Here is a 55,353-nt window from a genome sequence, read left to right on the forward strand (position 1 = left end):
TATGTCTCCGGTCTAAACAACATCTTCAAGCTGCCAGGCAAGACCTGACCCTGGGAATCCAGCAGCAAGATGTCGCCGTAGCAGGCATCCGAGCGACTGCGTGTGTTGTCGCCGTCCGTCATCAAAGCCATGCTGATCAAGGGGCCCGGCGCCTCGCCAAAAGCACGCGTGAAGTCCGCGACCAGATCGCGCTTGAAACTGGCCCAACCCTGATGCGCCGGATTGCGAGGCCCAGAGCCGACCACGATCTTACGAATGCGATCGCTGCGTGTGCTGGTTACCAGAGTATCGACGGGCGCGTTGGCATCCCAGACGTACATCAACAAGGCATAGGGCGGCGACTCACCGGTCAGCGTGCGCACCAGATCGAACTGCAGGCGATTGCGCAGGGACAGCTTGCTCGCGTCACCATCGAAGCCGATCAAGAGCCGCGCCGGCGCATCGTCCGAATCGGCATCGGCCACGGTGGCGGCATTCGAGAACGCGCCAATCCACCAATCGAATTGCAGGCTGGCGACCTGTTGTGCAGGCAGACTCATGCCACGCCGCCACAGACTTGCCGACTCGTTGGCCTGAGCCCGAACGCAAGACCGGCCTGCAAGCTGCACGATGTCGTACTGCGTTGACTTCTTGCCTGGCAAGTCCCGCAATGACCAATCGGCGAGCATAGACGAAGGTGCTGTGGGTCGAGTGCTTGCACCATCCTTGTGAGCGCAGCCTGCCAAGAGCAGCAAGGCCGAAACCAGAACCAGGGTCAGGTGGCCCATGGGGGCAATCGATTGACGCTGCAAAACTCCACCTCACCCATTCACAGATCTGTACATGCCAAAGAAAAAAGGGCCGACAGGCGGCCCTTTCCAGACTTTAGCAAACTCAAACCCCACCGATTAAACGGCGGGGCGAGTGGCATCAGAAACGATGACGAATGCCGACGGTGGCGCCGTAGCGATGAGTCGCACCGTTGGAGAACTTGACGTAGCCGTCAGAGAACTTGGTGTAGTCCAATTCAGCGTAAGCATCGGTGCGCTTGGAAAACGCGTAATCAGCGACGAAAGCCATGTAGTCGGCATTGCTCTTAGCGGGACCAGACAGATAGTGAGTCTGGCTGGAGTGCCAGTAATGTCCGCCCAAATTGATCTGAGGCGTGAGCTGGTAGGTCACACCGCCAGCAAACATATCGCGGTCCTGCACATCATTGGCAGCCGTATTCAAGACGGTGCCAATCAGGCCAGAGGTATAGGCCGCGCCCAGGAGGCTGCCCTTGTCGAACTTATTCTGCGCCCAAGAGGCGTTGACATACCAAGGACCACTGGTCCAGGCTGCGCCCACGGTCGCGCCCTTGACCTTCATGCCGCTAGTGTCGGTAACCTCCAGATAGCCGCCACCCAGGGCAAACTCACCGAACGCATAGCGCAGCATGCCACCCATGGACTTGTTCTGCGAATTGCCTTCGCCCGCGCTCACCTGCACCTCACCACGAAGACCACCGGCCTCGATCAGATACTTGACCATATTGTCCTGGCGCGCACCCATGGACAGGCCGATTTCAGGCTTGTATGCCTCGATATAAGGCGAGTACTTGAAGGAAGCGTAGGTCGAGGTGTAGATGTCGAACAGCACGTTGTACTGGCGACCGATGGTGATGCGACCAAAGTCGTTGGACTGCAGACCCACCCAGGACTGGCGCCAGAAATCGGCGGCAGCGGAGGTGCCGGTATCGGAATTCAGACGGTGTTCCAGATTGGCGATGGCCTTCAGACCACCACCCATATCTTCAGTGATGTTGAAACCCAGACGGCTTTGCGACATGCCGCCAGGAACGACCTGCCACAGCGCACCGGTTCCAGGCGCGGTGCCCGAGTTGCTGATGTAACGCACACCGGCATCAACAATGCCGTACATCGTCACGCTGGACTGAGCCCAAGCACCCGAGGTGCTGGCGGCCAAAAGGCTCAAGATCAGGGCGGTCTTCTTCATATCGATGTCTCCTGTTTGAAATAGGTGCAGCTGAGCCATTCTGTAGGAAGTGCGCGAATAGCGGGGCAAGCCGTTGCGCTGACCCAACAAGAGCTAACCCTGTCTCCCAGGGGACTCGATGCAGCCAGAAACAAAAAAGCCGCCCGAAGGCGGCTTTTGGAGACATCAAGCGAAAGCTTGAAGGCTCGATCAGAAGCTGTGACGCACGCCCAGATCGAAACCGCCGGAACGGCCGTCGGCGACCACTGCAGGCGAATTAGCCAAAGAGAACTTGGCTTGCTCGCCGTTGTCGATCAGGGACACGGTGGTGTACAGAGCGGTACGCTTGGACAGGTTGTAGATGTAACCTGCGGCGAATTGGTTAGCCTTGTACTTGCTCGAACCTGCACCGCTCTTGTCAGCAGCGTCGCTGTACGAAGCCCACACCGAACCAGCGCCCAGAGGAGCGGTCACGGCTGCGGTCCAAACTTCTTGCTTTGCAGCGCCGAATTCGGTCGTCGTATAGATCAGCGAAGGCTTGGCGATGCCGAAGTCATACGAAGCGCCCAGGGTCAACAGCTTGAACTTGGTGTCCACGCCGGATTCCATGTAAGCAGCGCTGACGTTGATGGCGTCGGCCTTGTAGCCAACACGGCCGCTGTACGACTTGCCGAAGGTCGAGCCTTCGCCAGCAGCAACGTCAACCGAACCGTAGAAGCCACCCAGATTGGCGGGCAGCACATAAGTCACTTGGTTGTCGTAACGACCCAGGCCAGCGCCCGAACCCAGATTGCTGTACAGGTTTTCAACGCTGCCCAGGCCGGTAGCCGAGACGGGGTCGAAGTCTTCGTAAGCCAGCTTGGTCGAGTTCTTGTTGCGACCCAGGTTCACGGTACCGAAGTCACCCCACAGGCTGACGGTAGCGCGACGGCCCCAGAACTTGCCATCCGAACCAGCAGCGGTGCCGGAGTCGACATTGACTTGGCTTTCCAACCAGAAGCCAGCCTTCAGGCCGCCGCCCAGGTCTTCAACACCGCGGACGCCCAGACGGCTGGTGGTGTTGCCACCGGAAGCCAGGCTGTAGAGGTCTTGGCCATTGGCCTTGGTGTAGCGAGCTGCAGCGTCAACCACGCCGAACAGAGTCACCGACGATTGAGCGGCTGCGACGCCAGCGAACGAGCCGAGAACGGCCAATGCAACGATAGATTTCTTCATTAGAAACTCCTAAGTATTCAACGAGGTCCCGATCTGCAAGGCTCTGCGAAAGCCCACCGGACCAACCCCCTCAGTGGAAGTTGCCGTATTTCACCAGACGAATGCATCGATTCCGCGGCTTGACAGTGTAAATATAGGGTTTACGTTGTGATGGCACAACGAACACGCTTTATCACAAATGCGTCATATTGCTAATAGGACTTTCCATTTCCATCCCGGTGAACTAGCGCTCCCCGTAAACTTCTACTCAATCTCGCATCTAGCCTCAGCCCATGCCCACTCACCATGCCTTGAGCGGCCTCGACCGTGTTCTTTCCAGCGTTGATCATGGCTTGCGGACTCTTTTCGGGCGCCCCAGCGCGGGCCGCCCTTCCCCTGCCAATCGGGTGCCCCAATCCGATTCGCGGCCTCTGAGCCCTCAAGAAGCTCAACTTTCTGCGGCCTTGATGCGCGTCAATCACGTTGGCGAGATCTGCGCGCAAGCGCTTTACCAATCACAAAGTCTGGTATGCCGCGACCCCAAGCTGCGTCGACACTTTGAACAAGCGGCCAAGGACGAGTTGGACCATCTGGCCTGGACCCAGCAGCGTTTGGACGATCTGGGCGGCCGCAGCAGCTATCTCAGCCCCTTGTGGTACGGCGGCGCCTTTGGCATCGGATGCCTGGCAGGCTTGGGCGGCGACCGCATCAGCCTCGGCTTTGTGGTGGAAACCGAGAGGCAGGTGGAGCAACACCTGGCCGGCCATATGGAGCGGCTACCAGCCGAAGACCAGGCTTCCCGCGCCGTGGTGGCGCAGATGAAGGAGGAAGAAGCCCGCCACGCCGATGAGGCCCTGGCCGCAGGGGCGCAACTTCTACCTGGCCCGGTGAAGGCGGCCATGCGCCTGAGCGCCAAGATCATGACACGTACAGCGCACCACATCTAATAATGAGTTAGCCCCGGGGAGCCTTCAAACCTCCACCAACTCCACCGAGGTGCTGATCGCCGCCGTCTTGCCCAGCATGATGCTGGCCGAGCAGTACTTTTCATGGGACAGAGCGACCGCGCGCTCGACCACATCTTGCTTAAGTCCGCGCCCGGTCACCACAAAGTGCATATGGATGGCGGTGAAGACCTTGGGCTCGGTTTCGGCCCGTTCGGCGCGCAGCTTTACTTGGCAGCCGCGCACATCGTGGCGACCACGCTTCAGAATCAGCACCACGTCATAAGCGGTGCAGCCACCGGTGCCGGCCAAGACGGTTTCCATGGGCCGCGGCGCCAAATTATGGCCACCGCCTTCGGGCGCACCGTCCATGGTGAGCAGATGGCCGCTGCCGGTCTGGGCCGAAAAAGCCATGCCGTCCGCGCCCATCCAGTTGATTGTGCATTCCATAAAAGTCTCCGTTTGAGATTGAAGCGCGCCGAGTCAAGCGCAGATCTAGACTGAAGACCCGACAAATTCCACGAGAAAATATTGCAGCGCAGCATAGCTTGCAGCTAAAATTCTATCCAAGCGATCGAACTCGCCGTCCTTCTCCAAGATCAAAGCCCTGACTTTGAAACTTCGAAAGGTACTCGGCTTTCGTTTTGCACCGTTTGTCTCCTCCACCGCCTCCATGGTGGATTCAGCCCGGACTTGCAAAAGTTCGGGCTTTTTTTCGTCTCAAGACCAGCGCATGCCCGGCCCAGCCGCCTGTAAGCAGGGCCTGCGACGCCCTGACTTATCATGCTGCACTGCAATAGATTGCAATGGAGACTTCATGGCAGCCCCGGCCCGCGCGCGCAAGACGACGACGAACAAATCCACGGACTCAGCCAAGCCTGCCTCCGGCAGCCAGCCCAGCTTGATCCCCAAGGGTGACAGCTATCTGCAGCGAATTCTGAACGCCCGCGTCTACGAAATCGCCCGCGAGACCTCCTTGACACCGGCCAAAAACCTGGCCAAGCGCCTGGGCAACAAGGTCTTGCTCAAGCGTGAGGACGAGCAAGCCGTGTTCAGCTTCAAGCTGCGCGGCGCCTACAACAAGATGGCCAACCTCAGCGCCGAGCAGTTGGGCAAGGGCGTCATCTGCGCCTCGGCCGGCAACCATGCGCAAGGTGTGGCCCTGTCGGCCAAGAAGCTGTCTTGCCGCGCCGTGATCGTGATGCCGGTCACCACGCCCAAGGTCAAGATCGACGCCGTCCAAGCCCTGGGCGGCGAGGTCGTCTTGTTTGGCGACAGCTATACCGATGCCTACGGCCACGCCCTGGAATTGGAAAAAGCCCAGGGCCTGAGCTTTGTTCACCCCTTTGATGACCCCGACGTCATCGCCGGCCAAGGCACCATCGCCATGGAGTTGCTGCGCCAGCACCCCGGCCCCATCGACGCCATCTTTGTGGCCATAGGCGGCGGCGGCTTGATCTCCGGCATTGCCGCCTACATCAAGGCCGTGCGGCCCGAGATCAAGATCATCGGCGTGCAAACCAAGGATTCGGACGCCATGGTGCGCTCGGTGCGCGCGGGCAAGCGGGTACAACTGGCCGATGTGGGCCTGTTTTCCGACGGCACCGCCGTCAAGCTGGTGGGCGAAGAAACCTTCCGCGTCACCCGCGCCCTGGTGGATGACTTCGTGCTGGTGGACACCGACGCAGTCTGCGCCGCCATCAAGGACGTGTTTGAGGACACCCGCAGCATTCTGGAGCCGGCCGGCGCCTTGGGCGTGGCGGCCGTCAAGCAGTACGTGGCCGAGCAAGGTTGCAAGGGCAAGACTTTTGTCGCCATCACCTGCGGCGCCAACATGAACTTCGACCGCCTGCGCTTTGTGGCCGAGCGAGCCGAGGTGGGCGAACACCGCGAAGCTTTATTCGCCGTCACCATCCCCGAGCAGCAAGGCAGCTTCAAACGCCTGTGTGAGTTGCTAGGCCCGCGCAGCGTGACCGAGTTCAACTACCGCATCTCGGACGCCGCCCAAGCCCATGTCTTCGTCGGCATCGCCACGCAAAAGCGCGAAGAATCGCAGAAGCTGCTCAAGACCTTCAGCAAGGCCGGCTTCGCCACCACCGACCTCACCGACAACGAGCTGGCCAAGCAGCATGTCCGCCATATGGTGGGCGGCCGCAGCGAGCTGGCGCAGAACGAGCGCCTCTACCGCTTCATCTTCCCCGAGCGGCCCGGCGCCCTGATGCGCTTTCTCTCCAGCATGCGGCCGGAATGGAATATCAGCCTCTTCCACTACCGCAATCAAGGGGCAGACTACGGTCGAATCCTGGTAGGCCTGCAAGTACCCAAGAGCGACAATGCGGCGCTGAAGAGCTTTCTGGCCACACTCAACTATCCTTACGAGGACGAGACGGACAACCCGGTCTACCAGTTCTTCTTGCGCTGACAGGACTTACGCAGAACCGCTCCCAAGCCCCCGCAAGCCATGCCCATCCAACAGTCACTGATTTCGCCCACCGCCAATCCGGAGTTGGAGAAATCGCTGCGCGAACGGGTGGAGCGGCATGCCGCCATTGCCGGTGGTTTGGGTGAGCTGGAGCCCCTGGCCGTGCGCTTGGGCCTGGTGCAGAACAGCTTGACGCCCCGTTTCCGCGACCCGGTGCTGGCTGTTTTTGCCGCCGACCACGGCCTGGCTGTGGACGGCATCGCCAATCTCTGGGGCCGCAGCACCCGCGAGCAGGCCTTGATGGCGCTGCAAAACCGCCTGCCTCTGTCCGTCTTCGCCCGCCTGCAAGGCCTGCAGCTGAGCCTGGTGGATTGCGGCATTGCCGAGCCCCTGCAACCGCATGCCAAGCTGCTGTCCCGCAAGATTGCCCACGGCACCCGCAACACCCGTCTCGGCGCGGCCATGAGCTTGGAGCAGGCCCATGCCGGTGTGCGCGTGGGCATGGAGATCGCCGACAAGCTGCAAGGCAATGTGCTGGCCTGCGCTGGCATGGGCCAGGGTTCGGCCGAGAGTGCCGCCCTGGTGCTGGCCCGGTTGATGGATTGCCCGGTGCAGGACTTCATCGTCTCCGGCCCCGATATGCGTCAGGACGATCTGGCCCGCCTGCTCGGCCTGCTGCACGGCGCACAAGCCCGGCATCGCGAGGTGGTCGAGCCGATGGAAGTGCTGGCCGCTTTTGGTGGCTTCGAGATCGCGGTGATGGTGGGCGCCATGCTGGTGGCCGCCTCCAAGCGCAGCCTCATCATCATCGACGGCATGACCGCCTGCGCCGCCCTCAAACTGGCCTCACGCATTGCCGCCCCAGTGACCGACTACGCCGTGTTCTGCCGCAGCCATGTGCATCGCGGCCTGGACGAAGCCCTGGCCTTGTTCCACGCCTCGGCCTTGCTGGAACTGGGCATGGACAGCGCCGATGGAACCGGCGCCGCCCTGGCCTGGCCCATGATTCGCAGTGCTGCGGCCCTGCTGACCGATTTGCATGAAGCGACCGACCCACGCACCGTGGGCCTGAACGCTGCCAACAGCGGCAACACCGCGCCGCACTCCCAGCCGCAGGACGCGGGCCGGGCACTGAACTCCTGAGACCGCTTACAAGCTTTAGCGCATCGGCAGATTGCCGTTTTGCTCCGCTTGCAGGGGCTGGGGCTGCGACATCTGGCCCGGCTGAGGCTGGCCATTGGGATTGCCGCCCAGCACCGTGGCCGAGGGTTGAGCCGGAGACAGGGCCCCGGTTGCCGCCGGCGCGGGGGGCGCGATCTGCAAATTCATGCTGACCACACCGCCCGAGCCCAGGCTGGCCGTTTGCTTGTCCACCGCGATCAGGCGCAACTCGCCTTCCAACACGGCGCCGATGCGCACCGTGCGCGGCACACCGTCCACCGAGATCAGGGCCAGGCCCTCACCGGCGTGCGCACCGGACTGCGCATTCTTTGGTGCCACCACGCCCAGCAGCTTGAAGCGGCTCTCAGCCACCGGCGCGGCCTCCGCCTGCTGGGGCGCGGGCACGCCGAAGAGGCGGGTCAGGTCCGCACCCGCGGCGCCACGCTCGCTCGCGGCCGAGGCCTGAGCGGGGGTCAACAAGGGTTTGGCCAGCAACTGGATGGCCCAGAAACCGCCACTGCAGGCCAGGGCGCCCCAGACCAGAAAAGCCGTCATTCGTGCAAGCATGGGCGGATTATGATTCAAGCGCTTGCGGCCCCGGGCAATTGCTTTCCCGGGTCCGCCAACATCAGCCAAGACCAAGCCACAACAAAACCCAGCATCCGCTCGCCACTATGCAAACTCAAGTCTTCACTGCCGCGCCCGCCCGGCCCCGCCGCAAGCAGTCGCGGGGCTTCACCCTGATCGAACTGCTGGTGGTGCTGGTCATCATCGGCGTGCTGGCCGCCCTGGTCGTGCCCAATGTCTTGAACCGCGCCGACGACGCCCGCGTCACCGCCGCCCGCACCGATGTCAACAATCTGATGCAGGCCCTCAAGCTCTACAAGCTGGACAACCAACGCTTCCCCAGCGCCGAGCAAGGCCTGGACGCCCTGGTGCGCAAGCCCACGGCCGGCAACCCACCGCCCAACTGGAAGCCCTATATCGACAAGCTGCCCAATGACCCCTGGGGCCGCCCTTATCAATACGCCAACCCCGGCATCAAGGGCGAGATCGACGTCTACAGCTTTGGCGCCGATGGTCGCACCGGGGGCGAAGGCAATGACGCCGACATCGGCTCTTGGCAATAAGCAGTGCCCAAAGCCCCCGGGCCTCGGTGCCGCCCTGGCATGATGCAACGTCGCGCTCAAGCCGGCTTCACCCTGATCGAATTGCTGGTCGTGGTGGCGCTGATCGCCATTGCCACGGCCACGGTCAGTCTGTCCTTGCGCGACCCGGCGGCCGCCCAGCTGGAGCGTGAGGCCGAGCGCCTGTCGGCCCTGTTTGAAACCGCCCGCGCCGAAAGCCGGGCCGCGGGCCTGAGCGTGACCTGGCAACCGGTCAAACAAGGGGATGGCAGCGAGGACCAGTTTCGCTTCCAAGGTCTGCCCAAAACCATTCAGCTGCCGCGCCGCTGGCTGGGCCAACCGGTCAGCGTCGAGATCGCCCGCGCCAACTTGATTCGCCTGGGCCCCGAGCCCTTGATCGGCGCGCAGCAGCTGCGCCTGAGCCTGGGCTCGCAACGCCTCACCCTGGCCACCGACGGCCTCTCCCCTTTCGAGGTCAAGGCCGACGATGGCTCCTGAACTGAAGCGGCCCGCGCAAGCAGGCTTCACCCTGATCGAGGTGCTGGTGGCCCTGGTCATCGTGGCCATCAGCTTGGCTGCGGGCATCAAGGCCGCCGGGGCGCTGAGCGATAACGCGGCCCGCCTGCGCAGCATCAGCTCGGCCCAGTGGTGCGCCGAGAATCAACTGACCGAGTTGCGCCTGTCCAAACAATTCCCCAGCCTGGGCGAAAGCGAATTCAGCTGCGAGCAGCTGGGCCAAACTTTTCGCGGCCAGCTCATCGTGCGCGCCACGCCTAACGCCGGCCTGCGCCGGGTCGATGCGGTGGTGATTGACGAGGCCGGTGAACACAGACTGCTGCTCAGCGGTATCGCGGGTCGCAACTGAATATGAAGCCGACCCAAGCATCACAGCGCTCCCGCGGCTTCACCCTGGTCGAGGTGCTGGTCGCCCTGGTCATCATGGCCACCATGGCCATCGTGGCCTGGCGCGGCCTGGATGCCTTGCTGAAGAGCCGCGACATCGCCCAAACCCATCTGGACCAAAGCACCCGGCTGCAAACCGTGGTCGCGCAATGGGAGCAAGACCTGCGCTCCATTCAAGACAGCGGCATTGAGGAGCCGCTCGCCTTCGACGGCGCCAGTCTGCGCATGACCCGCCAGCTGCCCGAGGGCTTGCAGGTGGTGGTCTGGACGGCACGCAATAACGCCCTGTTCCGCTGGGAGGGCCCGGTGGTGAAAACCGTGGCCGCCCTGAACGACAGCTTTCAGCGCAGCCAGCTGCAGGTCAATCAAGACGCCACCCAGCTGCGCGCCCTAGAAGGCGTCAGCGGCTGGCAGATGTATTTCTACCGCGGCAATAGCTGGAGCAATGCCCAGTCCAGCAGCGGCACGGCCAGCAACACGCCCCAGCCCGCGGCCAGCGCCGCCAGCGGCGTCAATCCCGGCCTGGGGCCGCAGCGCCCGGATCTGCCCAGCGGTGTGCGCATGGTCATCCTGTTTGGCCCCGGCAGCGGCTTCTCTGGGCCGCTGACGCGCCAGATCGCAATCGGGCAATGATGATGCGAAGCCCTCACTCACTTCAAGCGCAGCGCGGTGCAGCCCTGCTGACCGCCATGATCATCGTCACCCTGGTGGCCAGCCTGGCCGCGGCCATGGTGTGGCGGCAGTACCGCGCGGTGCAGATCGAGGCGGCCGAGCGCTCGCGCAGCCAGTCCTCGCTGATTCTGCAGGGCGCCCTGGACTGGGCACGCCTGATCCTGCGCCAAGACGCCATCGACAACCAGAAAGACCCGGTCGACAGCCTGAACGATTTCTGGGCCGTGCCGGTGGCCGAGAGCCGGGTCTCCACTTTTCTGGCCATTGAGGGCAGCAACACCGACAAGGACGGCCCCGAGGCTTTTCTGTCCGGCTCCATCAAGGATGCCCAAGCCCAGTACAACCTGCGCCATCTGCTCGGCGGCGCCCAGGTGCCGGAGCTGGAACAGCGGGTGCTGGAGCGCATCTGCCAGAGCGCGCAAACCCCGCCGGGCACCGCCGCCCTGATCATCAATCGCTTGCGCCAGGCCTTTGCCAGCAACAACAGCCAAGCCGCCTCGGCTCCCAGCGCCGGAGACGCCAGCGATGTGCCCTTGCAGCCGCGCAATCTGGATCAGCTGGTCTGGCTAGGCCTGAGCCAAGACACCATCGAGCGCCTGCGGCCCTTTGTCACCCTGCTGCCCACGCCCACACCGGTCAATCTGAATACCGCCCCACGCGAGGTCATCGCCGCCCTGTTCGACGGCATGGACCTGGCCTCGGCCGAACGCCTGGTGCAGGTGCGCCAAGGCCAGCCGCTGAAGAAGGTGCAGGACGCCAAGAATTTCCTGCCCAGCTCGGTCACCATCAGCTCCGACCGGGCCGAGGTGGTGACCTCCTACTTCAATGTCAGCGGGCGCATGCGTTTGGACGAGCGGGTGCTGGAGGAACGCTCCCTGGTCTGGCGCCGCAATCTCGATGTGCTGGTGCTGGACCGTCAACGGGTCAATCTGGTGCTGGAAGCCGGCCAGAAGAAACCCTGAGTACCCCCCGATTCCAGGGCACAAATTTCATCTGCCTCGACCCCCAGCCCCGGCCCCTGCAAATTCCGCTCCTAGAATGCGCCAGCCCAATCAATGGAAGCCCGAGCCCAGCCGGTCTCGACTTCATGCTCATCCAGAGAAGCGGCCCGGACAACACCATCCTTTTCAGCCGGGCTCGGAGCTCGCCACACTGCGTTCATGAGTACTCTGCTTGTCTTTCTACCGCCGCGCAGCCGTTTGCGCGCCCAAGGCCGCGCCATCCAGTCCAATGAGGGCCTGGGGCACACGGCCGCCGGCGCGCTGAACAAGGACTTCGACTTCCTGCTGACGACGGACGGCATCACCATCAGCCAGCAGGGCAGCCAGAGCGCCGCCCATCTGCCGCCGGCCGACACGGTGATCGCCATCCCCGCCGAGTCCGATGTGGCCTGGCAGCGGGTCACCCTGCCCAAGGCCGGCCGCCAGATGCGCTCGGCCCTGGCCGGCATGCTGGAAGAGACCCTGCTGGACGAACCCGAGAGCCTGCACTTCGCCGTGGAGCCCGAGGCCTTGGGTGGCGACACCGCCTGGGTGGCCATCACCTCGCGCCCCTGGTTGCAGCAGCAACTGGCCACGCTGGAAGCGGCGCAAGTCTTTGTAGACCGCGTCTGCCCCTTGAGCTGGCCCGAGGCGCCGCCGCGTGGCCACTTCTACCCCACCGGCCAGGAGAACAGCCCCGTCGCCCTGCGCTGGAGCCATCCCGAGGGCGTGAGCAATCTGCCCCTGGACGGCGGGCTCTCGCGCCAACTCTTCCCGCCCACCCTGGTGCAAGCCACGGAATGGACGGCCACGGCCGAGGTGGTCTCGGCCGCCGAGCGCTGGTTGGGCACGGCGGTGCCGGTGCTGAGCCCGGCACAGCGTGCGCTACGGGTGATCGCCAGCGCCTGGAATCTGCGCCAGTTCGAGCTGGCTCAGCGCACCCGTGGCGTGCGCGCCCTGCGTCAGGTCTACCGCGCCTTCATGCGGCGCGAATGGCGAGCGACGCGCTACGGCTTGATCGGCCTAGTGCTGGTGCAGTTGCTGGGTCTGAATTTGCTGGCCTGGCAAGAACACCGGCAGTTGCAAAGCCGCCGCGCCCAGCTGGACGCGACCTTGCAGGCCACCTACCCCCATATTCGCGCCATCCTCGATGCCCCGGTGCAGATGCAGCGCGAGACCGATGCCTTGCGCGCCAACGCAGGCCGCAGCGGCACGCAGGATCTGGAGTCCTTGCTGGCCGCCGCCGCCACTGCTTGGCCGGCCGATCGCGCACCGGTGGACAGCCTGACGTTTGAGCCCGGTCATCTGAGCATTGCCTCGGCCGGCTGGAGCGAGCCGCAGATCCAGCAATTCCGCAGCCAGCTTAGAAGCGAAGGCTGGCAGCTGGACGCCAGCGAGGGCAAGCTCAGCCTGAGCCGCGCCAAGGCCGACAACCGTAGGTAATGAACAAGACATGATGAGTAGCGCCCCCATGAAGTCCTGGCAGAAAACGGCCGCCCCTCTCAAAGCCCATTGGCAGACCCTGGGCGAGCGTGAGCGCTTCATGCTCAAGCTGGCGGGCGCCGCCCTGGGCCTGTTATTGCTCTGGCTGATCGCCGTGCAGCCGGCCCTGCGGGTACTGCGCCAAAGCCCGGCCCAGCTGGAAGCGGTGGATTTGCAGCTGCAGGAAATGCAAGCCCTGGCCCAGGAAGCGGCCGAGCTGCGCGGCATTGCCCCGGTGCCGGCCGCGCAAGCCGCCCAGGCCCTGCAAGCCGCCAGCGAACATCTGGGCAAGGACGCACGGCTCACCATCACCGGCGATCGCGCCGTGCTGAGCATCAACGGCATCAGCAGCGAGGCCTTGCAAGCCTGGCTGGGCGAGGTGCGCAGCGCCGCCCGCGCCCGCCCGGTTGAAGCCCAGCTGCAACGCGGGCCCAAGGGCTATGCTGGCAGCATCACCCTCAGCATCGCGGGGGTGAACGGATGAGCAAGGGCTTCAAAGCGCTTTTTGGCCGCGGCCGCCGCGGTTCCGCGCGGGCCTTCGAGCCCAGCCTGAACGGGCCCATGACGGAACACACGCAGTGGCAGGACACCCGCCAGCTGGAACCCGCCTGGCGCGGCCGCAATGTGGCGGCGCGGCGCTGGGCCGTGGCCGGGGCCTTGCTCGGTCTCTTGCTGGCCCTGATCCTGTTTGCGCCCGCCAGCTGGTTGGCACGCGGCCTGGCCAGCGCCAGCAATGGCCATCTGCTGATCACCGACACCCGCGGCAGCATCTGGAACGGCAGCGGCCTCTTGGTCCTGACCGGTGGCGAAGGCAGCCGCGACGCCAGCGTGCTGCCGGGCCGTATCAGCTGGTCCATGGGCGTGCAAGGCTGGGGCCTGGCCCTGCGGGCGCGCCAGGACTGCTGCTTCAACGGCGAGCTACAACTGCGCCTGAGCCCCGGCTGGGGCCGCTTCGAGATCGCCGTGGCCAGCCATGCCGACTGGCTGGCGCGCTGGCCCAGTGCCTGGCTGGCGGGCTTGGGCACGCCCTGGAACACCTTGCAACTGGGCGGCTCGGTACGCATGAGTGCGCGTGAGTTCCGCCTGGAATGGGTGCAGGGCCGTTGGCGCCAGTTCGGCCAGCTGGATCTGGACCTGCTGAACGTCTCCTCCCGCGTCTCCACCCTGGCGCCGCTGGGCAGCTACCGCTTCAGCGTGCTGGGTGGCACACCCGGCCAAGGTGGGGCCCAAGACGGCATCAGCCAGCTGCGCCTGAGCACCCTGGACGGTGCCCTGATCCTCAACGGCCAAGGCAGCTTCGGCCTGGGCAAGCCCCGCTTCACCCTGGAGGCCACGGCGGCCCCGGGCCGCGAGGCGGCACTGAACAATCTCCTGAATATCATCGGCCGCCGCCAAGGCGCGCGTTCCGTCTTTTCGATTGGATGAGCATGAATAAGAAATGTCTAGGAGCCAATCGGGGCACCCTGACCCTGCTGGCCGCCGCGCTGCTGAACTTGCACGGCAGCCCCGCCCTGGCCCAGGCCGATGCCGAGGCCAATGCCGCCTTAGCGCAATCATCCGCCGCCCGCATCCACAGCCCGGCGCTGAAGTCGCGCACCCCGGTGACGCTGAATTTCGTCAACGCCGATCTGGAAGGCGTGACACGCGCCATGGGCGTGATGCTGGACCGCCAGTTCATCATCGACCCGCGCGTCAAGGGCTTGATCACGGTGTACAGCGAGCAACCGGTGTCGGTGCGCGAGGCCTACCTGAACTATCTGGCCGCGCTGCGCGGCCTCGGTTTCACCGTGGTGGAGAACTCCGGCCTGCTCAAGGTCGTGCCCGAGGCCGATGCCAAGCTGCAAGCCGGCTCGGTGGCGGTGGGCACCAGCGGCGTGCGGGGTGACCAAATCATCACCCAGATCTTCAAGCTCAACCACGAGAACGCCAATAACTTGGTGGCCGTGCTGCGCCCCCTGATCAGCCCCAACAACACCATCAATGCCAACCCAGGCAATAACAGCCTGGTGATCACCGACTACGCCGAGAACCTGCAGCGCCTGGGCCGCATCATCGCGACCATGGACACGCCCGGCTCCACCGATCTGGAAGTGGTGCCGCTCAAGCATGCCATCGCCTCCGATCTGGCGGCCCTGGTGCAAAAGCTGGCCGATGGCAATGCCGCCGCCGCGGCACCCGGCCAGGCCGCTGGCTCGCTCAGCGTGCTGGCCGATGCGCGCAGCAATGCCCTGATCTTGCGCGCCGCCAACCCGGCCCGCCTGGCCCAGGCCCGCGCCATGATCGAGAAGCTGGACCAGCCCGGCAACGACGGCAATGCCAGCGGCAATATCCGCGTGGTCTATCTGAAAAATGCCGACGCCACCAAACTGGCCACCGTGCTGCGCGCTGCCTTTGCCGGCGGCAGCGGTGCTTCGGGCGGCAGCGCCAGCAGCGGCAGCAGCAGTGCTTTTGGCAGCAGCGCCAGCAGTAGCAGTGGCACGGCCAGCAGCACGCCGCTCAGCGGCATAGGCCAGAACAACTCGGCCACGGGCAGCGGCACCTCGGCCGCGGCCACCACGCCGGTCTCCGCCTCGCAAGGCCCGTCCACCGGCGGTTTTGTGCAGGCCGACCCCTCCATCAACGCCCTCATCATCACCGCGCCCGAGCCTCTGTATCGCCAGATCCGCGGCGTCATCGACCAACTCGATGTGCGCCGCGCCCAGGTCTATGTGGAGACCATGATCGTCAAGGTCGACGCGACTAAGGCGGCCCAGTTCGGCGTGCAGTGGCAAAACCTGTTCGGCAACAAGGGCGACAGCACCATCACCGGCGCCGGCACCAATTTCGGCACCGGCCTGAACAACATCATCAATGGCTCGGTGGCCACGGCCGGCGGCCGCACCGGCGTGGCCACGGCCCTGGCCAATGGCGCCGCGCCACAGGGCTTCAATATCGGCTTGCTCAAACAGGTCGGCAATTTCTACACCCTTGGCGCCATCGCCAACTTCCTGGAATCCGAGACCGGCGGCAATGTCTTGTCCACGCCTAATTTGGTGGCCCTGGACAATGAAGAAGCCAAGATCGTGATCGGCCAGAACGTGCCCTTCCTGACCGGCTCCTACGCCAACACCGGCGGCAATACCGGCGCGGCCAATCCCTTCCAGACGATTGACCGCAAGGACGTGGGCCTGACCCTGCGCATTCGCAGCCAGATCGGCGAAGGCGGCACGGTGCGTATGACGGTCTACCAGGAGAACTCCTCGGTGATCGCCGCCACCAGCACCAATAGCAGCGGCCCCACCACCGACAAGAGCGCGGTGGAGACCACCGTCTCGGTGGACGACGGCCAGATCCTGGTGCTGGGCGGCCTGATGAAGGACGAGTACGCCGACGGTGAAGACGGCGTGCCCGGCCTTTCGCAGATTCCCTTGCTGGGCAATCTGTTCAAGAGCCAAAACCGCAAGCGCATCAAGACCAATTTGATGGTCTTCCTGCGCCCGGTGGTGATGCGCAACCAGAACGCGGCCGATCAACTGACCCTGGATCGCTACGAGTCCATCCGCAGCCTGCAACAAGGCTCGCAACCCAAACCCCACATGATCTTGCCCGACACCGGCGCGCCGGTGCTGCCGCCCAGCCCGGCCACGCCGGCCGGCGGCGCGAGCAGTGCCGCGCAGCAAAAGCAGCAGCAACCTTGAACCCGCAAACGAGCAAGCGCATGGCCACACGCCACCCCCTGCCCTACGCCTTTGCCAAGGCGCATATGGTTTTGCTGGAAGACGACGGCGCTTCCCTGGTGCTGTGGGCGCCGCCCGAGGTCAGCCTGGCCAGTCTGTCGGAAGTGCAGCGCCTCTACCAGATCGACCGTTTCGAGAAAGAGCCGCGCAGCACCCTGGCCGAGCGCATCAATGCGGCTTATGCAGGCAGCGAATCCAGCGCGGCCGTGGTGATCGGCGAGGTGGAAAGCGCCGTCGACCTGAGTCGCATGATGCAGGACCTGCCCGCCGTGGAAGACCTGCTGGAAGCGGCCAATGACGCGCCCATCATCCGCATGTTGAACGCCTTGCTGACGCAGGCGGCCAAGGACGGTGCCAGCGACATCCATATCGAGCCTTACGAGCGCGCCAGCTCGGTGCGCTTCCGCGTCGACGGCACTTTGCGCGAGGTGGTGCAGCCCAATCGGGGCCTGCATGCCGCACTGATCTCGCGCCTGAAGATCATGGCCGAGCTGGACATCGCCGAGAAGCGCCTGCCGCAAGACGGCCGCATCAGCTTGCGCATCGGCGGCCGTGCCATCGATGTGCGCGTCTCCACCCTGCCCTCGGCCCACGGCGAGCGTGCCGTGCTGCGCCTGCTGGACAAGACCGAATCCAAGTTCACGCTCGAAGGCCTGGGCATGAGCGGCGACGTTCTCTCGGCCTTCAAAAAGCTGGTGCAGCAGCCGCATGGCATCGTCTTGGTGACCGGCCCGACCGGCTCGGGCAAGACCACCAGCCTCTACGCCTCGCTGCAAACGGTGGACACCAGCACCACCAATGTCTTGACGGTGGAAGACCCGATTGAGTACGAGCTCTCAGGCGTGGGCCAGACGCAGGTCAATGCCAAGATCGACCTCAGCTTCGCCAAGGCCTTGCGCGCCATCCTGCGCCAGGATCCGGACGTCATCATGATCGGTGAAATCCGCGATTACGAGACCGCGCAGATCGCCATTCAGGCCTCGCTCACCGGTCACCTGGTGCTGGCCACCTTGCACACCAATGACGCGCCTAGCGCCGTGACTCGACTGACCGATATGGGCGTCGAGCCCTTTTTGCTCAGCTCCAGCCTGCTGGGCGTGCTGGCCCAGCGCCTGGTGCGCAAGCTCTGCCCGGTCTGCAAGCGCGAGGACGAGCATGGCCACTTCCATCCGGTCGGCTGCGAGGCCTGCTCCAAGACCGGCTACAAGGGCCGCACCGGCGTGTACGAGCTGATGGTGGCAGACGACCATGTGCGCGGCCTGATCCACCAGCAGGCGGCCGAGAGCGAGTTGCTGGCCGCCGCACAGCGTGTGGGCCTGCGCTCCATGCGCGAGGACGGCGCACGCCTGATTTCGCAAGGCATCACCTCGGAAGAAGAAGTGCTGCGCGTCACGCGAGACTAGAAACCCCACCATGCCGGCCTATAAGTACGAAGCCCTCAACGAAGCCGGCCGCGCCAGCAGCGGCCTGATCGAAGCCGACAACCCGCGCGTGGCCCGTGCCCAGCTGCGCGCCCTGAACCTGGTGCCGCTGAGCATCACGCCGGTGCAGCAGCATGGCCAGGCCGGTGGCAGCCGCTTTGCCCGCCGCATCTTCAGCCCTACGGCCCTGGCCGTGTGGACGCGTCAACTGGCCGGCCTGGTCGGCGCCGGCCTGCCGCTGGAGCGTGCGCTCACGGCCCTGGCCGATGAGAGCGAGGATGACAAACAACGCGAGCTGCTCTCGCAGCTCAAGGCCGAGGTCAATGCCGGCTCGCCTTTTGCGCGCGCCCTGGCCAGCGCGCCGCGCGAGTTCGACGAGGTCTTCCGCGGCGTGGTCGCGGCCGGTGAACAAAGCGGCGCCCTGGGGCCGGTGCTGGAGAAACTGGCCGACGATCTGGAAGAGCGCCAAGACCTCAAGGGCAAGCTGATGGGCGCCATGGCCTACCCGGCCATCGTGTCCCTGATCTCGGTGTTCATCGTGATCTTTTTGGTCACCTATGTGGTGCCGCAGATCGCCACCGTGTTCACCAGCTCCAAGCGCGCCCTGCCCGGCATCACCATCGCCATGCTGGCCATCAGCGCCTTTGTGCGCGAGTGGGGCTGGCTGATGCTGCTGAGCCTCATCGCTGGCGGCTTCGCGCTGAACGCCGCGCTCAAGCGCGCGGCCTTCCGCATCCGCTTTGATTCCGCCATGCTGGGCCTGCCCGTCATCGGCCGGCTCGCGCGCGGCTATAACGCGGCCCGCTTCGCCGGCACCCTGGCCATGCTGGCGGGTTCGGGCGTGCCGATTCTGAAGGCCTTGCAAGCCGCGGCCGAAACCCTGTCCAACCACGCCATGCGGGCCGATGCGCTGGACGCCCTGGTGCAGGTGCGTGAAGGCGCGCCCCTGGGCGCAGCCTTGGCGGGCAAGAAGCGCTTCCCCGGCATCCTGGCCATGTTTGCCCGCCTGGGTGAGCAGACGGGTCAGCTGCCGCAGATGCTGGACCGCGCCGCCCGCCAGCTCAGCGTCGAGGTGCAGCGCCGCTCCATGGCGGCCGCCACCTTGCTGGAGCCCTTGCTGATCGTCGCCATGGGCGCCGTCGTGCTGATGATTGTGCTGGCCGTGCTGCTGCCCATCATCCAGCTCAACACCTGGGTGAAGTAAGCACACAAGCCCTGCCCCGGGTCAGTGGCCCGGCGCTTCCACATCCGGCTCAACACTGCTGAGCAAGCGCATATCGGCCACCGAGCTGCCGTCTGGCGCGCTGGAGATGGCGTCCACATAGCGCATGCCCACGGCGATGTCGACGCCCGAATAGGCTTGGGTGCTGTAGACCTGGGCGCCCAGCGAGGGGTCACGCGCCACCACGCTGACCAGCAAGCGGCTGCTGCTGTCTTGCAAGGAAGGGCTGTCGGGCAGCAAGAGGTCTTGCAAGGGGCTGTCCGGGCCGATCTCGTGGATCAGGGTCCAGGTCAGGGGGAAGAAAGGCATGTCATCGCGGGCCAGCTTCAGGTCCACCGAACGCCTGAAGCGCTGGCCATCGGGGGAGTCACCAGTTTGCAAGCTGGTGATGCGCACCGTCGCCTCATGCAGAGGGTGCAAACGCCCGTTGCCGATGCGAATCATCAGGCTGGCCCGGCCCTTGCGCCACAGCAGCACGGGCTTGTCGGCAAACAGAATCTTGGCCTTGGGCTTGGAGAAGCGCACAAAAACCAGGCCCGTCATCACCGCCGTCAGCAAGGTGCCAACAAAGGTCTCGACCGCCGACACCACATGGCCGTACAAGCTGATGGGCGCCATATTGCCGTAGCCCACCGTGGCCAGGGTTTCGATGCTGAAGAAGAAGGCATCGACCAAGGAGTAGGCCGGCAGATTCGACACACTGCCCGGCTTGATGAAGTAGAGCAGGGCGAACAAGCCATTGATGGCCAGGTACAGGCCGATCAAGGCGAGCAAGAACTGACCCCAGCCCAGGGTCAGGGCCAGGTGATAGGGGTCGGCAAGGTCGAAGCGGGACACGCCCAGTTTTTCCATCCGCGAGACATTGCTGCCCACCTTGGCGGCCAGCTGCATGGGCAGGGCTTTGCTGCTATTCCTGGCTTTGGCATGCGACATGAGGCAAACACTTTCTTGATCGACGGCGGGCGAGAAATTCACCTGGGACTGACCCGTATCATGCGTTCACCCTGTTCTTGAATCGACCGTTCAAATACTTATGCCAGCCACACTCGAGGGTCAACTCGTCGTCGCCATTTCCTCGCGCGCCCTCTTCGATTTCGAGGAAGAGAACCAGTTCTTCGAGGACGGTGACGACCGCGCCTATATGGCCCTGCAGCAAGAGCGGCTGGATCTGCCCGCCAAACCCGGCGTGGCCTTCTCCCTGGTGCAAAAGCTCTTGGCCTTCAATAGCGATGCGGCCCAGCCGCGGGTGGAGGTGGTGGTGCTGTCGCGCAATGACCCGATTTCGGGCATGCGGGTGTTCCGTTCGGCCAAGCATTACGGCCTGCCCATCCAGCGCGGTGTGTTCACCCGAGGTGAGTCGCCCTGGCGCTATCTGCGCCCGCTCAAAGCCCATCTGTTTCTCTCGGTCAACGAGGCCGATGTACGCCAGGCCTTGAACGCCGGTGTGGCGGCGGCGCGGGTCTACCCGCTCTCGGCCCATGCCAGTGCCGAGCACCCCAAGGAGCTGCGCATCGCCTTTGACGGCGACGCCGTGCTCTTCTCAGACGAGGCCGAGCAGGTGTTCCAACGCGAGGGCCTGAACGCCTTCCAGGACCACGAGATCGCCCACGCCAACACGCCCCTACCCGCCGGGCCCTTCAAGCCGGTGTTGGAGGCCTTGCACCGCCTGCAGCAAGACGCATCGAGCGGCGCGATGCGGGTTCGCACCGCCCTGGTCACGGCCCGCAGCGCACCGGCCCATGAACGCGCCATCCGCACGCTGATGGACTGGCGCATCGAGGTCGACGAGGCCATGTTCCTCGGTGGCCTGGCCAAAGGCGAATTCCTGCGCGAGTTCGAGCCCGACTTCTTCTTCGACGATCAGGCCGGCCATATCGCCAGCGCTGCCGCCCATGTGCCCTCGGGCCATGTGGCGGCCGGCATTGCCAATGGCTGAGCCCACGCTTTGAGAGAACCTTGCCACCTGGGGTATGCCCCGGCGCTGCTCGCCCATGACGATTGGCCGCCGGGTCCGGCAGGCAGGACAATGCCCGCCTTCGCGTCATGTCCCGGACATCAATCCGCCATCACCTCGTCATTCCCAAAAGGAAGCCGCCATGTCTCCCGCGTCCTCTCTCAAGGCCCATCCCCTGGCCCAAGCACTTGCCGCAGCCCTGCTGCTGGGCTCGGCCGCAGCTGCGCACGCGCAGCCCGTCAGCAGCCAGCCCGGCCCCGGCTTTTATCGCCAGCCGGCTCTTCACGGTCAAATCGTCTATCTGGTGGCCGAAGGCGATCTGTGGCGGGTGGGCCTGAACGGCGGCCGTGCCGAACGCATCACCACACACGGCGGTCAGGAGACCCTGCCCGCCGTGTCGCCGGACGGCCAGTTCATCGCCTTTGTGGGCCAGTACGACGGCCCCGGCGATGTCTATCTGCTGCCGGTGCAAGGCGGCGTGCCCAAGCGCCTGAGCTGGGAAGGTGCGGCCCTGCGCGTCTGGGGCTTCAGCGCCCAGGGCGAGGTCTTGTTCACCGGCCCCTCGCAAGGCGGCCAGCCCATCACTCAGCTCTACGCTGTCGATCCTAAGACCTTGGCCCGACGTACCCTGCCGGTGGGCCAGGCCAGCGACGGCGCACTGAGCGCCGACGGCAAGCAACTCTTCTTCACCCGCAACGGTCTGCGCGGCGACAACGCTCGCCAGTACCGTGGCGGCGCGATTGCGCGCCTGTGGACCCTGGACCTCAACAGCCAGGCGGAAGCTCGCCCCCTGCTGGCCGAGGGTGCCAATGACAAGCGCCCCATGCCATACAAGGCGGCCGATGGCAGCGAGCGCATCGCCTTTCTGTCGGATCGCGATGGCACCGTCAATCTTTGGTCAGTGGACCTGAAGGGTCAGGATCTGCGCCAGCACAGCCAGCACAAGGGCTGGGACATCCGCCACGCCTCGGTCAGCGAGGGCCGTGCTGTCTACGCCGTCGGCGCCGACCTCTACACCCTGGACCTGAACGCCCCGGCGGGAACTGGCCAGAAGCTGGACATCCAACTCAGCGGCGACTTTGAGCAGCAGCGTCAGCGCTGGATCGCCAAGCCGCAGGACTTCCTCACCGAAACCAGCCTGGCCCCGAATGGCGAGCGCGTGCTGCTGGCCAGCCGCGGCCGCCTGGCCACCCAGGGCGTGGGTGCGCTGCGCCGCGCCGAGTTGCCCCAGCCCGCGGATGGCCGCTGCCGCACGGCAGAGTTCAGCGCCGACAGCAAGAGCGTCTTCGCCATCTGCGACTTCAGCGGCGAGCGTGAGATCTGGCGCTTGCCCGCCAATGGCCTGGGCACGCCCGAACAGCTGACCCAGGGCGCCAGTGCCATGCGCACCCGCCTGCTGCCCTCGCCGGACGGCCGCTATCTGGCCCATCAGGACAAGGAAGGTCACCTCTTCCTGACCTACCTCAAGGCCAGCGGCACGGCTGCAACAAAGCAAATTGCTCACAACCCAATTGAAGGCAGTTTCGAGCACCTGGCCTGGTCGCCCGATAGCCAGGCCCTGGCCTTCACCCAGACCCTCAGCAATGCCAACCGTGCCCAGCTGATGCTCTTCAATCTGAAGGACGGCCGCACGCACCAGCTGAGCTCGGAGCGCTACGACAACGAGGCGCCGGCCTTCACGCCGGACGGCCGCTGGCTTTACTTCGCCTCGCGCCGCCACTTCGCCGTCAGCAATACCAGCGGCCCCTGGGGCGACCGCAATATGGGCCCTTACTTCGACCGCGGCACCCGGCTCTACGCCCTGGCCCTGCAGTCCGGCCAACGCTTCCCCTTCGCGGCCAAGAACGAGCTGGATGCGGCCGAGGCCAAGCCAGAGTCCAAGTCTGAGGGCAAGCCCGAGGCCAAGGCGGAAGGCAAGGCCGATAGCAAGGCTGAAGCCAAGACAAACGATGCCAAGTCCAAGCCCGCCATTCAGTGGGAAGGCCTGCGGGAGCGCCTGTTTGAAGTGCCCCTGCCCGCTGGCAATTACAGCCAGCTGAAGACCGACGGCAAGCGCCTGTGGTTCCTCGATGCCGAAGGAGCTGCCGAACGCAAAACCAGTTTGAAGACCCTGTCCATCGACAATCTGGGCGCGGGCGCCGAGACCGTCAGCGGCGATGTGCGCAGCTTCGAGCTGAGCGCCGATGGCAAAAAGCTGATGCTGGTGCGCGCCAGCGGTGGCGCGGCGCCTGAGGTCCTGCTGGTGGACGCCGCACCCAAGCTGCCGGCCGAATTGCCTAAGTTCCAGGTGCGCTGGAGCGACTGGCAGATCGCCACCCAGCCCAAGCAGGAATGGCGGCAGATGTTCCAGGACGCCTGGCGCATGCACCGCGACTATTTCTACGACAAGCAGATGCACGGCGTCGATTGGCAAGCCATGCGCGCCAAGTACGAGCCCCTGGTGGATCGCGTGACCGACCGTGCCGAATTGGCCGAGCTGATGGCTCAGCTGGTGAGCGAGCTGGGCGCCCTGCACAGCCAGGTGAATGCGGGTGATGTGCGCAAGGGCGAAGAAGGCCCCGGCCTGGCCGGCCTGGGCGCACGCTTCAGCCGCAGCGGCAAGGCGGGTGAGCAGGGTCTGCGCATCGAGCAGATCTACCGCAGCGACCCGGAGCTGCCTGGCGAGCAAGGCCCGCTGGCCGCCGCCGGCCTGGACCTGAAGGTGGGTGATGTGATCACCAGCATCAACGGCCGCAAGATCGGCGAAGTGCCGCATGAGTCCGAGCTGCTGCGCGGCCAGGCCGGCCGTCAGGTCTTGCTGCAAGTTCGCACGGCAGAAGGCAAGGAGCTGCAGCGCATCGTCACCCCGGTGGACCAGCGCCGCGAAGGTCAGCTTCGTTATGCCGACTGGCGCTACTCACGCGCCCAGGCCGTGGCTGCGGCCTCGGGCGGCCGCATCGGTTATCTGCATCTGCGTGCCATGGGCCGCGAGGACATCGCCGACTTTGTGCGTGAGTTCTATGCCCAGACCGACCGCGAAGGCCTGATCATCGACGTGCGCTTCAACGGCGGCGGCAATATCGACAGCTGGATTCTAGAGAAGCTGCTGCGCCGCGCCTGGGCCTACTGGCAGCGCCGCTCGCCGGAAGCCTCGCCCACCTTCTCGAATATGCAAGAGACCTTCCGCGGTCATCTGGCGGTGCTGATCAATGAGGAGACCTACTCGGACGGCGAGACCTTCTCCGAAGGCATCAAGCGCCTGGGCCTGGGCCCCACCATAGGCAAAACCACCTCGGGCGCGGGCGTGTGGCTGTCGGACCAAAACCGTTTGCTGGACAACGGCATCATGCGCGCGGCCGAGACCGGCCAGATGTCGCCGGACGGCAAATTCATCGTCGAGGGCAAGGGAGTCACGCCCGATATCGAGGTGGACAACCCGCCGCGCGCCACCTTCGGGGGAGCCGACGCCCAGCTGGACGCCGCCATCGCCCTGCTGAAGAAGGCCATCGCCGACAAACCCCTGCCCCAGGTCAAGCCCGGCCCCTATCTGCGGCCGGTGAAGCCTTGAGTTAGCGCTTTACAAGTCGGAACGCAAAACGGGAGGCCTAGGCCTCCCGTTTTTGTATGCCGATGGCAAATTTAGCTCAGCGTCACCCGCGCGAACTTGCGCTTGCCCACTTGCAAGACATAAGTGCCGGCCTCGACCTTGAGTGCCTTGTCACTGATGGCCACGCCGTCGATCTTGACGCCACCCTGCTCCACCATGCGCAGGCCTTCGCTGCCCGAGGCCACCAGGCCAGCCGCCTTCAGCAGGCCACCAATGCCCAGCGGCGCGCCGCCCAGGCTCAGCTCGGGCATCTCGTCCGGGATGCCGCCACGGGCGCGGTTACTGAAGTCGGCCTCGGCCGCCTCGGCCGCAGCCGCGCTATGGAAGCGGCTGGTGATCTCCTTGGCCAGCATGACCTTGGCATCCTTGGGGTTGCGACCGGCTTCCACCTCACGCTTGAGCGCAGCAATCTCGTCCAAGCTCTTGAAGCTCAGCAGAGTGAACCACTTCCACATCAAGGTGTCGCTGATGGACAGCACCTTGGCGAACATGCTGTTGGCCGGCTCGGTGATGCCGATGTAGTTGTTCTTGGACTTGCTCATCTTCTCGACGCCGTCCAAGCCTTCCAGCAAAGGCATGGTCAGGATGCATTGCGGCTCCTGGCCGTACTCCTGCTGCAGATGGCGGCCCATCAAGAGATTGAACTTTTGGTCGGTGCCGCCCAGCTCCAGATCGCTCTTCAGCGCCACCGAGTCATAACCCTGCATTAGCGGGTACAAAAACTCATGCACGGAGATGGGGGTTTGGGCCGCAAAGCGTTTGGTGAAGTCGTCGCGCTCCATCATGCGGGCCACGGTGTACTTGGCCGCCAGCTGGATCATGCCGCGCGCGCCCAGCGGATCGCTCCACTCGGAGTTGTAACGGATCTCGGTGCGCGCCGGGTCCAGCACCAGGCTGGCCTGGGCGTAATAGGTCTCGGCGTTGTGCTTGATTTGCTCAGGCGTCAGCGGCGGGCGGGTGGCGTTGCGGCCCGAGGGGTCGCCGATCATGGAGGTGAAGTCGCCAATCAGGAAGATCACCTGGTGACCCAGATCCTGCAGTTGGCGCATCTTGTTGAGCACCACGGTGTGGCCGATGTGGATGTCCGGCGCCGTCGGGTCCAGGCCCAGCTTGATGCGCAGGGGCACGCCCGTGGCCTCGGACTTGGCCAGCTTTTGCAGCCAATCAGCCTGCGGCAGCAGCTCATCCACACCGCGCAAGGTGATGGCCATGGCCTGCTGCACGCGCTCGGTCACGGGATAGCTGGTCTTGGCAGGGGCCGTCACAGAAGGCTTGGGGGCGTCGTTCTCAGGTGTTCGCAATTCGGACATAACAGCAGCAGGGCCTAGGTAAAGCTTTGATTTATCGGGTTTTCGCGGCATTGGCGCCAAGGGCGGGTCGGTATACTCCGACGCACACCGCAGCGGCAAGCCCACGAGCATGCTTGTTGCGCGATTCAGACAATTCTAGTGGACGCTCGCCGAGAACCGATTCGCGGCGACGTTGCAGGCCTTGAACGATTGGGTTGGGGCCATCATTTCAGATGCTTGAGCGCGGCAGTCTTCCCACTGCAAAGCGGCAGGTATCAGAACAACAAGATCGTTGGGACTTCCTGAGCGTGACTGATCGAATCATTGCCATCAAAGAATCGCTGACACAAAAGCTTAAGCTGCAGCTGACAGGCGCCGAGGCCTTTGCCGCCCGGCACCCGCGCGCCCTCACCGGCACGGTCGTCACCTTGCTCACCGGTTTTGCCGTCACCGCCTTCGGTATCGCCCCCCTGGCCCCGGACGCGAATGAATTGCCTCAGACCCTGGTCCAGCAAAGCATTCCGCATCTGGATCTGGACGCTCAGCTGGCCGCTTTGGCCGAGCACCAGATTGGCCTCTCGCGCAACGAGTTGACCCGCAGCAGCGATACCGCCGACAGCTTGCTCAAGCGCATGGGCGCTTTCGACCCGGCTGCCGCCCTGTTCCTGCGCAATGACCCCACCGCCCGCCGCCTGTTGCAAGGCCGCGCCGGCAAGATGGTGCAGCTGACGGCCGATGCCTCGGGCACGGTGCAGCATCTGGTCGCACGCTTCCAGGCCGAGAAGCCCGAGCAGCAGTCCACCCATTTCAGCCGCCTGAGCATCAGCCGCGACGGCCAAAACTTCAGCGCCAAGATCGAGACCGTGCCGCTGCAAGCCCAGGTTCGCCTGGCCAGCGGCAGCATCCGCAGCTCGCTGTTCGCTGCCACCGACGAAGCTCGCATCCCCGATGCCGTCGCCTCGCAAATGGCCGAGATGTTCTCCGGCGACATCGACTTCCACCGCGAACTCAAAAAGGGTGACCGCTTCTCCATCGTGTTCGAGAGCCTCACCGCCGACGGCGAGCCGATCAACTGGGAAGGCGCGGGCGGCCGTCTGGTGGCGGGCGAGTTCGTCAACAACGGCAAGACCTATAACTCGGTCTGGTTCAAGGACAGCGTCACAGGAAAAAGCAATTTCTACGGCTTTGATGGCAGCAGCAAGCGCCGCAGCTTCCTTGCCAGCCCCATGGAGTTCTCCCGCGTGACCTCGGGGTTCGCGATGCGCTTCCACCCGATTCACAAGACCTGGCGCCAGCATCTGGGCACCGACTACGGCGCCCCCACGGGTACGCCGGTGCGCAGCGTGGGCGACGGCACGGTCGAGTTCGCCGGCTGGCAGAACGGCTTTGGCAATGTGGTTCACATCCGCCACAGCGGTGATCGCACCACGGTCTACGCCCATCTGAGCCGCATCGATGTGAAGAAGGGCCAGAAGATCGAGCAAGCCCAGCGCGTCGGTGCGGTCGGTGCCACCGGCTGGGCCACCGGCCCCCATCTTCATTTCGAATTCCGCGTCAAGGGCGTGCACCAAGACCCCCGCGCCATCGCCCGCGCCGCCGAAGCCGTCACCCTGCCCGGCTATGCACGCGGCCAGTTCCAACAAGTCGTCGCGCAGGTGAAGACCCAGCTGAGCGTGGCCCAGACGGTGGATGGCTCGACCAGCGCCGACTGAAAGCTCAAGCCAATAGCAACAAGGCCCGCGGATCCTGGATGCGCGGGCTTTTTCAATTCAGGGTCAGTCCATGAGTGAGCTCTATATCGGCCTGATGTCAGGCACCTCGCTGGACGGTGTGGATGCCGTGCTGGTCGATTTGAGTGCCGGAGATGGCGCCATGCGCTTGCTGGCCCACCAGCACGACGCTTTCCCCCAGGCCCTGCGCGATGAATTGCTCAGCCTCAACAGCCCCGGCGACAACGAGTTGCATCGTGCCGCCTTGGCGGGCAATGCCGTGGCTCGCAGCTATGCCGACAGCGTGGCCAAGCTGCTGGAAAAATCGGGTCAGCGCAAACAAGACGTTCGCGCCCTGGGCGCCCACGGCCAGACCGTGCGTCACCGGCCGACCGAATTCGACGGCTGCGGCTACACCAGTCAATTGCTGAACGGCAGCCTGTTGGCCGAGCAGTGCGGCATCGCCGTGGTCTGCGATCTGCGCAGCCGCGATCTGGCTGCTGGCGGCCAAGGTGCGCCCCTGGTGCCCGCCTTCCACCGCGCCGTGTTCGGCCGCAACGACGCCGATGTGGCCGTGCTCAATATCGGCGGCATCAGCAATCTCAGCCTGCTCGCCCGCGACGGGGGCAGCCTGGGTTTTGACTGCGGCCCCGGCAACTGCTTGATGGACGCGTGGATTCAGCGTCACCAGCAAAAAGACTTCGATGCCGATGGTGCCTGGGCCGCCAGCGGCCGAGTCCTGCCCGAGCTTCTGGCTCGTCTGCTGGCCGAGCCCTATTTCCGCCAAGCAGCTCCACGCAGCACCGGCCGTGATCTTTTCAATCTCCCTTGGCTGGAACGCGCCATGCAAGGCGGCGAGGCTGCCGCCAATGTGCAGGCCACGCTGCTGGAGTTAACGGCACAAAGCATTGCCGACAGCCTGCCCGCAGAGAGCCGCAGCGGCGATTTACTGGTCTGCGGTGGTGGCGCCTTGAATGGCAGCCTGATGCGCCGCCTGCAGGCCTTGCTGCCCCAGATGCGAGTACAGCCCAGCGATGCACGTGGCGTGCCGGTGATGCAGGTGGAGGCCGCGGCTTTTGCCTGGCTGGCACAGCGCTTTGTCCACGGGCTGCCCGGCAATCTACCCCGGGTGACAGGGGCGGCGGGGCCGAGGATCTTGGGCGCGCTCTACCCCGCTTGATTCACGGAGTCCAGATGCAAGAAAGCCGCCCTAGGGCGGCTTGTCATTTCAGCCAGCGAGGCTTCGACCGGTGATCAGGCCGAGAAGCTGGAGCCGCAACCACAGGTGGTCGTGGCATTCGGGTTCTTGATGACGAACTGGGCGCCCTGCAGATCTTCCTTGTAGTCGATCTCGGCGCCGACCAGGTATTGCAAGCTCATGGCGTCGATCAGCAGGGTTACGCCGTTTTTGCTCATCTGGGTGTCGTCTTCATTGACGGCTTCGTCGAAGGTGAAGCCATACTGGAAGCCCGAGCAGCCGCCGCCTTGCACGAAGACGCGCAGCTTCAGTTCGGGATTGCCTTCTTCGGCCACCAGATCGCGCACCTTGTCCGCAGCGCTGTCGGTAAAGACCAGCGGTGCAGGCATATCGTCGGCCTGGGGGACGGTTGTTTCAAGCACTGCGCTCATGGTGATTCCTCGGTTTTATCAACTGCGCCTATTGTCGACGCTTTTGCTAGGAGATCGCGTATCGGCAGCGATACAGGCCGGTTCTCCATAAGGTTATTGCGGCAAAACTGGCCGATCAACAGGATTGGTGCAAACGCAAAACTCAGCTGCGCTTGCAGCAATGCTGCAGCCCCGGCAGAAACAAACAAGGCCGCTGAAAGCGGCCTTGTTGTTGACCCGAGCCGAATCGCAAGGACCCGGCCACAGGACAGAAGTTCGATCAGCGCTTGCTGAACTGCTTCCGGCGACGAGCGCCGTGCAGACCGACCTTCTTACGCTCGACTTCACGCGCATCACGCGTGACGAAGCCGGCGCGGCTCAGTTCGGGCTTCAGGGTCGCGTCATAGTCGATCAGAGCGCGGGTGATGCCGTGGCGCAGAGCACCGGCTTGACCCGACTCACCACCACCGTGCACGTTCACCTTGATGTCAAAGGTCTCGCCATGGTTCGTCAGCAGCAGAGGCTGCTTGGCGATCATGATCGAGGTCTGACGACCGAAATAATCACCGATGGCTTTGCCATTGACGACGATTTGGCCGGTGCCCTTCTTGATGAAGACACGAGCGACCGACGACTTGCGGCGGCCTGTACCGTAGTTCCAGTTTCCGATCATCATCGTTCCTTAGATTTCCAGAGCCTTGGGCTGCTGAGCGGCGTGCGGGTGGCTAGGACCAGCATAGACCTTCAGCTTCTTCACCATGGCGTAGCCCAAAGGACCCTTGGGCAGCATGCCCTTGACAGCCTTTTCCAGGGCGCGGCCCGGGTGCTTGGCTTGCATGTCCTTGAACTTGGTGGCGTAAATGCCGCCCGGGAAACCCGAGTGACGGTAGTACACCTTGTCATTGGCCTTGTTGCCAGTGACGCGCAGCTTTTCTGCGTTGATGATGACGATGAAATCGCCGGTATCCACGTGAGGCGTATAAATGGCCTTGTGCTTGCCGCGCAAACGGAGTGCCACTTCGCTGGCAACACGTCCGAGCACCTTGTCGGTGGCGTCAATCACAAACCACTCGTGCGTCACTTCGGCCGGCTTGGCGCTGAAGGTCTTCATGAGTTTCTTTCGAATGTCTGCCTCAAAATAAGGCAAACGGTCGGATGGTTGATTGGAGTCTTCACACTGTTGTTCGGTGCCGCTTATTGGGAGCGGCTCATGGAAATCTTCCAAGAAAACCGGCTCTCGCGACCTCTCACACATGAGTGAAAAGACTTCTCTCCCCGCAACCAAGATCGGGGAAAGCCCGCTATTCTAGCAGCGATGTGTGATTTTTGAGAAGTCTTTTGTTCGACCCGGTATTTGTCGGGCAGGCACTCGGTCACTTCCCAGGTTAGTATCAGGGTTATTACCAGGAGTCCTCAACGGGTCTCACCATGAAATCCACCCCCGAAGCAGCAAAAGTCGAGTCCCCACAGACCCAGACGGGCAAGCCCAGCCAGGTCAGCAGCGCCGCCGATGAGATGTCGGGCTGGGGGCCTTCTTCGGCCTTGAAACGCCTCTCATCCTGGGTCCCGATCCGCTCGCTGGCACGCCGACATCGGCATCGCATTGCCCAGCATTTGCTGCAACTGGATGAGCGGGACCGCTATCTGCGCTTCGGTTACCCCGCGTCGGACGAGCAGATCAGCCGCTACGCCATGTCCTTGGACTTCGCCCGCGATGAAGTCCTGGGCATTTTCAACCGGCGCTTGGAGCTGGTCTCCATGGCCCATCTGGCTTATGCCCCCATCCCGCAGCGCGCAGGCCAACCCGCGATGGCGGAGTTTGGCGTCTCGGTGCTCAAGCAGGTGCGCGGCCGGGGCTTTGGCGCCCGCTTGTTTGAACGCGCGGCCCTGCACGCCCGCAACCGAGGCATCGACACCTTGTTCATCCACGCCCTGAGCGAGAACGGCGCCATGCTGAAGATCGCCCGCAATGCCGGCGCCACCGTGGAGCGCGATGGCTCCGAGTCCGAGGCCTGGCTGCGCCTGCCGCCCGACACCGTGTCCTCCCATGTGGGCGAGGCGATTGAGCGCCATATGGCCGAGTTGGACTTTCAATTCAAGCGCCATGCCCGCGTCTTCGGTGAAATCATCGACGGCGTGGCCGAGGTCAAGTCCAAATTCGACTCCAGCGGCAAGGCCGCCAAGCTTTGATTTGAGCGGACGCCGACAGCCCCTGAACTAGGGGGACTTGGCCTGGGTTGCCACGGGGGTAAGCGTCACAAATATCCGCTACATTCGCGAGATAAGCGCTAAATCTGATGCGCAAAATCAAAAAATTGGGCTGTCGAGGGAAATGCAAACCACCATTTTGTGGACGACTGCGTTGGCCGCATGCTTCGTCACTCTGGCTCTTGCTCTCATCTGGGCTTTGCGGCGGCCCGCCAACTCAGGCAAGCCCTTGCCGGCGGACTGGTCCCTGACCGCCCGCCCCGTCTTTAGCGCCGATGAGCGTCGCGTCTACCGTCTGCTCAAAGAAGCCCTGCCCCACCACATCATCCTGTCCAAGCTGCCCCTGGTGCGTTTTTGCCAGCCTACCGAGGCCAAGGAAGTGCGCTACTGGTACGAGTTGCTGGGCGCCATCCACGTCACCTTCGCCGTCTGCAGCCCCAACGGTCGGGTGCTGGCCGCCGTGGATCTGGACAGCGATCGCGGCATGTCGGGCCGCAGCCTGCAGATCAAGCAGCAGGTGCTGGGCGCCTGCCGGATCCGTTATCTGCGCTGCCCCATCGACAATCTGCCCAGCGCCGCCGAGTTGCAGCTCTTGGTACCCTTCAGCAACAGCCAGTCGCGCGGCCCACAGCCCGCCCCGGTGCCCAGCCCCCTGGGTGCCGCCCGGCCCAGCATCAATGGCAACACGCCGCGCCGCCACCCTGCCGGCAGCGCCAGCCGCAGCCAAGCGCTGTGGCAGGACTCCTCCATCTTCAACGACTCCTTCTTCGCGCCCGACAGCCGCTTCGACCCCGCCAGCGGTGGCCCGCGTGGCTTCCAGAACTCCCGGCCCTTTGCCGAAGCACTGAACGCGGATTCGCAATACCCCGACGAAGCCCCCAATGACATCGTCGGCATGGTGGTGGAGTCGCCCCGCTACGGCACGCGCGCACCGCGCTGAGAAGCCAACCATGCGCGCAGGCCCGCTACGCCTGCGATACTGCAAGCGGCGCCCACCCCAACGGTCGGCGCCGTTTTTCATTGATGAATCCTGAACAAGACCTCGCCTTCGGCACGCTCACACCCGAGTTCATGCTGGACGCCCTGGACGCCGCCGGCCTCTACGGCGACGGCCGCATGCTGCAACTCAACTCCTACGAGAACCGGGTGCTGCAGCTGCATTTGGAAGACGGCCGCGTGGCCGTGGCCAAGTTCTATCGCCCCGAACGCTGGAGCGATGCGCAAATCTTGGAAGAGCACGCCTTCGCCCGCGACCTGGCCGAAGCCGAGGTGCCGGTGGCCGCACCCTGGGCACTCAAGGACGAACGCGGCCTGCTGGCCCTGGCCGGCGATCCTCCCACCCTGGCGCATTTCGGCGCCCAGCGCTTTGCCGTCACGCCTCGCCAGGGCGGGCGTTCTCCCGAGCTGGAAGACCCCGAGGTGCTGACTTGGATAGGCCGCCTGCTGGCCCGCCTGCACGAGGTCGGCCAGCGCAAACCCTTTCTTCACCGCCAGCACTGGGCCAGCGCTGAGCCGGGTGGCGTGGCGCGCGACTGGCTGCTGGACCAAGACTGCGTGCCCCTGGACATCCAGAGCGATTGGCGTGCGGTGGTCGATGCTTGCTTGCAGGCCATCCAAGCCGCTTTTGACAGCCTGCCCGATTTGCAGCTGATGCGTCTGCACGGCGACTGCCACCCCGGCAATATTCTGTGGACGCCCGACCATGGCCCCCATTTTGTGGACCTGGACGATGCGGTGATGGGCCCGGCCGTGCAGGACTTGTGGATGCTCTTGTCCGGCGACGAAGCCGCCGCCCGCCAGCAGCTGGCCTGTGTGTTGGAGGGTTATGAAACCATCGCCGCCTTCGACCGCCGCGAGCTGCGCCTGATCGAACCGCTGCGCACCCTGCGCATGATTCACCACAGCGCCTGGCTGGCCAAACGCTGGGGCGACCCGGCCTTTCCCCTGGCCTTCCCCTGGTTCGGCACCAGCAATTACTGGCACGACCAGGTGGCCAAGCTGCGCGAGCAGTTGGAGCTGATGCAGCCCCGCGTCGATGAAGCCGTCTTGGCGCGGCCCGACGACGCCTACGAAATCGACGACTCCAACTTCGGCTGAAGTCAAAAAAAGCCGCTCGGTCAGAGCGGCTTTTTTCTTAGCTAGCGATCCATCAAGCCAGCAACATGGCGTTGACCCGCCGCACATAGGCGGCCGGATCTTCCAGATGGCCGCCCTCGGCCAGCACGGCCTGGTCGAAGATCACGTTGGCCAAATCATCGAACTGGGCGCTGCCATCCAGCTTCTTGACCAGGGCGTGTTCCGCATTGATCTCCAGCGTGGGCAGGGAGGCCGGCGCGGCCTGACCAGCTTGCTTGAGCAGGCGGGCCAAATGGCCGCTCATATCGCCCTCTTCCACCACGATGCAGGCGGGCGAGTCGACCAGGCGGGTGGAGACGCGCACGTCCTTGGCGCGGGCCTTCAAGGCTTCCTTCAGCTTGTCCAGCAAGGGCTTGAAGGTCTCGGCAGCCTCTTCGGCCTTCTTCTTCTCGTCCTCGTCCTGCAGCTTGCCCAGGTCCATGGCGCCCTTGGCCACCGACTGCAGGGACTTGCCTTCGAACTCGTAGAGATGCGAGAGCATCCACTCGTCCACACGGTCGGTCAACAGCAAGACCTCGATGCCCTTTTTGCGGAAGATCTCCAGCTGCGGGCTGTTCTTGGCGGCGCTTAGGCTGTCGGCGGTGATGTAGTAGATCGCTTCCTGATCCGGCTTGGCGCGGCTCAGATAGTCGGCGAAGGACACGCCTTCGTCGGCATGGGTCGAGGCGAAGCGCAAGAGCTTGGCCAGGCGTTCCTGGTTGGCATGGTCTTCGCCCACGCCTTCCTTCAGCACCGAGCCGAAGTCCTTCCAGAAGTCCGCATACTTGGCGCGCTCTGCCGCGTCTTCGCTATCGGCCAGCGACTCCAGCATGCCCAGCACACGCTTGGTCGAGCCTTCGCGGATGGCCTTCACATCGCGGCTTTCCTGCAGCAGCTCACGGCTGACGTTGAGCGGCAGATCGGCCGAGTCGATCACGCCCTTGACGAAGCGCAGATAGACCGGCATTAGCGCCTCGGCGTCGTCCATGATGAAGACGCGCTTGACGTAGAGCTTGACGCCGCCGCGCTTGTCACGGTTCCACAGATCGAAGGGTGCCTTCTTGGGGATGTAAAGCAGCTGGGTGTATTCGCTGCGGCCTTCCACCCGGTTGTGGGTGTGGGCCAGCGGCGCCTCGCTGTCGTAGCTGATCTGCTTGTAGAACTCGTCGTACTGTTCTTGGGTGATCTCGCTCTTGGAGCGCGACCACAGCGCCGAGGCCTTGTTGACCGACTCCCACTCGTCCTTGATCACCTGCTTGGAGGCTTCCGCGTCCCACTCTTCTTTGCGCATCAAGATGGGCAGGGAGATGTGGTCGGAGTATTTGCTGATGACCGACTTCAGGCGCCAGGTCTTGAGGAACTCGTCTTCGCCCTCGCGCAGATGCAGGATCACATCGGTGCCACGGCCGGGCTTGGTGATGGTCTCGACTTCGTAGTCGCCCGTGCCTTCGGACGTCCAGCGCACGCCTTCTTCGGCCTTCAGGCCGGCGCGGCGGGTTTCCACCGTGATGCGGTCGGCGACGATAAAGCCGGAGTAAAAGCCCACGCCGAACTGGCCGATCAGATTGGCGTCCTTCTTCTGGTCACCTTCCAGCTTGGCCATGAACTCACGGGTGCCGCTCTTGGCGATGGTGCCCAGATGAGCGATGGCTTCTTCGGCGCTCATGCCGATGCCGTTGTCGCTGATGGTGACGGTGCGCGCGGCCTCGTCGAAGGAGACCCGAACTTCCAGGTTCGGTGTGTCCTCGAACAGGGCCGCGTTGTCCAGGGCTTCAAAACGCAGCTTGTCGCAGGCATCCGAGGCGTTGGACACCAGCTCGCGCAAAAAGATCTCCTTGTTGGAGTAGAGCGAGTGGGTGACGAGGTGCAGGATCTGCTTGACCTCGGCCTGGAAGGAATGAGTTTGCTTGGTCATGGCTTTCTTGAACTAGGTCTTGAGAGAGATTCAACAGGGGGTAGCCGCTTCGACCTGCATTGAAGACAGGAAGGAAACGACACCCAGCGCCCCGCATCTGGGGACGCCGACTTTCATTTCAAGACTTGATTTTCGCCTGCGGCAGCAGCGCCGCGAGTCGCCTTAATACGAGATGGCGTGCTTGGCCACGTCGACGCGCAGCAAGGCCTTGCTGAGTGCGCCGGAGGCGGCCCGGGCATAGTCCAGGGCCACGGCGGGGTCGGTGAAGGCGGCAGGCCCCAAGGCGGCGGCCACGGCCACGATTTTGTCGGCGATCAAGACCTTGCCCGAGCCGCGCATGGGCACACAGCCATGCAGCACGAACTGCTCGTCCAGCCAAGCCCGTGCGGCCTCGAAGGACAGCACCTCGTTGCCATCGACCTGCAGATCAAACTCATGCGCTGGGCCGAACACGACCTTGACTGTGCTGTGCATTCCTGACTCCTTTGAATGAACCACCGGACGCGAGCCCTGCACGCAGGGCTCGCCCCTATTCTGAGGCATACGCCTGACGGACCGACGATCAGCCGCGAGCGCTCTTGACCGCCTCGCTCAACACCCCCAGCACGGCTAGCGAATCGTCCCAGCCCAGGCAGGCGTCGGTGATGCTCTTGCCGTATTCCAGCTTCGATGGATCGTCCTTGCCAGGGCTGAACTTTTGCGCGCCGTCGTTCAGATGGCTTTCCACCATCACGCCGAAGATGCTCTTGCTGCCCGACTTCATCTGCGCGGCAATATCGCGCGCCACCTCCAGCTGGCGCAGATGCTGCTTGGAGCTATTGGCATGCGAGCAGTCAATCATCAGGGTGGTATCCAGCTTGGCCGCGGCCAAGTCCTTGCAGGCCACGGCCACGCTTTCAGCGTCGAAATTGGGCGCCTTGCCGCCGCGCAGGATGACATGGCAGTCCTTATTGCCCTTGGTCTCGACGATGGCGACCTGGCCGTTCTTGTGCACCGACAAGAAGTGGTGCGGCCTGGCAGCGGCCTGGATGGCGTCGGTGGCGATCTTGATATTGCCGTCGGTGCCGTTCTTGAAGCCGATCGGCGCCGACAAACCAGAAGCCAGCTCGCGGTGCACCTGGCTCTCGGTCGTGCGTGCGCCGATGGCGCCCCAGGAGATCAGATCGCCGATGTACTGGGGCGAGATCACGTCCAGGAACTCCGAGCCCGCCGGCATGCCCAGTCGGTTGATCTCCAGCAGCAATTGGCGGGCGATGCGCAGGCCCTCGTCGATGCGGTAGCTCTCATCCAGATAGGGGTCGTTGATCAAGCCCTTCCAGCCCACCGTGGTGCGCGGCTTCTCGAAGTAGACGCGCATGACGATCTCCAGCGTGTCGGCGTACTTCTCGCGCTGCACTTGCAGGCGGCGGGCGTACTCCACCGCAGCGGCCGGGTCGTGGATGGAACAGGGGCCGATGATGACCAGCAAGCGGTCATCTTTGCGCTCCATGATTTTGCGAATGTTCTCGCGCGTGCCGCTGATCAGCTTTTCCATCGGCGTGCCGCTGATGGGGAAGAAGCGGATCAGATGCTCGGGCGGGGGCAGCGGAGTGACGTCACGGATGCGCTGGTCATCCGTTTGGCTGGTCTTGTCCTGCGGGGAGTACCAGCGTTCGGCCTGGTGTTCCGCTTTCTCATGCTTGGCATTCTTGGCATTCATGTGTGACGTCTCTCGGCTGAAGAAAAAAGGGGAGGAGGAGGATTTGTGTTCAGGGCAAAAAAAAACCGCCGGGCTTGGCTGCCGGGCGGTTTTCTGAGATCTGCTGCGCTATCGCGTGTTCGCGTCATCGCCTCTCAGCCGCCTGGGGCTAGAGAACCAAAAATACGCAAAAAAGAAGGCCGCGGGGCGAGAAATCATGGGCTTGAATGTAGCACGCTCTTTTGACGCCAGGCTTTCAGGCGGTTCCGCCCACCGTGAGGCCGTCGATGCGCAGCGTTGGCTGGCCCACGCCCACCGGCACGCTCTGACCTTCTTTTCCGCACACGCCGACGCCGGTGTCCAGCTGCATATCGTTGCCAATCATGGTGACGCGGGTCAGGGCCTCGGGGCCGCTGCCGATGATGGTCGCACCCTTGACGGGGTACTGGATCTTGCCGTTCTCGACCCAGAAGGCCTCGCTTGCGGAGAACACAAACTTTCCGCTGGTGATATCCACCTGGCCGCCGCCGAAGTTGCTGGCGTAGATACCCTTCTTGATGCTGGCGATGATTTCCTGCGGGTCTTTGTCACCGCCCAACATATAGGTGTTGGTCATGCGGGGCATGGGCACATGGGCATAACTCTCACGTCGACCGTTGCCGGTGGGGGCCACCTTCATCAGGCGCGCATTCATCGCGTCCTGGATATAACCCTTCAAGATGCCGTCCTCGATCAGCACATTGCGCTGCGAGGCACAGCCCTCATCGTCCACATTCATGGAGCCACGGCGATCTGGCAAAGTGCCGTCGTCCAAGACCGTCACGCCCTTGGCCGCCACGCGCTGACCGATGCGGCCGGCAAAAGCGCTGGAGCCCTTGCGGTTGAAGTCGCCCTCCAGGCCATGGCCGATGGCCTCGTGCAAGAGCACGCCGGGCCAGCCTGGACCTAAGACCACGGTCATCTCGCCGGCCGGGGCGGGGCGCGATTCCAGATTGGTCAGGGCCGCCGTGACGGCTTGCTCAACATAGCTGGCGATCATCTCGTCGGTGAAGTAAGCCAGGCCGAAACGGCCACCGCCGCCACCCGAGCCCACCTCGCGACGGCCATTGCTCTCGGCGATCACGGTCACGCTCAGGCGCACCAGGGGGCGCACATCGGCGGCCAGGGTGCCGTCGGCACGCGCCACCAGCACGACTTCATGCTCGGCGGCCAGGCCGGCCATCACTTGCGCCACTCGCGGGTCCTTGGCGCGGGCCATGCGCTCGGTGCGTTCCAGCAAGGCCACCTTCTCGGCACTGTCCAGGCTGGCGATGGGGTCGTCCATGCCGTAGAGCGCGCGGCTGCCGGCCACGGTGCCGGTGCTGGGCACTTTGACCCGGCGGCTCTGGCCGGCGGCGGCGATGGAACGCACGGTCAGCGCGGCGTCCATGATGGCGGCCTCGGAAATATCGTCGGAATAGGCGAACGCGGTTTTCTCGCCCGTCACCGCGCGCACGCCCACACCTTGGTCGATGCTGAAGCTGCCGCTCTTGACGATGCCCTCTTCCAAGCTCCAGCCCTCGGCGCGGGTGGTCTGGAAGTAGAGATCGGCGTCGTCGACGCGATGCTCGGTGATCAGACGCAGGGCTTTGGTCAGCACCGCTTCGCCGAGGCCATAAGGCTCAAGCAATTGGCTACGGGCTGCTACCAGGCGGGCAAGTGTGGGTTCGCGCGAAATCATGGGCGCATTGTAGAAGCGCGGCCAAGACCTTGACTTCAGCTGGCGAAGGCCTTGGCCAGCGCATCAAACACCAGGCGTAGGCGAGGCGTGTCGCGCAGCTCCCGATGCGCCGTCAACCAAAGCGGAAGGGGTGGCGCCGGGATCTCGGGCAGCACCCGCAGCACATCCGCCTCGCGGGCCGCCAGAGCCTGCGGGCCGACCGCGATGCCCATGCCCGCGCGCATGCATTCCCAGGCCACTAACTGGTTGTCGCAGCGGAATCCAAAAAACTCCCGCCCGACCGGCAGGCCGGCCTGGGCAAAGCCACGCAGCATCAGGTCGGACTGGTCATAGCCCAACCACTGGTGCTCCAGCAGATTGCTCATCTCCGGTCGACCGTGGCGGGCGATGTAGTCGCGGTGGGCATAAAAGCCGATGGGCCAGTCGCCCAGCTTGCGCGCGACCAAGGTGGGCTGCTCGGGGCGGAACATGCGCAGGGCGATGTCGGCGCTGCGCTCCAACAGATTGGCCACCTGATCGCTGGCGACCAGCTCGATCTGAATCTCGGGGTATTGCTGCCGCAAGCCCAACAGCACCGGCGGCAGAAAGTGATGGCTGACCACCTCGCTGGCCGTCAAGCGCACCGTGCCGGCCAAGGACTGATCGCGTGCCGCCAGGCTCAGGCTCAGTTCACGGGCACTCTCACGCATGCGCTGGGCGGCGGGCAGCAGGGCTTCGCCGGCAGCGGTCAGGCGCAGGCCACGGGCGTGGCGCTCAAACAAACTCTGGCCCAGAGCCGCCTCCAGGGCCGCCAACTGGCGGCTCAGCGTGGGCTGGCTCTGCCCGAGCTGGGGCGCGGCCCGGTTCAGCGAACCGGCCTCGGCCAAGGCCAAGAACACCTGCAGCAAGGACCAATCCAGGGTTTGATTCATATCGTCATTATCAATTCATTGGCGCATAGCTGCGATTCAAAAACAGGTCTTCTGCATAGCTCCACCCTTGCGCACACTGCCGACATCCCTCGCTCAACAAGGCCTGCCATGACAGCAAAAACCGTCCTCATCCTCGGCGCCGCCGGCCGCCTGGGTCAAACCCTGGCCCTGGCCTTTGCCCAAGCGGGTTGGCGGGTACTGGCCCAGGCGCGCAAGCCTTTGCCCGCCGCACTCCTCAAACAGCCCCTGATCCAGGCCCTGCCCTGCGACGCGCTGGACAGCACCGTGATGCTGCACCTGGCAAGACAGGCCACCGCCGAGGTCCAGGTCCTGATCAATGCCTTAAACCCGCCCTACCACCGCTGGGACACGATGCTGCCACCCCTGGCCGCCAGCGCCCAGACGACGGCCCTGGCCCTGGGCGCCCTGCTGATGCTGCCCGGCAATGTGTATAACTTTGGCCGCGATCTGCCGGAACGATTGGACCTATCCACAGCCGAGCGGCCCGACACGCCCAAGGCCAAGGTTCGCATCGCGCTGGAGGCGCAGATGGCCGCAGCCGCGGCCCAGGGCCTGGACTCGGTGGTGCTGCGCGCCGGCGATTTCTTCGGGGGCTCAGGCCCCGGCACCTGGCTGGACATGGCCATGGCGAGCAAGCTGGACCAAAGCATCTTCGTCTATCCCGGCCCCTTGAACCTCGTCCATGCCTGGGCCTATCTGCCCGATCTGGCCCAGACTTTTGTGCGGGTGGCCGAGCGGCGGGCGCAACTGCGCGGCCATCATCGCTTTCACTTTGCCGGCCACGCGGTGGAGGGTCAGGTCTTGCTCTCGACGCTGGAGCAGCTCAGCGCTCGGCCACTGAAGCTGCGCAGTCTGCCCTGGGGCCTGATGAAGCTGGGCGGCCTGCTCATCCCCACCTGGCGTGCCGTCGCGGAAATGCGCTATCTCTGGGACAAGCCCCATCGCCTGATCGACACCGAATTGCGCGCCCTGATCGGCGAGCCGCCCCACACGCCCCTGGCTCAGGCCTTGCGGGACAGCATCCCGGCCCTGCAAACTGCGAGATTCGATCCAGCCCTCGATGTCAAGGTCAGCCCATGATTCACCGCGAACGTCTGTGCGCCAGTCTGGACGGCGATTTCGTCGTCTTCCTGATCGGCATGCGCATCAACAAGCCCTGGCTGCTGCACAAATGGTGGCCGGTGGCCCAGGCCATGCCGCGCATGTTGAAGGAGTTGCAAGACAAGCCCGAGCTGGGCCTGCTGCATTCCGACCTCTGGTTTTCGCGCACCACCCTGCTGGTGCAGTACTGGCGCTCCATGGACCAGCTGATGGCCTATGCCAAGAATCGCGAGAGCGAGCATTTGCCCGCCTGGGCCGCCTTCAACAAGGCGGTGGGTACCGACGGCACGGTGGGCATTTGGCACGAGACCTATGCCGTCGCGCCGGGCAGTTATGAAAACGTCTATCTCAATATGCCGGCCTTTGGCCTGGGTCGGGCCGGCCATTTGCAGCCGGCCAGCGGCGCGCGCAAATCGGCGGCCGGGCGCTTACGGGCCAATGCTTCAGAGCCTCATCAGTCTTCCTGATCTTCGCGCGCCTTTTTCTGCGCCAGGGCCAACTCATAGAGCTTGTTGCGCGGCGCGCCGCTGATCTCGGCGGCCAAGGAAACGGCCTGCTTGAGCGGCAGCTCGGCCGCCAGAATCTGCAGGGCGCGCAAGGCCTGCGCGGGTAAATCGCTGTCCGCCGCCGACTCCGCCTTCAAGGCATGCAGGACCAGCACAAACTCGCCGCGCTCTCGCTGGCTGTCTGCCGCCATCCAGGCCGGCAGCTCGGCGGCCGGGGCGGTGTAGACGGTTTCAAACTGTTTGGTCAGCTCGCGGCAGATCGTCACTTTTTGCAGCGGGCACAGCTCGCCCAAGAGCTCGATCAAGGCCTTGATGCGATGCGGCGCCTCGAACAAGACCTGGCTGCGCGGGCTGTTGCGCAAGGCCGAGAGCGCCGTGCGGCGCTCGGCCGTTTTGGTCGGCAGGAAGCCGGCAAACTCAAAACCTTGGGCCTGCACATCGCCCGCCACGCTCAGGGCGGTCACGGTGCTGCTGACGCCGGGCACGGGGAAGACGCGCAAGCCGGCCGCCGCCACCGCCGCCACCAGCACGGCGCCGGGGTCGGAGATGGCCGGTGTGCCCGCATCGCTGATATAGGCGATGCGCTCGCCCTGCTGCAGGCGCTGGATCAGGCCGACGCTGGCCTCGTGCTCGTTGTGCTGGTGCAGGGCGATCAAGGGCTTGTGCAGGCCCAGATGACGCAGCAGGCCGCCGCTGACCCGGGTGTCCTCGCAGGCCACGGCGTCCACCAGGCTCAGGACATGGGCGGCGCGGTAGGTCAGATCGGCCAGATTGCCAATCGGCGTGGCCAACACATAAAGTGTGGCGGCGGGATACTGCTGCGAGCCCGCGGCCGCCGCTGCGGCCTGCATCATCATCAAGGATGGGGTGTTGCCAACTATGTTGTTCAAGTGGAGGGCTTCCAGTACGTCTTCGTCATCCAAGAGCTTTGGCGAGGCGGCCGAAGAACGCGCCCTGCAATTCTTGCAGCAGCACGGTCTGCGCCTCGTGGAGCGCAATTATCGGGTCGCCGCCGGCCCGCGGGCACGCGCAGGTGAGGTGGACCTGATCATGCACGACACCGAAGGCACCCTCGTCTTCGTCGAGGTGCGCGCCCGCGCCGATGCCTCGCACGGCGGCGCGGCCGCCAGCGTGGGCGCCGCCAAGCAGCGCCGGCTGATCTACGCGGCCCAGCACTTTTTGCTGAAACAAGCCACACCACCGCCCTGCCGCTTTGATGTCATCGCCATCGAGGGCGAACAGATCGAATGGCTGCAAGCCGCATTCAATGCCGAATAAACCGTTACAGGCCGCGTCGGCAGGTCGATCAAGGGTTTGCCTGCAAGCCAAAGAACGTGTTCACGGCCCCAAAGAGGGCGCGCAAGTGCCTTTTCGGGATGGGATGCAAGGCGCGGCGCGCAGCCCATAGCCGAGCTATGGGCAAGTGCCGCAACGCCGCAGACCGCCCGAAAAGGCACTTGCCCTACGGGTTGAAACGAAATCGGGCGATTTGTCCACCCATCCCCTTGCATGGGCGAAAAGCCCATGCTGCAGGGCCTGGGCGGCCAACTCATCCCGATTGCGTTTCAACGCGCCCCCTTTGGGACCGTGAACACGTTCTATGATCCCGGCCCATGCTAGAGCAACGCATCCAACAACAATTCTTTGAAAGCGCCGACCTGCTGTACCAGGTGGCCGAAAACCTTTCACGCCCTTTGTCCAGCGCCGCGCATATGCTGATCGACGGCATCACCGGCGGTGGCCGCGTGCTGTGTTGCGGCCTGGGGCTGTCGGCCCTGGATGCGCAGTACATGGCGGCCCTGCTGGTGGGCCGCTTCGAGCAAGACCGACCCGGCCTCGCGGCCATGGCCCTGGATGGCCAAACCCATGGCTACACCCAGGAAGCGGCGCTCAGCCGCCAGGTGCAAGCCTTTGGCCACCCCGGCGATTTACTGATCGTGTTCGAGTCCCTGGCGGCCAATCTCTCGCACTGGGCCCCGGTGCTGGAGGCCGCCCACGGCCAGGACATGAGCGTGATCGCCATCACCGGCAGCACGCAAGACGAGTTGCGCGGCCTGCTGCGCGACACCGATGTGCAGATCCGCGTCCCCCACACCCGCAGTGCCCGCGTGGCCGAGGCCCAGCGCCTGCTGGCCCATTGCCTGTGCGACGCGGTCGATTTGCAGTTGCTGGGCGAAGCGGACGAATAAATTTGTAAAGCGCAGTTTTGATCTATTTTTGTTGAAGCACGACTTCACCCACAGGACCAGCATGAGCAAGCCAGTTTTGAACCACCGTCAATCGACTTCCATCACTTCAAGCTTTGGCGCCCTGCCCCGCCTGGCCTTGCTCAGCGCCGTGCTGCTGGGCGGCCTGCTGAACACCGCCTGCGCGCCCCTGGTCATAGGCGGCGCCATGGTGGGCGGTGCGATGGTGGCCACGGATAGACGCACCTCGGGCATCCAGGTCGAAGACGAAGGCATCGAGTACAAAGCCGCAGCCCGGGTGCGCGAACACTTTGGCCTCAACACCCACGTCAATATCAATAGCTATAACCGCCTGGTGCTGATCACCGGCGAGGTGGCCAGCGAGGCCGATCGCGGCAAGCTGGAAACCTTGGTCACGGGCGTGGAAAACGTGCGCACCGTGCTCAATGAGACGGCCGTCATGCCTGCCAGTTCCATCGGTAGCCGTTCCAACGATGTGTTGATCGCCACCAAGGTCAAGGCCCAGTTCGTCGACGCCAAAGACCTGCTGTCCAACGCCTTTTACGTGGTGGTGGAGCGTGAGGTGGTCTATCTGATGGGCCGCGTCACCGAACGCGAGGCCACCCGCGCGACCGAGCTGGCACGCGGCGTCAGCGGCGTGAAGAAGGTGGTGCGCGCGTTCGAAATCATCAGCGAAGAAGAGCTGGCGCGGATCACGCCTCAAGCCAAGAAGTAAGTGCGGCTTGGGCTGCGCCCGCTCATTTCAGACGTTTGATGAGACTGGACGTATCCCAACGCCGCCCGCCCATGGCCTGCACATCGGCATAGAACTGGTCGACCACGGCCGTCACCGGCAGGCGGGCGCCGTTGCGGCGAGCCTCGTCCAGCACCAGGCCCAGGTCCTTGCGCATCCAGTCGACGGCAAAGCCGAAGTCGAACTTGCCGTCCACCATGGTCTTGCCGCGGTTGTCCATCTGCCAGCTCTGGGCCGCGCCCTTGCCGATCACGTCCAGCACCTGCTTCATGTCCAGACCGGCCTTGTCGCCAAAGGCGATCGCCTCCGCCAGACCTTGCACCAGGCCGGCGATGCAGATTTGATTGACCATCTTGGCCAGCTGGCCGGCGCCCGATTCACCAACCAAGGTCACGGCCTTGGAGAAGGCCAGGGCCACCGGGCGAATCGATTCAAACGCAGCCGCCTCGCCGCCGCACATCACGGTTAGGGCGCCGTTGACCGCCCCGGCCTGACCGCCCGACACCGGGGCGTCAACAAAGTGCAGGCCAAGCGCCTTGGCTTGCGCAAACAGCTCGCGCGCCACCTCGGCCGAGGCCGTGGTGTGGTCCACAAACACGGCACCGGACTTCATGCCGGCAAAAGCACCCTGCTCGCCCAGCACCACGGAGCGCAGATCATCGTCATTACCCACGCAGGCGAACACGATATCGGCGCCTGCGGCCGCGGCCGCCGGTGTTATCGCCGTCTGGCCGCCAAACTCCTGGGCCCAGGCCTGGGCCTTGGCCGCCGTGCGGTTGTAAACCGTCACCGCATGGCCCGCGCGAGCCAGATGGCCGGCCATGGGAAAGCCCATCACGCCCAGGCCAAGAAAGGCGACTTTGCGGGCGGGAAGGCTGTCGTACATGCGTTCGGCAACGCTGGAATTAGGGGCTTGGCTCATGGCGGGGTCTCAAAGAATGGTGAAGTGCTCGGTGCCCGAGGATAGATCACCCGAGCGTGCCCGCTCGCTATTGAGCTTGATCTGCAGGCGCAAATCATTGACCGAATCGGCATTGCGCAGCGCGTCCTCGTAAGTGACCTTGCCCATCTCGTAGAGGTCGAACAAGGCCTGGTCAAAGGTCTGCATGCCTTGCTCGCGTGAGCGCTTCATGATTTCTTTGATCTCGCCCACCTCGCCCTTGAAGATCAGGTCGGACACCAGGGGCGTGTTGAGCATGATCTCCACCGCCGCCACCCGGCCCTTGCCCTCGCGGCGCGGCAAGAGGCGCTGCGAAATCAGGGCGCGCAGATTGAGGGACAAGTCCATCAGCAGCTGGGCGCGGCGCTCCTCGGGGAAGAAGTTGATGATGCGGTCCAGCGCCTGGTTGGCGCTATTGGCGTGCAGGGTGGCCATGCACAGATGGCCGGTCTCGGCAAAGGACACGGCATGCTCCATGGTCTCGCGATCCCGCAACTCGCCCATCAGGATCACATCGGGCGCCTGGCGCAGGGAGTTCTTCAGCGCGGTCTCCCAGTTATCGGTATCGATGCCGACTTCGCGCTGGGTGACGATGCAATTCTTGTGCGGGTGGACGAACTCCACCGGGTCTTCGATGGTGATGATGTGGCCGTAAGTCGTCTCGTTGCGCTCGTCGATCATGGCAGCCAGCGAGGTGCTCTTGCCCGAACCGGTGGCGCCCACCACGATGATGAGGCCGCGCTTGAACTGCACCACCTCACGCAGAATGGGCGGCAGGTCCAAGGAGGCGATGCTGGGCAGGGTGGCCGGAATGGTCCGCAACACCAGGCCCACACAGCCCTGCTGCAAAAAGGCGTTCACCCGGAAGCGACCAATGCCTTGCGGCGAGATGGCGAAATTGCATTCCTTGTGGCGCTCGAACTCGGCCGCCTGCTTGTCATTCATGATGGCCCGCGCCAACTGCAAGGTGTGCTGGCTGCTGAGCGGCTGGGGCGAGACCTTGGTCACCTTGCCATCGACCTTGATGGCGGGCGGGAACTCGGCCGTCAGGAACAAGTCCGAGCCCTTGCGCGACACCATCAATCGCAAGAGGTCGTTGATGAACTTGGTGGCCTGATCACGTTCCATATCTGTCCTTGCGCTGGGGCGGTGCAATCTAAAGCGCTGACTTTAAGCGCAAGAGAAAACCGGCATCAGGGGAAAAGGCGGGGGACAGGCTGTTTTACCTCGGAAAATTTTGCCGTCACTCACGTGGCTGCGCCACATGAGTGACGTCGAACTTCCCAGGCTAGCCTGGGAAGTTCTCAGGAAACTTCGCCTTGGCCCGAGCTTCCGCCGGGGAGATGATGTTGCGGCGGACCAGATCGGTGAGGTTCTGGTCCAGGGTCTGCATGCCCTGGTTATTGCCCGTCTGGATGGCGGAATACATCTGCGCCACCTTGTTCTCACGGATCAGATTGCGGATGGCGGAGTTGCCCAACATGATTTCATGCGCCGCCACCCGGCCCGAGCCGTCCTTGAGCTTGCAAAGCGTCTGCGAGATCACTGCCACCAAGGACTCCGAGACCATGGCCCGCACCATTTCTTTTTCGGCCGCGGGGAAGACGTCGACGATACGGTCCACCGTCTTGGCGGCCGAGGAGGTGTGCAGGGTGCCGAAGACCAAATGGCCCGTTTCGGCGGCAGTCAGGGCCAGGCGAATGGTTTCCAGGTCACGCATTTCACCCACCAGCACCGCGTCCGGGTCCTCACGCAGAGCGGACTTGAGCGCATTGGCGAAGCTCATGGTGTGCGGGCCGACCTCACGCTGGTTGATCAGGCTCTTTTTAGACTCGTGGACGAATTCGATCGGGTCCTCGATGGTCAGGATGTGGCCATACTCGTTCTCGTTCAGATGGTTGACCATGCCGGCCAAGGTGGTGGACTTGCCCGAGCCGGTGGGCCCCGTCACCAACACCAGGCCGCGCGGGCGCAGGGCCAGCTCGGCAAAGATCTTGGGCGCGTTCAGCTGCTCCAGCGACAGGATCTTGCTGGGAATGGTGCGGAACACCGCGCCCGCACCGCGGTTCTGATTGAAGGCATTGACCCGGAAACGGGCCAGGCCCTGGATCTCGAAGGAGAAGTCAACCTCCAGCGACTCCTCGTAAATCTTGCGCTGGGAGTCGTTCATGATGTCGTACACCATGTCATGCACCTGGCGGTGCTCCAGCGCGTCCACATTGATGCGGCGCACATCGCCGTTGACCCGGATCATCGGGGGCAAACCGGCGGAGAGGTGCAAGTCCGAGGCCTTGTTCTTAACCGAGAATGCAAGCAGTTGGGTGATGTCCATGGGTGAGGGGCTTCATCAGTAGAAATAGCTAGAGGCGGGCCATTATGGCGACGATCGCAAACAAGATTCAAGAACAACACGGCCGTATCGAAAAGGCCTGCGCGGCAGTTGGCCGCCCCGCGCAAAGCGTCACATTGCTGGTGGTGAGCAAGACCTTTCCCGGCAGCGCGGTGCGCGAAGCCCATGCGGCCGGCGAGCGCCGCTTTGGCGAAAACTATGTGCAGGAAGGCCTGGACAAGATCGCCGAGCTGGCCGATTTGCGCGCCGAGCTGGAATGGCATCTGATCGGCCCCTTGCAAAGCAATAAGACCAAGCCGGTGGCGCAACACTTCGACTGGGTCCACAGCGTAGATAGGCTCAAGATCGCCCAGCGTCTCTCGGAGCAACGCCCGCCCGCGCTGCCGCCGCTGAACATCTGCCTGCAGGTCAATATCAGTGGCGAGGCGAGCAAGAGCGGCGTCAGCGCGGCCGAGCTGCCCGACCTGGCCCAGGCCGTCGCGGCCCTGCCGAATCTGCGCCTGCGCGGCTTGATGGCCGTGCCCGAGCCGGCCGCTGACTTCGAGACTCAGCGCCAGCCGCATCGCGCCCTGGCCGCTCTGCTGGAAGAGCTGCGCCGGCAACTGAAGGGGCAAGACCTGACCCTGGACACCTTGTCCATGGGCATGAGTGCCGATCTGGAGGCGGCCATTGCCGAAGGCGCCAACATGGTCAGGGTGGGCTCGGCCATCTTCGGCGCCCGCACTTATCCACAGGCCTCCTGAGCGGCAGCGCAGATCTGCTCGGGTCGGAATTGCCCCCGCCTGCTCCGGTCGCGGCGCAGGCCCTTGCGCATAATGGCCGCATGAAGCCCTGGCCCGCCCTTTGTATCCTGACCTTGACCCTGCTGAGCCAGGCCGCTCTTGCAGCCCCTGCCGCCCCAGCCAAGGTCGAGGACAGCATCGCTCAGCGCGCCCAGGCCTGCACGCTCTGCCACGGCAAGCAGGGTCGGGCGGCAGCCGACGGCTACTACCCGCGCCTGGCGGGCAAGCCCCAGGGCTACCTCTACAAGCAGCTGCTCAATTTCCGCGATGGCCGCCGCCACTACGGCTTGATGAGCGATCTGCTCGATCCCTTGAGCGATGCCTATCTGCAAGAACTGGCCGCTTACTTCGCCGGGCTGGAACTACCCTACCCACCAGCGCAAACCCCCAGCCTGCCGGCCGCGGCCTTGGCACGCGGCCGCCAGCTGGTGTTGCATGGCGATGCGGCGCGCAAGCTGCCCGCCTGCGTGCAATGCCATGGCGAGCAGCTAACGGGCGTGCAGCCCTTCATCCCCGGTTTGCTCAGCTTGCCGCGTGACTATCTGAACGGCCAGATGGGGGCCTGGCGCAGCGGCCAACGCCAGGCCGTGGCGCCGGACTGCATGGCCCAAATCGCCAAGACCCTGAAGGAAGACGAGATCAATGCCATCAGCCAATGGCTGGCTTCCCAAGCCCTGCCCCCGGGCGCCAAGCCCGCCCAGGCCTTGCCCGCGGCTCTGCCCCTGGACTGCGGCGGGCTCAAACCATGAGCTGGCTCAAACTCAGCCTGCTACTCGGCGCTGGCCTGCTGGGCGCGGCAGCCACCCTGCTGGCGCTCAATCGTCTGGATGAAGGCACGCCCACCAGCGCCTCGCCCAACCCCGCCCTGGATCAAGCCCAGAGCGTGGAACGCGGCGCCTATCTGGCCCGCGCCGGCAATTGCATGGGCTGCCACACCCAGCGCGGCGGCACACCCTATGCCGGCGGCCGCGCCATTCCCACCCCGTTTGGCAGCGTGTTTGCACCCAATCTGACCCCAAGCAAAACGCAAGGCCTGGGCGATTGGAGCGCCGATGATTTCTGGCGCGCCTTGCACAACGGCCGCAGCCGGGACGGCCGCCTGCTCAGCCCCGCATTTCCCTACAACAACTACAGCCTGGTGACCCGCGCCGATGCTGACGCGCTCTACGCCTATCTGCGCAGCCTGCCGCCCTCGGATCAGCCCAATCGCGCCCACGAACTGCGCTTCCCCTACAACACCCAGCTCGCGCTGGCGGCCTGGCGAGCGCTTTACTTCCGCCCGGCGGTTTATCAGGCAGACCCGCGCCAGTCCGCGCAGTGGAACCGAGGCGCCTACCTGAGCCAGGGCCTTGGGCACTGCAACGCCTGCCATGCGCCGCGCAACAGCCTGGGCGCCGTCAGCGGCGCCGAGGATTTCTCTGGCGGCATGCTGGACGCCCTGGCCTGGTACGCCCCTTCGCTGCAGGACCCGCAGGAAGCCAGCGTGGTCTCTTGGAGCCCACAAGCCCTGCGCCAGTGGCTGAAAAGCGGCCGCAACGAACACAGCAGCGCCCTGGGCCCCATGGGCGAGGTGATTCTGGGCAGCACCCAGCATCTGAGCGAACCCGATCTGGACGCCATGGCCCTTTATCTGCAGAGCCTGCCGCAACGCGCCCTCCCGCAGCCCGAAGTGCGTCGCCCGGAGCTGGCCTTGCGTGAGCGCGGCGCCAAGCTCTACGACACACATTGCGCCAGCTGCCACGGCGACGCGGGCCAAGGCTCACCCGGCGCCTACCCAGCCCTGGCCGGCAACCGGACCGTGACCATGGCCACGCCGGCCAATCTGCTGCGCATCATCCAGCGCGGCGGCTTTGCACCGGCCACGGCCGGCAACCCGCGCCCCTACGGTATGCCGCCTTTCGCCGGCGTGTTGGACGATGCTGAACTCGCCGCCCTGGCGAGTTATTTGCGCAGTGCCTGGGGCAACCAAGCCCAGGGCCCCAGCGATGTGCGTCCCATGGATGTGCTGCAGCTGAAGAGCCAGCGGGTGGACTAAGAATTTCTAAGCCCCCAAATCCGCCGTTCTGGACTCGGCGCGGGACTTCGGGGTAAACCATTAGCCCAGCGGTACGCCATCGTTTGCGCGCTGCGCGCCAGGCTTTCTCTCCCCGCGAACAGGGGTTTTTTCGCCTGCCTTCATGCGCAATTGTTCACGCGACCCGCAGGCCTGGGCCGCCCAGACTCGCCCTTAGCTCCGACACTTGCCCGCAGCGCAGAAGGCCCTGGCCTTCGCGCCGATTCAAGCGGGTCCAAGCAGAAAGAGTAGCGCATGCAGATCGTCCCAACGCATGACGAAATAACAGGCCAAAAAAGCGGTCTGTTCTCGCTCAAGTTCAGCCGGACCCAAGCCGAAACTGTTACAGGCCCCGTACCACGCCCGGGCTCAAACTCACCTCGAGTCGCGCAGCGTCTGCGCAGCCCAGAGCGTGATCACAAGATGAAATGTTGAGGAGGATCCTTCCCCATGAAGCTTTTGACAGACTTGCGCATTGGCCAACGATTGGCCGTGAGCTTCGGCCTGATGATTGTGTTGCTGATCGCCATCGGCAGCTACGGTGCCCTGACGGCCAGCCACCTCGCCAAAGACTTGGACCGCACGGCCAACTCCAGCCTGGTCAAGATTGCCGCGGCCAATGCGCTGGACAGCAATGTCAACATCATCGCGCGCGCCTCCCGTGACCTGCTGCTGTTGGACGAAGCGCGCCAGATCAAAAAGCAGAATGCGGCCATCGCCGCGGCCGGCCAGGACAGCGAGAAGCAACTCAGCAGCCTGGAAGCCGCCCTGGACACGCCCAAGGAGAAGGAGCTGATCACCCAGGTGCGCGAGCGTGAGGCCAAATTCCTCGCCGCCGTCGGCAAGTTCCAAAAGATTCAGCAAGACGGCAGCCCGGATGAAGCACGCGAAAGCCTGATCACCGATGTGCGCCCGGCCCAGCAAGCCTATCAAGACGGGCTCAAAAGCCTGGTCGATCTGCAATTCGACAGCGCTCGTGAACTGGCCGTCTCCGGCGGCGAGCTGGCCCGCAACTCGGTGCTGCTGACCGCCGGCCTGGTGCTGGTGGCGGTGGTGATTGGCGTGGGTGGCGGCTATGTGATCTCGCGCTCCATCGTGCTGCCGGCCCGCCGCGCCCGCGAAGCCGCCGAGTCCATCAGCGCCGGCGACCTGACCCTGGCCATCCAGGCCGATGGCACGGACGAACTCAGCCAGATGCTGCGCGCCATGCAAGACATGCAAAGCGCCCTTTCCGGCGTGGTCAACAGCGTCAGCAATGCCGCCGGTGAGGTGGCGCAGAACTCCTCTGCTATTGCGCAGAGCAATGTCAATCTGTCGGACCGCACCTCGCGCTCGGCCGCCAGCCTGCAAAACACCGCCGCCTCGGTGGAACAGATCGCCGCCAATCTGCATGGCGCCAGCGACCTGACCCGCCGCGCGGCCGGCATCGCCACCAAGGCCCGCCAATCGGCCTCGGCCGGCGGAGCGGTGGTGGCCAAGGTGGTGGACACCATGGAAGAGATCAGCGCCAGCTCGCGCAAGATCGGCGACATCATCGGCGTGATCGACGGCATCGCCTTCCAGACCAATATCCTGGCCCTGAATGCTGCCGTCGAAGCGGCCCGCGCCGGTGAGCATGGCCGCGGCTTCGCCGTCGTGGCCTCCGAGGTGCGCGCCCTGGCCTCGCGCTCGGCCGCTGCGGCCAAGGAAATCAAGGTGCTGATTCAGGAGTCCTCGGTCAAGGTCGAGAACGGCACCTCCCTGGTCAACAACGCCGGCGTCACCATCCGCAGCGTGGTGGACGAAGTCAACAATATGGGCCAGCTGATCGAAGAGATCTCGCACTCGGCGCAAGAGCAAGCGGCCGGTGTGGGCGTGGTCAACAACGCCATGAACGAGTTGGACCGCACCACCCAGCAGAACACCACCCTGGTCGACGAACTGGGCCGCTCCACCGACGCGCTGAAGTCCAGTTCTTCGCGCCTGCTGGATGCGGTGGGCTTCTTCCGCTCAACCAGCAAGGCCTATTGATTCGCCAGCGCTCCCAGATTCCAGCCCCCTTCTCAACGATTCAGACCAGCTTCACTCCCCCTGGAGGCCATTTATGCAAACCAAGACTTTCGCTCCCTCCTCGTTGCTGCGCGCCGCCGGCCTCTTCTGTGCCGCCATGACCCTCGCGGTGGCGGCTCACGCCACGCCCAAGGTGATCAAAAAAGTGCCGCCGGAATTCCCGCGCGAAGCCGCTCAGCAATCCATTTCCAGCGGTGTCGTCAAGGCCAAGATGTCCATCGATGCCGATGGCAAGGTCACCGGCGTCGACATCCTGGAAGCCGAACCACGCCGCGTCTTCGACAAGGCCGTCACCCGCGCCCTGATGGACTGGCGCTTTGAAGCATCCGGGGAAAAGCAGACCCACGAAGTGAAACTCGTCTTCAAGAACGAGGATTGATCGCGCAGGACCATGATGTCCCGCTCAGCCCCGCCACGCAGACCGCTGCAGCGGGGCTATTTGCTTTTTGGGCCCTGCTTGAGAGCAAAAACTGGAGCAAAGGTTGGAGGGCAGAAGCCTCCTCGGACAAGCCGTGCTTCAGAGCACCACCACCGCTCCGGCGGCGGCCATCAAGAGGATGACGAGCAGCATCAGCTTATGGCGCGTCTTCAAATGAGTCAGGGCTTGGGTCATCGCAGTCTCCTAGCCACTCGGATCGCGGGGTGGCTTGATTTTTCGCATGCTGAGGCAAGCGGCTTGACGAATCAAGAGGAGCTTCCCCAGCACCCCCTGATTCAGAGCTTCTCAAGTTTGGCTGGCGCTGACCGAAGTTTGATAAACCTCTGCTGCAATGAGTGCGCTCCACCATGGCCGATGTTCCCGCTATGACCCTGCCCGAACTGGAGGCCGCCCTCGACGCCATGGTGCACGAGCGCTACAACCAGGCCGAAAGCGATGAGGAAGCCGACGGCATGGCCCTGGCGGCTCAGGACTTGGAGTATCTGCAGACCCGCATCCGCTGCCTGGAGGCCTCGCTCAGCGCGGCCAATAACGAGGTCGCCTGGATCGCCCCAGCCGCCCGGCCAACACCGGCCCAGGCCCTGCGCCGCATCAAGGCCATCTGTGGCCGTTTCCCCGATCTTTACAGCGCCATGCTGGTGGTCGTCGCCACCCACCCCGCGGTCTCACGCGATATGTTGGCCATGGCGGTCAAGCAGTTCCGCAAAGACACCGAGGCCTTGAGCCCGGAGGACGTCAAAAGCCTGCTGGTCAGCATCGTCAACGGCGGCAACCAAGCTTTTGATGCCATTTTGCGCACCCGCAAAAACGGCGACCGCAAATCCGCCGCAATTCCATGGGCTAAGGACTGAGAGAGGACCGAGGGCAAGCCCTGCGGCTTGCACGACGCCTCTCGAAGGACGCCCCGCATGCAAGCGGGGCGGCTGAGCTCGGACACAAACTCCGGAAGGAGTTTGTGCCTAGCGAAGGCCAATCCGCGATACAAGCGGATTGGCTGAGGGAGGACCGAGGCCCCCCAAAAAAGAATCAACGCCCAGCCGCGTTCTGCGCCGAGCTCTGAGCCTGAGTCTTGCCCCTCTTGAGCCCCTGCTGCTGCTGCCCCGGCGCGCTAGCCACCGTCTGGCTGTGCTCGGGCGGGCGCATGCTACCCAGCCAGGCCTGCATAGCCATACCCGCCACCAGCAGCACCAAGGCCGCCAGCAACCAACTCGGCCACCGCCGCCCGCTGCTACGGCCTCGGATGCGCTCCCGCCGTGGCGCGGGCACCAGCAAGGTATGGGTGGGCGGCAGCTTCTTGGCCTTGCTGCGCAGCACATGCACCGCCTTTTTCTGGCCCTTGGCATCCACCGTCATCTCAAAGCTCAAGGCCTCGCCCAGGGCCGGCGCCACACCATCGGCCGGAAACGCCGAGGCATGGACAAACAAGGCCTGCCCGCCCTGGGCCGGCGCGATGGCGCCAAAGCCCCGTTCATAGTTCCAATCCTGTAGCGTGCCCTCGAAGCGCATGATTCCCTCTCGCCTGCCCATGAGCGGCGCGACCTTTGTTGGTGAAATGAGGCCGCTGCACAAGCCCAGTTTGCTGCCATCCCTGATGTGGCTTGCCTGACGGAGAAAGCGGGCGGCGTTGGCGACCCAAAAGCCAATCGATCGGTACGCAGCGGATTTCGCCAACAGGCGGCATCATCTTGCCCCAGGCTATCAAGGTACTTGCAACAAGCTGTAAGCCCTGACCCCCTAGTTCATGGGAGACGCCCGCACAGCTGATTACAAACTCGCTGCGCCCCTGGCAGCCAGGCTTGCCAGCCTGGCGCAAGCCGCAAGCGCCCTTGTCAGGGACAATAGCCAATTTTTGCAGCGCGGCCCCCGCCGCGCGAGAGAGCACAAGACGATGGCCATCCACTGGTTCCCCGGGCATATGAATTCCACCCGGAACGCGATCAACGATCGCATGAAGGCCGGGCTTGATGTGGTGATCGAAATGCTGGACGCCCGCTGCCCAGGCTCCAGCGCCAACCCGCTGCTGGCCCAGCTGACCCAGGGCAAGCCCACGCTCAAGCTGCTGAACAAGCAAGACATCGCCGACCCCGAGCGCACGGCCCTGTGGCTGGCACATTACAACGCCCTGCCCGACACCCGCGCCATCGGCCTGGACGCCAGCGTCAAGGCCCCGGCGCAAGCCCTGATCAAGGCCTGCCGTGAGCTGGCGCCCTTGCGCGGCGGCATGGTCAAGCCGGTGCGGGTGCTGATCTGCGGCATCCCCAATGTAGGCAAATCCACCC

53 protein-coding genes (1 of these 53 only partly in view) are annotated in these 55,353 nt (G+C 64.3%); 33 read left to right on the forward strand and 20 right to left on the reverse strand.

Annotated elements, in window-relative coordinates; genetic code table 11:
* From DBR47_RS19495 to DBR47_RS19505, 3 genes are all read right to left on the reverse strand, one after another.
* Positions 1–767 (reverse strand): DUF3047 domain-containing protein (locus DBR47_RS19495; RefSeq protein WP_124453207.1); only part of this gene is annotated, 767 nt, incomplete at its 3' end.
* Positions 768–909: 142 nt separating this feature from the next.
* The gene (locus DBR47_RS19500; protein ID WP_124453209.1) at positions 910–1,977 is read right to left on the reverse strand and encodes a porin; all 1,068 of its coding nucleotides are present in this window, start codon (positions 1,975–1,977) and stop codon (positions 910–912) included.
* 189 nt (positions 1,978–2,166) lie between these two features.
* The gene (locus tag DBR47_RS19505) at positions 2,167–3,171 is read right to left on the reverse strand and encodes a porin (RefSeq protein ID WP_124453211.1); all 1,005 of its coding nucleotides are present in this window, start codon (positions 3,169–3,171) and stop codon (positions 2,167–2,169) included.
* Between the two features lie 272 nt (positions 3,172–3,443).
* On the opposite strand from DBR47_RS19505, the gene coq7 reads away from it, so the two are divergent.
* A complete protein-coding gene (gene coq7, locus DBR47_RS19510; protein WP_124453213.1) occupies positions 3,444–4,097 on the forward strand; it encodes a 2-polyprenyl-3-methyl-6-methoxy-1,4-benzoquinone monooxygenase in 654 nt (217 codons plus the stop codon).
* Between the two features lie 24 nt (positions 4,098–4,121).
* Here coq7 and DBR47_RS19515 read toward each other — a convergent pair whose 3' ends face one another.
* A complete protein-coding gene (locus tag DBR47_RS19515) occupies positions 4,122–4,544 on the reverse strand; it encodes an OsmC family protein (protein ID WP_124453215.1) in 423 nt (140 codons plus the stop codon).
* A 367-nt stretch (positions 4,545–4,911) separates the two neighbouring features.
* On the opposite strand from DBR47_RS19515, the gene ilvA reads away from it, so the two are divergent.
* Positions 4,912–6,516 carry a threonine ammonia-lyase, biosynthetic gene (ilvA, locus tag DBR47_RS19520; RefSeq protein ID WP_124453217.1) on the forward strand — a complete coding sequence of 535 codons (1,605 nt, stop codon included), beginning with the start codon at positions 4,912–4,914 and terminating at the stop codon, positions 6,514–6,516.
* Between the two features lie 39 nt (positions 6,517–6,555).
* Complete coding sequence (locus DBR47_RS19525) at positions 6,556–7,659, forward strand: nicotinate-nucleotide--dimethylbenzimidazole phosphoribosyltransferase (RefSeq protein WP_124453218.1); 1,104 nt, start codon at positions 6,556–6,558, stop codon at positions 7,657–7,659.
* A gap of 15 nt (positions 7,660–7,674) precedes the next feature.
* On the opposite strand, the gene DBR47_RS19530 is transcribed toward DBR47_RS19525, so the two are convergent.
* Complete coding sequence (locus DBR47_RS19530) at positions 7,675–8,244, reverse strand: type II secretion system protein N (protein WP_124453219.1); 570 nt, start codon at positions 8,242–8,244, stop codon at positions 7,675–7,677.
* Positions 8,245–8,351: 107 nt separating this feature from the next.
* On the opposite strand from DBR47_RS19530, the gene gspG reads away from it, so the two are divergent.
* From gspG to gspF, 11 genes are all read left to right on the forward strand, one after another.
* Positions 8,352–8,807: a type II secretion system major pseudopilin GspG gene (gene gspG, locus DBR47_RS19535; RefSeq protein WP_124453220.1), complete on the forward strand. Its 456-nt coding sequence runs from the start codon at positions 8,352–8,354 to the stop codon at positions 8,805–8,807.
* A gap of 42 nt (positions 8,808–8,849) precedes the next feature.
* Positions 8,850–9,302 carry a Tfp pilus assembly protein FimT/FimU gene (locus DBR47_RS19540; RefSeq protein ID WP_197047171.1) on the forward strand — a complete coding sequence of 151 codons (453 nt, stop codon included), beginning with the start codon at positions 8,850–8,852 and terminating at the stop codon, positions 9,300–9,302.
* Entirely contained in the window at positions 9,292–9,669 is a 378-nt protein-coding gene (gspI, locus tag DBR47_RS19545; protein ID WP_124453222.1) for a type II secretion system minor pseudopilin GspI, read from the forward strand. The genes DBR47_RS19540 and gspI overlap by 11 nt, the downstream gene beginning before the upstream one ends.
* Positions 9,670–9,671: 2 nt before the next feature.
* Positions 9,672–10,340, forward strand: a complete 669-nt coding sequence (locus DBR47_RS19550; RefSeq protein WP_124453223.1) for a type II secretion system protein J — start codon at positions 9,672–9,674, stop codon at positions 10,338–10,340.
* Positions 10,341–10,342: 2 nt separating this feature from the next.
* On the forward strand, positions 10,343–11,341 hold the full coding sequence (gene gspK / locus DBR47_RS19555) for a type II secretion system minor pseudopilin GspK (RefSeq protein ID WP_124453224.1): 999 nt from the start codon (positions 10,343–10,345) through the stop codon (positions 11,339–11,341).
* A gap of 198 nt (positions 11,342–11,539) precedes the next feature.
* Positions 11,540–12,802 (forward strand): type II secretion system protein GspL, encoded by a 1,263-nt coding sequence (gene gspL, locus DBR47_RS19560; protein ID WP_197047172.1) that lies wholly within the window; start codon positions 11,540–11,542, stop codon positions 12,800–12,802.
* A gap of 13 nt (positions 12,803–12,815) precedes the next feature.
* Positions 12,816–13,325 carry a type II secretion system protein GspM gene (gspM, locus tag DBR47_RS19565; protein WP_231512408.1) on the forward strand — a complete coding sequence of 170 codons (510 nt, stop codon included), beginning with the start codon at positions 12,816–12,818 and terminating at the stop codon, positions 13,323–13,325.
* Between the two features lie 77 nt (positions 13,326–13,402).
* The gene (locus DBR47_RS19570) at positions 13,403–14,266 is read left to right on the forward strand and encodes a type II secretion system protein N (protein WP_231512409.1); all 864 of its coding nucleotides are present in this window, start codon (positions 13,403–13,405) and stop codon (positions 14,264–14,266) included.
* Positions 14,267–14,268: 2 nt separating this feature from the next.
* On the forward strand, positions 14,269–16,518 hold the full coding sequence (gspD, locus tag DBR47_RS19575) for a type II secretion system secretin GspD (RefSeq protein ID WP_231512410.1): 2,250 nt from the start codon (positions 14,269–14,271) through the stop codon (positions 16,516–16,518).
* 20 nt (positions 16,519–16,538) lie between these two features.
* On the forward strand, positions 16,539–17,960 hold the full coding sequence (gspE, locus tag DBR47_RS19580; protein ID WP_124453228.1) for a type II secretion system ATPase GspE: 1,422 nt from the start codon (positions 16,539–16,541) through the stop codon (positions 17,958–17,960).
* 10 nt (positions 17,961–17,970) lie between these two features.
* A complete protein-coding gene (gspF, locus tag DBR47_RS19585; RefSeq protein ID WP_124453231.1) occupies positions 17,971–19,182 on the forward strand; it encodes a type II secretion system inner membrane protein GspF in 1,212 nt (403 codons plus the stop codon).
* 21 nt (positions 19,183–19,203) lie between these two features.
* Here the strand turns inward: gspF and DBR47_RS19590 are convergent, their stop codons facing one another.
* Positions 19,204–20,133, reverse strand: a complete 930-nt coding sequence (locus DBR47_RS19590) for an ion channel (RefSeq protein ID WP_124453233.1) — start codon at positions 20,131–20,133, stop codon at positions 19,204–19,206.
* Between the two features lie 100 nt (positions 20,134–20,233).
* Here DBR47_RS19590 and DBR47_RS19595 point away from each other — a divergent pair, with 100 nt between their 5' ends.
* Together DBR47_RS19595 and DBR47_RS19600 are read left to right on the forward strand one after the other, a co-directional pair.
* Positions 20,234–21,136: a 5'-nucleotidase gene (locus tag DBR47_RS19595; RefSeq protein ID WP_124453235.1), complete on the forward strand. Its 903-nt coding sequence runs from the start codon at positions 20,234–20,236 to the stop codon at positions 21,134–21,136.
* A gap of 160 nt (positions 21,137–21,296) precedes the next feature.
* Positions 21,297–24,701 carry a S41 family peptidase gene (locus DBR47_RS19600; RefSeq protein ID WP_124453237.1) on the forward strand — a complete coding sequence of 1,135 codons (3,405 nt, stop codon included), beginning with the start codon at positions 21,297–21,299 and terminating at the stop codon, positions 24,699–24,701.
* Between the two features lie 71 nt (positions 24,702–24,772).
* Here the strand turns inward: DBR47_RS19600 and tyrS are convergent, their stop codons facing one another.
* Positions 24,773–25,951 (reverse strand): tyrosine--tRNA ligase, encoded by a 1,179-nt coding sequence (gene tyrS, locus DBR47_RS19605; RefSeq protein WP_370454938.1) that lies wholly within the window; start codon positions 25,949–25,951, stop codon positions 24,773–24,775.
* A gap of 386 nt (positions 25,952–26,337) precedes the next feature.
* On the opposite strand from tyrS, the gene DBR47_RS19610 reads away from it, so the two are divergent.
* Together DBR47_RS19610 and DBR47_RS19615 are read left to right on the forward strand one after the other, a co-directional pair.
* Positions 26,338–27,741 (forward strand): M23 family metallopeptidase, encoded by a 1,404-nt coding sequence (locus DBR47_RS19610; RefSeq protein ID WP_231512411.1) that lies wholly within the window; start codon positions 26,338–26,340, stop codon positions 27,739–27,741.
* Between the two features lie 70 nt (positions 27,742–27,811).
* Positions 27,812–28,918, forward strand: coding sequence for an anhydro-N-acetylmuramic acid kinase (locus DBR47_RS19615; protein WP_124453241.1), 1,107 nt, complete (start codon positions 27,812–27,814; stop codon positions 28,916–28,918).
* A gap of 74 nt (positions 28,919–28,992) precedes the next feature.
* Here DBR47_RS19615 and erpA read toward each other — a convergent pair whose 3' ends face one another.
* From erpA to rplM, 3 genes are all read right to left on the reverse strand, one after another.
* Positions 28,993–29,367: an iron-sulfur cluster insertion protein ErpA gene (gene erpA, locus DBR47_RS19620; RefSeq protein WP_124453243.1), complete on the reverse strand. Its 375-nt coding sequence runs from the start codon at positions 29,365–29,367 to the stop codon at positions 28,993–28,995.
* A 259-nt stretch (positions 29,368–29,626) separates the two neighbouring features.
* A complete protein-coding gene (rpsI, locus tag DBR47_RS19625) occupies positions 29,627–30,019 on the reverse strand; it encodes a 30S ribosomal protein S9 (RefSeq protein WP_058722358.1) in 393 nt (130 codons plus the stop codon).
* A 9-nt stretch (positions 30,020–30,028) separates the two neighbouring features.
* Positions 30,029–30,457, reverse strand: coding sequence for a 50S ribosomal protein L13 (gene rplM / locus DBR47_RS19630; RefSeq protein WP_124453582.1), 429 nt, complete (start codon positions 30,455–30,457; stop codon positions 30,029–30,031).
* A 404-nt stretch (positions 30,458–30,861) separates the two neighbouring features.
* Between rplM and DBR47_RS19635 the strand changes: the two genes are divergently transcribed.
* The 3 genes from DBR47_RS19635 to DBR47_RS19645 all read left to right on the forward strand — a co-directional run bounded on the left by DBR47_RS19635 (position 30,862) and on the right by DBR47_RS19645 (position 33,651).
* A complete protein-coding gene (locus tag DBR47_RS19635) occupies positions 30,862–31,536 on the forward strand; it encodes a GNAT family N-acetyltransferase (RefSeq protein ID WP_124453584.1) in 675 nt (224 codons plus the stop codon).
* Between the two features lie 142 nt (positions 31,537–31,678).
* The gene (locus tag DBR47_RS19640) at positions 31,679–32,494 is read left to right on the forward strand and encodes a DUF2726 domain-containing protein (RefSeq protein ID WP_124453245.1); all 816 of its coding nucleotides are present in this window, start codon (positions 31,679–31,681) and stop codon (positions 32,492–32,494) included.
* A gap of 83 nt (positions 32,495–32,577) precedes the next feature.
* A complete protein-coding gene (locus tag DBR47_RS19645; RefSeq protein ID WP_124453247.1) occupies positions 32,578–33,651 on the forward strand; it encodes a serine/threonine protein kinase in 1,074 nt (357 codons plus the stop codon).
* A gap of 52 nt (positions 33,652–33,703) precedes the next feature.
* Here the strand turns inward: DBR47_RS19645 and htpG are convergent, their stop codons facing one another.
* The 5 genes from htpG to DBR47_RS19670 all read right to left on the reverse strand — a co-directional run bounded on the left by htpG (position 33,704) and on the right by DBR47_RS19670 (position 39,893).
* On the reverse strand, positions 33,704–35,584 hold the full coding sequence (gene htpG / locus DBR47_RS19650) for a molecular chaperone HtpG (protein WP_124453249.1): 1,881 nt from the start codon (positions 35,582–35,584) through the stop codon (positions 33,704–33,706).
* A 162-nt stretch (positions 35,585–35,746) separates the two neighbouring features.
* On the reverse strand, positions 35,747–36,058 hold the full coding sequence (locus DBR47_RS19655) for a hypothetical protein (protein WP_124453251.1): 312 nt from the start codon (positions 36,056–36,058) through the stop codon (positions 35,747–35,749).
* Between the two features lie 88 nt (positions 36,059–36,146).
* Positions 36,147–37,283 (reverse strand): 3-deoxy-7-phosphoheptulonate synthase, encoded by a 1,137-nt coding sequence (locus tag DBR47_RS19660; protein WP_124453254.1) that lies wholly within the window; start codon positions 37,281–37,283, stop codon positions 36,147–36,149.
* Positions 37,284–37,518: 235 nt separating this feature from the next.
* Positions 37,519–38,982: a metalloprotease TldD gene (gene tldD / locus DBR47_RS19665; RefSeq protein WP_124453255.1), complete on the reverse strand. Its 1,464-nt coding sequence runs from the start codon at positions 38,980–38,982 to the stop codon at positions 37,519–37,521.
* A gap of 35 nt (positions 38,983–39,017) precedes the next feature.
* Positions 39,018–39,893 (reverse strand): LysR family transcriptional regulator, encoded by an 876-nt coding sequence (locus DBR47_RS19670; protein ID WP_124453257.1) that lies wholly within the window; start codon positions 39,891–39,893, stop codon positions 39,018–39,020.
* A gap of 108 nt (positions 39,894–40,001) precedes the next feature.
* Between DBR47_RS19670 and DBR47_RS19675 the strand changes: the two genes are divergently transcribed.
* Positions 40,002–40,994 carry an NAD-dependent epimerase/dehydratase family protein gene (locus DBR47_RS19675; RefSeq protein WP_124453259.1) on the forward strand — a complete coding sequence of 331 codons (993 nt, stop codon included), beginning with the start codon at positions 40,002–40,004 and terminating at the stop codon, positions 40,992–40,994.
* Positions 40,991–41,482, forward strand: coding sequence for a DUF4188 domain-containing protein (locus DBR47_RS19680; RefSeq protein WP_124453261.1), 492 nt, complete (start codon positions 40,991–40,993; stop codon positions 41,480–41,482). Before DBR47_RS19675 ends, DBR47_RS19680 begins: the two co-directional genes overlap by 4 nt.
* Here DBR47_RS19680 and rsmI read toward each other — a convergent pair.
* Positions 41,470–42,378, reverse strand: a complete 909-nt coding sequence (gene rsmI / locus DBR47_RS19685) for a 16S rRNA (cytidine(1402)-2'-O)-methyltransferase (protein ID WP_124453586.1) — start codon at positions 42,376–42,378, stop codon at positions 41,470–41,472. The genes DBR47_RS19680 and rsmI overlap by 13 nt on opposite strands.
* 22 nt (positions 42,379–42,400) lie before the next feature.
* Between rsmI and DBR47_RS19690 the strand changes: the two genes are divergently transcribed.
* The 3 genes from DBR47_RS19690 to DBR47_RS19700 all read left to right on the forward strand — a co-directional run bounded on the left by DBR47_RS19690 (position 42,401) and on the right by DBR47_RS19700 (position 44,443).
* Positions 42,401–42,799: a YraN family protein gene (locus DBR47_RS19690; RefSeq protein WP_124453263.1), complete on the forward strand. Its 399-nt coding sequence runs from the start codon at positions 42,401–42,403 to the stop codon at positions 42,797–42,799.
* Positions 42,800–43,134: 335 nt separating this feature from the next.
* Entirely contained in the window at positions 43,135–43,710 is a 576-nt protein-coding gene (locus tag DBR47_RS19695; RefSeq protein WP_124453265.1) for an SIS domain-containing protein, read from the forward strand.
* A 61-nt stretch (positions 43,711–43,771) separates the two neighbouring features.
* Positions 43,772–44,443, forward strand: a complete 672-nt coding sequence (locus DBR47_RS19700; RefSeq protein ID WP_124453267.1) for a BON domain-containing protein — start codon at positions 43,772–43,774, stop codon at positions 44,441–44,443.
* 22 nt (positions 44,444–44,465) lie between these two features.
* Here DBR47_RS19700 and DBR47_RS19705 read toward each other — a convergent pair whose 3' ends face one another.
* From DBR47_RS19705 to DBR47_RS19715, 3 genes are all read right to left on the reverse strand, one after another.
* Positions 44,466–45,383 carry an NAD(P)-dependent oxidoreductase gene (locus tag DBR47_RS19705; protein WP_124453269.1) on the reverse strand — a complete coding sequence of 306 codons (918 nt, stop codon included), beginning with the start codon at positions 45,381–45,383 and terminating at the stop codon, positions 44,466–44,468.
* A 9-nt stretch (positions 45,384–45,392) separates the two neighbouring features.
* On the reverse strand, positions 45,393–46,529 hold the full coding sequence (locus tag DBR47_RS19710; protein WP_124453271.1) for a PilT/PilU family type 4a pilus ATPase: 1,137 nt from the start codon (positions 46,527–46,529) through the stop codon (positions 45,393–45,395).
* A 160-nt stretch (positions 46,530–46,689) separates the two neighbouring features.
* Entirely contained in the window at positions 46,690–47,733 is a 1,044-nt protein-coding gene (locus DBR47_RS19715; RefSeq protein ID WP_124453273.1) for a type IV pilus twitching motility protein PilT, read from the reverse strand.
* A 44-nt stretch (positions 47,734–47,777) separates the two neighbouring features.
* Here DBR47_RS19715 and DBR47_RS19720 point away from each other — a divergent pair, with 44 nt between their 5' ends.
* The 6 genes from DBR47_RS19720 to DBR47_RS19745 all read left to right on the forward strand — a co-directional run bounded on the left by DBR47_RS19720 (position 47,778) and on the right by DBR47_RS19745 (position 53,925).
* Positions 47,778–48,494, forward strand: coding sequence for a YggS family pyridoxal phosphate-dependent enzyme (locus DBR47_RS19720; RefSeq protein ID WP_124453275.1), 717 nt, complete (start codon positions 47,778–47,780; stop codon positions 48,492–48,494).
* Positions 48,495–48,574: 80 nt separating this feature from the next.
* Entirely contained in the window at positions 48,575–49,282 is a 708-nt protein-coding gene (locus DBR47_RS19725) for a c-type cytochrome (protein ID WP_197047174.1), read from the forward strand.
* Positions 49,279–50,568 carry a cytochrome c gene (locus tag DBR47_RS19730; protein ID WP_124453279.1) on the forward strand — a complete coding sequence of 430 codons (1,290 nt, stop codon included), beginning with the start codon at positions 49,279–49,281 and terminating at the stop codon, positions 50,566–50,568. The genes DBR47_RS19725 and DBR47_RS19730 overlap by 4 nt, the downstream gene beginning before the upstream one ends.
* 468 nt (positions 50,569–51,036) lie before the next feature.
* Complete coding sequence (locus tag DBR47_RS19735) at positions 51,037–52,596, forward strand: methyl-accepting chemotaxis protein (RefSeq protein WP_124453281.1); 1,560 nt, start codon at positions 51,037–51,039, stop codon at positions 52,594–52,596.
* A 103-nt stretch (positions 52,597–52,699) separates the two neighbouring features.
* Positions 52,700–53,014 carry a TonB family protein gene (locus DBR47_RS19740; RefSeq protein WP_197047175.1) on the forward strand — a complete coding sequence of 105 codons (315 nt, stop codon included), beginning with the start codon at positions 52,700–52,702 and terminating at the stop codon, positions 53,012–53,014.
* Positions 53,015–53,421: 407 nt separating this feature from the next.
* Positions 53,422–53,925, forward strand: coding sequence for a hypothetical protein (locus DBR47_RS19745; protein WP_124453285.1), 504 nt, complete (start codon positions 53,422–53,424; stop codon positions 53,923–53,925).
* A 175-nt stretch (positions 53,926–54,100) separates the two neighbouring features.
* Here DBR47_RS19745 and DBR47_RS19750 read toward each other — a convergent pair whose 3' ends face one another.
* Complete coding sequence (locus DBR47_RS19750) at positions 54,101–54,580, reverse strand: cold-shock protein (protein WP_124453287.1); 480 nt, start codon at positions 54,578–54,580, stop codon at positions 54,101–54,103.
* Positions 54,581–54,962: 382 nt separating this feature from the next.
* Here DBR47_RS19750 and ylqF point away from each other — a divergent pair, with 382 nt between their 5' ends.
* Positions 54,963–55,353 carry the 5' end (the start) of a ribosome biogenesis GTPase YlqF gene (gene ylqF / locus DBR47_RS19755; RefSeq protein WP_124453290.1) on the forward strand. The gene runs 626 nt beyond the window's last position, so the window shows 391 of its 1,017 coding nt (coding positions 1–391); it begins with the start codon at positions 54,963–54,965; the stop codon falls past the right edge of the window.

The sequence above is a fragment of the Paucibacter sp. KBW04 genome, from assembly GCF_003852425.1.
Lineage (GTDB): Bacteria > Pseudomonadota > Gammaproteobacteria > Burkholderiales > Burkholderiaceae_C > Paucibacter_A.

Bases quoted from the DNA above. Each gene is read 5' to 3' on its own strand.
- gspF (WP_124453231.1), top strand. From the start codon at position 17,971: ATGCCGGCCTATAAGTACGAAGCCCTCAACGAAGCCGGCCGCGCCAGC.
- DBR47_RS19720 (WP_124453275.1), top strand. From the start codon at position 47,778: ATGGCGACGATCGCAAACAAGATTCAAGAACAACACGGCCGTATCGAA.
- DBR47_RS19640 (WP_124453245.1), top strand. From the start codon at position 31,679: ATGCAAACCACCATTTTGTGGACGACTGCGTTGGCCGCATGCTTCGTC.
- DBR47_RS19735 (WP_124453281.1), top strand. From the start codon at position 51,037: ATGAAGCTTTTGACAGACTTGCGCATTGGCCAACGATTGGCCGTGAGC.
- gspE (WP_124453228.1), top strand. From the start codon at position 16,539: ATGGCCACACGCCACCCCCTGCCCTACGCCTTTGCCAAGGCGCATATG.
- DBR47_RS19700 (WP_124453267.1), top strand. From the start codon at position 43,772: ATGAGCAAGCCAGTTTTGAACCACCGTCAATCGACTTCCATCACTTCA.
- DBR47_RS19645 (WP_124453247.1), top strand. From the start codon at position 32,578: ATGAATCCTGAACAAGACCTCGCCTTCGGCACGCTCACACCCGAGTTC.
- coq7 (WP_124453213.1), top strand. From the start codon at position 3,444: ATGCCCACTCACCATGCCTTGAGCGGCCTCGACCGTGTTCTTTCCAGC.
- rplM (WP_124453582.1), bottom strand. From the start codon at position 30,457: ATGAAGACCTTCAGCGCCAAGCCGGCCGAAGTGACGCACGAGTGGTTT.
- DBR47_RS19730 (WP_124453279.1), top strand. From the start codon at position 49,279: ATGAGCTGGCTCAAACTCAGCCTGCTACTCGGCGCTGGCCTGCTGGGC.
- gspI (WP_124453222.1), top strand. From the start codon at position 9,292: ATGGCTCCTGAACTGAAGCGGCCCGCGCAAGCAGGCTTCACCCTGATC.
- DBR47_RS19745 (WP_124453285.1), top strand. From the start codon at position 53,422: ATGGCCGATGTTCCCGCTATGACCCTGCCCGAACTGGAGGCCGCCCTC.
- DBR47_RS19600 (WP_124453237.1), top strand. From the start codon at position 21,297: ATGTCTCCCGCGTCCTCTCTCAAGGCCCATCCCCTGGCCCAAGCACTT.
- gspG (WP_124453220.1), top strand. From the start codon at position 8,352: ATGCAAACTCAAGTCTTCACTGCCGCGCCCGCCCGGCCCCGCCGCAAG.
- DBR47_RS19570 (WP_231512409.1), top strand. From the start codon at position 13,403: ATGACGGAACACACGCAGTGGCAGGACACCCGCCAGCTGGAACCCGCC.
- DBR47_RS19530 (WP_124453219.1), bottom strand. From the start codon at position 8,244: ATGCTTGCACGAATGACGGCTTTTCTGGTCTGGGGCGCCCTGGCCTGC.
- DBR47_RS19710 (WP_124453271.1), bottom strand. From the start codon at position 46,529: ATGGAACGTGATCAGGCCACCAAGTTCATCAACGACCTCTTGCGATTG.
- DBR47_RS19715 (WP_124453273.1), bottom strand. From the start codon at position 47,733: ATGGACATCACCCAACTGCTTGCATTCTCGGTTAAGAACAAGGCCTCG.
- gspM (WP_231512408.1), top strand. From the start codon at position 12,816: ATGAGTAGCGCCCCCATGAAGTCCTGGCAGAAAACGGCCGCCCCTCTC.
- DBR47_RS19750 (WP_124453287.1), bottom strand. From the start codon at position 54,580: ATGCGCTTCGAGGGCACGCTACAGGATTGGAACTATGAACGGGGCTTT.
- DBR47_RS19660 (WP_124453254.1), bottom strand. From the start codon at position 37,283: ATGAATGCCAAGAATGCCAAGCATGAGAAAGCGGAACACCAGGCCGAA.
- rsmI (WP_124453586.1), bottom strand. From the start codon at position 42,378: ATGATGATGCAGGCCGCAGCGGCGGCCGCGGGCTCGCAGCAGTATCCC.
- tldD (WP_124453255.1), bottom strand. From the start codon at position 38,982: ATGATTTCGCGCGAACCCACACTTGCCCGCCTGGTAGCAGCCCGTAGC.
- DBR47_RS19525 (WP_124453218.1), top strand. From the start codon at position 6,556: ATGCCCATCCAACAGTCACTGATTTCGCCCACCGCCAATCCGGAGTTG.
- erpA (WP_124453243.1), bottom strand. From the start codon at position 29,367: ATGAGCGCAGTGCTTGAAACAACCGTCCCCCAGGCCGACGATATGCCT.
- rpsI (WP_058722358.1), bottom strand. From the start codon at position 30,019: ATGATCGGAAACTGGAACTACGGTACAGGCCGCCGCAAGTCGTCGGTC.
- DBR47_RS19500 (WP_124453209.1), bottom strand. From the start codon at position 1,977: ATGAAGAAGACCGCCCTGATCTTGAGCCTTTTGGCCGCCAGCACCTCG.
- DBR47_RS19540 (WP_197047171.1), top strand. From the start codon at position 8,850: ATGCAACGTCGCGCTCAAGCCGGCTTCACCCTGATCGAATTGCTGGTC.
- DBR47_RS19695 (WP_124453265.1), top strand. From the start codon at position 43,135: ATGCTAGAGCAACGCATCCAACAACAATTCTTTGAAAGCGCCGACCTG.
- DBR47_RS19505 (WP_124453211.1), bottom strand. From the start codon at position 3,171: ATGAAGAAATCTATCGTTGCATTGGCCGTTCTCGGCTCGTTCGCTGGC.
- DBR47_RS19655 (WP_124453251.1), bottom strand. From the start codon at position 36,058: ATGCACAGCACAGTCAAGGTCGTGTTCGGCCCAGCGCATGAGTTTGAT.
- DBR47_RS19595 (WP_124453235.1), top strand. From the start codon at position 20,234: ATGCCAGCCACACTCGAGGGTCAACTCGTCGTCGCCATTTCCTCGCGC.
- DBR47_RS19550 (WP_124453223.1), top strand. From the start codon at position 9,672: ATGAAGCCGACCCAAGCATCACAGCGCTCCCGCGGCTTCACCCTGGTC.
- ilvA (WP_124453217.1), top strand. From the start codon at position 4,912: ATGGCAGCCCCGGCCCGCGCGCGCAAGACGACGACGAACAAATCCACG.
- gspL (WP_197047172.1), top strand. From the start codon at position 11,540: ATGAGTACTCTGCTTGTCTTTCTACCGCCGCGCAGCCGTTTGCGCGCC.
- tyrS (WP_370454938.1), bottom strand. From the start codon at position 25,951: ATGGCCATCACCTTGCGCGGTGTGGATGAGCTGCTGCCGCAGGCTGAT.
- DBR47_RS19590 (WP_124453233.1), bottom strand. From the start codon at position 20,133: ATGTCGCATGCCAAAGCCAGGAATAGCAGCAAAGCCCTGCCCATGCAG.
- DBR47_RS19615 (WP_124453241.1), top strand. From the start codon at position 27,812: ATGAGTGAGCTCTATATCGGCCTGATGTCAGGCACCTCGCTGGACGGT.
- DBR47_RS19635 (WP_124453584.1), top strand. From the start codon at position 30,862: ATGTCGGGCTGGGGGCCTTCTTCGGCCTTGAAACGCCTCTCATCCTGG.
- DBR47_RS19725 (WP_197047174.1), top strand. From the start codon at position 48,575: ATGAAGCCCTGGCCCGCCCTTTGTATCCTGACCTTGACCCTGCTGAGC.
- DBR47_RS19680 (WP_124453261.1), top strand. From the start codon at position 40,991: ATGATTCACCGCGAACGTCTGTGCGCCAGTCTGGACGGCGATTTCGTC.
- gspD (WP_231512410.1), top strand. From the start codon at position 14,269: ATGAATAAGAAATGTCTAGGAGCCAATCGGGGCACCCTGACCCTGCTG.
- DBR47_RS19675 (WP_124453259.1), top strand. From the start codon at position 40,002: ATGACAGCAAAAACCGTCCTCATCCTCGGCGCCGCCGGCCGCCTGGGT.
- DBR47_RS19670 (WP_124453257.1), bottom strand. From the start codon at position 39,893: ATGAATCAAACCCTGGATTGGTCCTTGCTGCAGGTGTTCTTGGCCTTG.
- DBR47_RS19690 (WP_124453263.1), top strand. From the start codon at position 42,401: ATGTTGTTCAAGTGGAGGGCTTCCAGTACGTCTTCGTCATCCAAGAGC.
- DBR47_RS19705 (WP_124453269.1), bottom strand. From the start codon at position 45,383: ATGAGCCAAGCCCCTAATTCCAGCGTTGCCGAACGCATGTACGACAGC.
- htpG (WP_124453249.1), bottom strand. From the start codon at position 35,584: ATGACCAAGCAAACTCATTCCTTCCAGGCCGAGGTCAAGCAGATCCTG.
- DBR47_RS19515 (WP_124453215.1), bottom strand. From the start codon at position 4,544: ATGGAATGCACAATCAACTGGATGGGCGCGGACGGCATGGCTTTTTCG.
- gspK (WP_124453224.1), top strand. From the start codon at position 10,343: ATGCGAAGCCCTCACTCACTTCAAGCGCAGCGCGGTGCAGCCCTGCTG.